Raw genomic sequence first — 57,671 nt, 5'->3', positions numbered from 1 at the left:
GCATGGGCATGGACGAGAACTACTGGGACATGGGCGTGCCCGGCCCCTGCGGCCCCTGCTCCGAGATCTTCTACGACCGCGGCCCCGAGTACGGCGTCGAGGGCGGCCCGGAGGCGGACGAGAACCGCTACATCGAGATCTGGAACCTCGTCTTCATGCAGTACGAGCGGGGCGAGGGCAGCGGCAAGGACTACCCGATCCTCGGCGACCTGCCCAAGAAGAACATCGACACCGGTCTGGGCCTGGAGCGCCTGGCGGCGGTCCTGCAGGGCGTCGACAACATCTACGAGACCGACATCATGGGCCGGGTGCTCAACCGGGCCGCGGAGCTGACCGGAACCTCCTACGGCGACAACAACGAGCACGACGTGATGCTCCGCGTGGTCGCCGACCACGTGCGCAGCGCCGTCATGCTCGTCGGCGACGGCGTCAAGCCCGGCAACGAGAAGGCCGGGTACGTCCTGCGCCGCATCCTGCGCCGCTCCATCCGCAACCTGCGCCTGCTCTCGGGCACCGAGTCCTTCTTCCTGCACGAGCTGACCGAGGTCAGCATCGACGCGATGAAGGACATCTACCCCGACCTGCTCGACAAGGCCGAGGTCATCCACGGGGTCATCGACAACGAGGAGCGCAACTTCGCGGACACCCTGCGCGCGGGCACCACGCTCTTCGGGCGCGCCGCGGAGCGCACCCGCGCTTCGGGCGGCACCGTCTTCTCCGGCGCGGACGCCTTCCAGCTCCACGACACCTACGGCTTCCCCATCGACCTCACCCTGGAGATGGCCGCCGAACAGGGCCTGAGCGTGGACGAGGGGTCCTTCCGCGAGCTCATGCAGCGCCAGAAGGACACGGCCAAGGCCGACGCCAAGGCCAAGAAGCTCGGCAACGCGGACATCTCCCTGTACGCCCAGATGCACGAGAAGGCCGGGAACACCGACTTCCTCGGCTACACCGACTCCGAGAGCGAGTCGCACGTCAAGGGCATCGTCGTGGACGGGGTCGGGGTCCCGGCCGCGCGCACCGGCGACAGGGTCGAGATCGTCCTGGACCGCACCCCGTTCTACGCCGAGAGCGGCGGTCAGCTCGCCGACACCGGCACCCTGTCGGTGGACGGGCGCGGCACGGTGGAGGTCGAGGACGTCCAGAAACCGCTCCCGGGCCTGTTCGTGCACCGGGGCACCGTCCGCTCGGGCGAGATCGTCCTGGACGACACCGTGCACGCGGAGATCGACACCGGGCGCCGCCACGCGATCGAGCGGTCCCACTCGGCCACCCACCTCATCCACTCGGCGCTGCGCAACACGCTCGGCCCCTCGGCCGGACAGGCGGGTTCGGAGAACCGGCCCGGCCAGCTGCGGTTCGACTTCACCGCCGACAACGCGCTGGGTGGGGAGCGCCTGGCCGAGGTCGAGGAGGAGGTCAACACCGTCCTCGCCGGCGACATCGAGGTCCGGACCGAGGAGAAGAGCCTGGACGAGGCGCTGAAGATGGGTGCCCTGGCCATGTTCGGCGAGAAGTACGGCGACCAGGTGCGGGTCGTGGAGATGAGCGACTACTCGGTCGAGCTCTGCGGTGGTACGCACGTCGGGTCCACCAGCAGGCTGGGCATCGTCAAACTGCTGGGGGAGTCCTCCATCGGCTCGGGCGTGCGCCGCGTCGAGGCGGCCGTGGGAGTGGACGCGTTCAAGCGCCTGTCCAAGGAGTCGGCTCTGGTCGGCCAGCTCTCCGAGCAGCTCAAGACACCGCGTGAGGAGCTGCCCGAGCGGATCGACTCGATGGTCTCCCGACTGCGCACCGCGGAGAAGGAGATCGAGAAGCTGCGTGCCGCGCAGGTGCTCCAGGCCGCCGGCGAGATCGCGGCGGGCGCGCGCCGCCACGGTTCGGCCCTGGTGGTGGCCACCGGGGCGCCGGAGGGCGCCGGCGGCGACGACCTGCGCAAGCTGGTGCTCGACGTACGCGGCCGCCTCGGGGAGGACGAGCCCGTGGTCGTGGCGATGACGGCGGTTCCCAAGGACCGTCCCGTCGTGGTGATCGCCGCGAACAAGGCCGCGCAGAAGGCCGGGATCAAGGCGGGCGAGCTCGTGGGGATCGCGGCCCGCGCCCTCGGCGGCGGTGGCGGCGGCAAGCCGGACATCGCACAGGGCGGCGGCAGTGACGCGAGCAAGGTGGACGAGGCCCTGCGCGCCGTGGAGGCGCGCGTCGCCTCGGCCTAGCAGCGGAGCCGTCCTCGCGGGCGGCCGGTGAGACGACGGTGACGGGTGTGGGGCCGCTGGGCTCCACACCCGTTGTCGTCGGCCCGACCGCGGCCCGCGGCTCGCCGCCGCAGGGGCCGGTTCCGGCCGTACCGGGGCCGTGTCACGACCTCGCCGTACCGGGCGGAGCCGTGCCAGGGCGCCCAAGGTTGCCCCAACGTCCTACCGGAGTGGCTTACACTCTGACGGTACGTGCCCAGATCCGGGCCCCGTCGCGGCCCGCCCGACACGGAGCACCGCGGCCCCCGGCGGAGCACACCCACGCAGGTGACGAACAGCGATTCTGCGCACCGTCATCGAATCGGGCATACTGTGGCGCGTCACGGCCGAGCACACGGCTCTCTGCGCGGCCCAGCCCGCGATCCACGCTGATGAACAGGACCACCGTGTTGAGGATTTCCCAGCCGCGGTGCCGTGCCCGTACTGGCACAGCCCGCCCGCGAACCGTCCCCGGTCCGGGGGAGACGTCCTCTTGAGGAACGGTGTGCGCCTGGCCGTCGACCCAGGCAACGCCCGCATCGGGGTCGCGGCGAGCGACCCCGGCGGTATGCTCGCCAGCCCGGTGGAGACCGTTCCGCGCGGCAGGGGCGACATCCAGCGGATCGCCCAGCTGGTCCTGGAGCGCGAGGCGCGTGAGGTCGTTGTGGGCTACCCCGCCTCGCTGTCCGGCGGCGAAGGGCCGGCCGCCAGGTCCGCCCGGGAGTTCGCCGGTACGCTCGCCAAGCTCCTGCACCCCGTGCCCGTCCGGTTGGTAGACGAACGACTCACCACCGTGACCGCCCAGGGCCAACTCCTCTCCGGTGCCTCCTTCGGCAAGAAGGGCGCCAGGGGCGGCAGGGCCCGCCGCTCGGTCATCGACCAGGCAGCCGCCACGGTCCTCCTCCAGAGCGCTTTGGACCAGGAACGGTCAACAGGCCATCCCCCGGGCGAGATCGTCCGCTCCAGCCAGGGAGACTCATGAACGACAGGGATGACTACCCCGACAATCCCTATCGTGGGCGTGCCGACCGCGAAGGCGGTTACGACTACGACCCGCTGTCCGACCCGCTGCCCGCGCAGCCGCCGCCGCGTGGGCGCCGGGCACGCCCGGAACCTCCGTCCGCCCCCTGGCCGGAGCAGCCGGACACCGGTGAGTTCGGACACACCGGACCCTTCACCGGGGAGTTCCGCACCCCCCGGTACGCCCCCCCGCCCTCCGGGGAGTTCGACCCGCAGGGCCGGCCCGGGCGCCGCCGCAGAGCCGAACCGCCCGCGGACGAGGCGCCGTGGACCGGAGAGCGGCCGACGGCGCCGCCCCGGCGTTCGGGCGCGGCCGAAGCGCTACGGGGCAGTCGTGCCGCCCGCGGCGGGGGACAGGACCCCCAGCGGTCCGGGGCGGGTTCCCCATCGGACACCGGCAGCCATCAGCGCCCGGGCGGCGACCCGACCCAGGAGGCGCTCGCCGCCCTGGCCAACCTGGGCGGCGCCCCCAGTGCCCCCACTGCCCCCGGTGACCTCGGCGCTCATGGTGACCCCGGCGCTTTCGGCGGCCCAGGCGGTTCCGGCGAGCGCGGGTACGGCCAGGCCGAGGAGCCGTCCCACGAGGAACCGCCCCGCAGGGCCCGGCGCGCCCGCGCCGAGGAACCGGCGGAGCCGCGCTCGCCCCTGTGGGACGACGACTCCGACGAACCGATCCCCGCCTTCCTGGCCGACGAGCCCGAGGAGGAGCCCAGGGGCCGCCGCGCTCGCCGCAAACGGGCCAGGGGGGCCGAGGAGGAGCCCGCGCGCGACACCGGTTCCTTCGAGGCCCCGCTGGACGAGGCACCCGCCGGTCGTCGCGGCGGCCGTCGCCGTTCCCGCCGTGCGGCCGCCGAGGAGCCCGCCAACACCGGCGCGTTCCGCGCCTCGCCTCCGCAGGACGAGGAGCCCTCCGGTCGCGGGGGCCGTCGCCGTTCCCGCCGCGCGGCGGCCGAGGAGCCCGCCGACACCGGATCCTTCGCCGAGGCCCCCGCGGACCCGCCCGAGCCCGAGGAGGAGCCCGCGCGCGACACCGGTTCCTTCGAGGCCCCGTTGGAGGAGGCACCCGCCGGTCGTCGCGGCGGTCGCCGCCGTGCCCGCCGTTCCCGCCGCGGCGCGCCCGACCCCGAGCCCCCGGTGGAGGACGAGGCCGAGGACGAGGAGGACCTCTACGAGGAGGAGCGGCTGGAGGACATTGCGGCCGCCTACGGCAACAGCCGCGCCAACCGCAAGCGAGCCAGGAGGGCCAAGGCCGCACAGGCGGCCCGGCGTGCCGCGGGCAGACCCCGCAGGCGCAGGAGCAAGGGCCTGATGGTCCTGCTCGCCCTGGTCCTGATGCTCGTGGTGGCCGGCGGCGGATACGGGGTCATGCGCACCTACGTGTTCCCGGCCGACCACGAGGGCGAGGGCGAGGGCGAGGTCGTCTTCACCATCGAGGAGGGCGAGAGCGGCACCGCCATCGCCCAGCGCCTGGTGGACCAGGACGTCGTCGCCAGCGTGCGGGCCTTCACCAACGCGCTCGACGCGATGCCCGAGGACGAGCTGGGTGACGGCCTGGTGCCCGGCACCTACTCCCTGGCCGAGAACATGAGCGGCCAGAGCGCGGTGACGGCCCTGCTCGACCCGGCGAACAGGCTCGGCGGAGGGATCACCATCCGGGAGGGCCTGCGTTCCGAACAGGTTCTGGAGCACCTGGCCGACAACACGGGCCTGACCCTGGACGAACTCCAGGAGGCCTACGCCCAGACGGACGAGCTCGGTCTGCCCGAGTACGCGACGGAGGGCCCCGCGGGCTACCTGTTCCCGGCCACGTACGAGTTCGAGCCCGGCACCGAGGCCCTGTCGATGCTGCGCACCATGGTCACCCAGCACCGACAGGTCGCGGCGGAGGTCGATCTGGAGGGCAGGGCCGCCGCACTCGGCTACGACGCCAACGAGATCATGGCGATCGCCTCCATCGTCCAGGCCGAGAGCGGCGGGGCCGAGGACATGCCCAAGATCTCCCGGGTGGTCCACAACCGCCTGGACATCGACATGGCGCTCCAGATGGACAGCACGTGCTTCTACGCGATCGGGGAGTACGGCATCGCGCTCAACAACGAGCAGCTGGCCGCCTGTGAGGCCGACACCAGCGGGTTCGACACCTATCACAAGCCCGGTCTCATCCCGGGGCCGTTCGTGGCCCCGGGGCAGGACGCCATCGAGGCGGCCCTGGACCCGGCCGAGGGCGAGTGGCTGTACTTCGTGGCCACCGACCCGGAGAACGGCGTCACCGAGTTCGCCGAGACCCACGAGGAGTTCGAGGTCCTCAAGGAGCGCTTCGAGGAGACCTGGGGCGGTGGTGGGGACTGATGCGCGCCGCGGTCCTGGGCTCGCCGGTGGCCCACTCCCTCTCACCGGTCCTGCACTCCGCGGCCTACGAGGCCATGGGGCTGCGGGACTGGTCCTACGGGTTGTTCGAATGCGACGAGAAGGATCTGGCGCCCTTCCTCGACGGGCTGGACCCGGCCGAGTGGGCCGGGCTCTCCCTGACCATGCCGCTCAAGCGCCGGGCCATGGAGCTGGCCGCCGAGGTCGAGGACCTGGCCGCGGCGGTCGGCGGGGCCAACACCCTCGTCCGGCGGGGCACGGGCTGGGCGGCCCGTAACACGGACGTGGCGGGGATCGCCGAGGCCCTGACCGAGGCCGGGGCCGGTACCCCGCGCGACGCGGTCGTCCTGGGCGCGGGAGCCACCGCGGCCTCCGCCCTCGCGGCTCTGCGGGAACTGGGAACGCCCGGCCCGGTCACCGTCCTGGCCCGCGACACCGCGCGCACCGGCGAGGTCACCGCGGCGGCCGAGCGCCTGGGCCGTCCGGTGCGGGTGGCGCCGCTGGCGGAGATCGCCCGGCACCTGGACGTGGACCTCGTACTCTCCACCCTGCCCTCGGGGGCGGCGGACGCGCACGCCGAGCAGCTCGCGGCCTCCCGGGCCGACCTGTTCGATGTGATCTACGACCCCTGGCCCACCGCGGCCGCCAGGGCGGTGGCGGCCCGCGGCGGACGCGTGGTCGGCGGTTTCCCGATGCTGCTGCACCAGGCCGTCGCCCAGGTGAGGCTGATGACCGGGACCGAGGACGTCCCGGTCGGGGCCATGCGGGCCGCGGGCAAGGCGGAGTTGGCCCGGCGCTCCGCGTCGGCCGGCTCCTGACCCGGAGGGCTCGGTGGTCAGCCGGTCGCTGGGCCCTGCTATATTGGACGTAATCGACTTGGTCCGGTGTGCTCCGCACACCGGCAGCCGCAAGCGGAGATGATCCTCCCACCTACCGGGCCCCGCCCGTGTGGGTCCCGGTCAGACGATGGGCGTACCGCGCCGTGTTCGCCGGTCTCCCCTGCAGGGGTGTCCGCGGAACGTGTGGGGTCTCCGTCGTGAATATCCGGTCGGATCACCCCGCTTGCACACGCTGGCGGGGTTTTCGCTTTTTGGTGAGATCCCAACGCGGGCGGGTGGCCTGAACAAGCACGGGCGACCCGGTCGAACAGGCCGACCACCACACGGTGGACGGCCGGTCCCAGGTAATCCGAGAAAGCTAGGGAGGGGTCTCATCAGCACAGAGCCCCGCATCAATGACCGTATCCGGGTGCCCGAGGTCCGACTTGTCGGACCCAACGGTGAGCAGGTCGGAATCGTCTCCGTGCAGGACGCCCTGCGTCTCGCCCAGGAGTCGGACCTCGACCTCGTCGAGGTCGCGCCGACCGCGCGCCCGCCGGTCGCGAAGCTGATGGACTACGGCAAGTTCAAGTACGAGTCCGCGGTCAAGGCCCGTGAGTCGCGCAAGAACCAGTCGAACACGATCATCAAGGAGATCAAGCTCCGCCCGAAGATCGATCCGCACGACTACGAGACCAAGAAGGGTCACGTCGTCCGGTTCCTCAAGAGCGGGGACAAGGTCAAGGTGACGATCATGTTCCGTGGTCGTGAGCAGTCCCGTCCCGAGCTCGGGCGCAGGCTGCTGGCGCGGTTGGCCCAGGACGTCCAGGATCTTGGCACGGTCGAGTCCCAGCCCAAGCAGGACGGCCGCAACATGGTCATGGTGATCGGTCCGCACAAGCGGCGTTCCGAGCACAAGGCCGAGGCCCGTGCCGCGGCGGGGGACAAGACCCGCCGCGAAGAGCGCGACCAGGCGTAGGCGCCAGGGGAAGTCCCCCACCGCCCGGCCGTCGCGAAGGCGGAACCGGGCGGTGGGGCGGGCTGTGCGCGAACAGCCTGTGATGCACCGGTGTGCGACGCAGATCCCGCCGTAGCAGCGGAACAACCGCGTCACCCGTCAGCCGAGACGGGGGCGCGCCGACGGAGTAGGAGACGACGGCGACATGCCGAAGAACAAGTCCCACAGCGGAGCCAAGGACCGTTTCAAGGTCACCGGATCCGGCAAGATCATGCGCCGCCGTGCCAACAAGAACCACATCCTTGAGCACAAGACCTCCAAGCGCAAGCGCAAGCTGGGCAACGAGGCCGTGCTCTCCCCGGCTGACACCAAGGGCATCAAGAAGCTCCTGGGCAAGTAAACACCGGAGAACCTCCCGTCCTCCTCGGCAGTTGCCCGTGCGTCCGACCAGGTCGGCGCGCGCCAGGCGCTCGGAGGACGACCACCTGAAGCGAACACGGCCGCCGGGCCCGTCCTGGCCGGACCGGTCGGCGCGCCGTGCGCGCCGGAAGAACCAATGAGGGAGTCACTGTGGCACGCGTGAAGCGGGCTCTCAACGCCAAGAAGAAGCGCAAGGTCGTTCTCGACCGGGCCAGTGGTTACCGCGGGCAGCGCTCGCGTCTGTACCGCAAGGCCAAGGAGCAGATGCTCCACTCGATGACCTACTCCTACCGGGACCGCAAGGACCGCAAGGGGCAGTTCCGTCGTCTGTGGATTCAGCGGATCAACGCCGCCTCCCGCGCTCACGGCCTGACCTACAACCGTCTCATCCAGGGTCTGAAGCTGGCCGAGATCGAGGTCGACCGTCGCATGCTGGCCGAGCTGGCCGTCAACGACGAGGCCGCCTTCGCCGCGCTCGTGGAGAAGGCCAAGCAGGCCCTTCCCACCTCCGCCGCGGCCTAGCGGGCACAGAAGCAGACAGGTAGCGATGGCGAGCCACGAGTTCACGAGTGTCCGGTCACCCAGGATCAAGGGGGTTCGGCGGCTCGCCAAGCGCACCTTCCGCCAGCGTGAGCGGCGCTTCCTCGCGGAGGGGCCGCAGGCTGTACGGGAGGCACTGGCCGCCGTCAACGGCGGCGACGGGCGGTCCCCCTACGGTGGGGCCGCCCACGGTGTCGTCGAGGTCTACGCCACGGCGGAGGCCATGCGGCGCCACATCGACCTCATGGACGCCGCCCACACCGCGGGCGTGCCCACCCACCGGGTCAGTCTCGACGTCATGTCCGAACTGGCGCAGACCATCACCCCACAGGGGATCATCGCGGTCTGCGAGTTCGTCGACGTGCCCCTGGAGAGCGTCACCGACGTGCGGCTCGCCGTCGTCCTCTCCCACGTGCGCGACCCCGGCAACGCCGGAACGGTCCTGCGCACCGCCGACGCGGCCGGAGCCGACGTCGTCATCTTCACCGACGCCTCGGTCGACCCCTACAACGGCAAGTGTGTGCGGGCCTCCGCCGGGAGCCTGTTCCACCTGCCCGTGGTGGTGGGTGTACCGGCGGCCCGGGCGGTCGACTTCCTGCACGGCACCGGGGCCCGGGTCTGGGCCGCCGACGGGGGCGGGGACCGGGACCTCCACCAGCTCGCCGACGACGGTGACCTGGACGGCCCGGTGGGCTGGGTCTTCGGCAACGAGGCCTGGGGCCTGCCCGAGGAGATCGTGCGGTTGACCGACGGCGCGGTCAGCGTTCCGATCTACGGCGGGGCCGAAAGCCTGAATCTGGCCACGGCCGCCGCGGTCTGCCTGTACACGACCGCGAGGCAGCAGCGCCGCCCCTGAGGCCGTCCCGCGACCGCCCGAGGTCGTTCCCGCATGTCGTGGGCACCCTGGAGGCAATCACTCTCAGTGATTATTTTTCTCTCGGCCCAGGTCGGGCCGTGGGGGGTGTACACGCTCGGTAACAGGTTGTCTCAACCATCCGAAATGCACGTGCACGGGCTTCGAGTGTCGATAGGGTCGGACCGTACCACCGCGGTTCATGCGGATCCGGCGTGGGCGCCCTCACCCGACCCGTGTCACGGGTAGGGCGGTGCGCAGGGCCGTGGTGCCCCGGCAGGCTTGGCGACAGGGTGTGAGCACACGGTGCTCCCGGACCGGACGCGGGCAGACCGGGGCGGCGCCTTCGGGCCGATGACGGTGCGGTGGTGCCGGTCAGCCCGGCTCCGCCCGCGCCGCCGTATCCCGGGTCATCAGGCGTACCAGGTGGGAGTGCAGGGTAGGTCTGCGGTGGTGTTCGGGGGAGAGGTACGACGGACATCACCGGTCAGCGATCCCGACCCAGGAGTCCTGTGGTCGCGGACCTTCGGAGGGGAGCGGGGAGAGGCGTGGGCAGCGGCCGGCAGGTGGGCCAACCGGCGGAGGACTCCGACGGTGCGGCGGCGCAACCCTCACGAACCCCCGTTCCCGAGGTCGAACCCACCGCCGACGACTCCGCCGGACGGGACAGGACCACGGAGCCGGAGAGCCGGTCCGGGGGCCAGCACGGCCCCGCACCCGCCCTCTGGGACGTCGACTCCGCCCTCGCCGGGGGGGCCGGCCCCTCCCTGCACGCCGACGACCTGCCCGACGGGGTGGTCGTCGCGGACGCCAGGGGCCGGGTCGTCCTTTTCAACGTCCAGGCCGCCCAGCTCACCGGGGTCCCGGCCGAGTCGGCGCTCGGCCGCGACTACCGTGCCGTACTGCCCCTCAACGGACTCGACGGCAACGACTGGTGGGAGTCCAGCGACCCCTACGGCGGCGACCGGGATCGCACCCGCCAGCCCGAACGGGTGCTCTGCCTGCCGGACGAACGCGAGATCCTCGTCGCCGCCCGTTACGTGCGGGCCCGGCCCGGGGGTGCGCTCGTCCGCCTCGTCGTCACCCTCAGGGACGCCTCCGCACGGGCCGAGCGCTCCCGGGCCGATCTCGTCTCCGAAGTCGCCCACGAGCTGCGCTCCCCGCTGACCAGTGTGAAGGGCTTCACCTCCACCCTGCTCAACAAGTGGGAGCGGCTTTCCGACAAGCAGAAGCTGTTCATGCTGGAAACGGTCAATGCCGACGCCGACCGCGTCACCCGGCTCATCCACGACCTGCTGGACGTCTCCCGAATCGAGTCCGGGCGGCTGGAGGTACGCCGCCAGGTCGTCGACCTGCCCGCCATGGTGCGCCGCGTCGTCGCCAGCCGCGTCGCCTCCGGCGAGGCCGAGGAGCGTTTCCGGGTCGAAGCCCACGGCGAGCTCCCCCAGATGTGGCTGGACGCCGACAAACTCGAACAGATCCTCGTCAACCTCGTGGAAAACGGGGTGCGGCACGGCGCTGGTACTGTCAGTATCGTGATCGAGCCGTGTGAAGGAGGAGCAGCGGTGTCGGTGCGCGACGAAGGCCAGGGCATAGCACCCGAGACCATTCCGCGCGTCTTCCGCCAGTTCTGGCGCAGCAAGCGCCGTGGCGGAACCGGCCTCGGACTGTTCATCGTCAAGGGCCTCGTCGAGGCCCACGGCGGCACGATCACCGTCGGACGCGCCCCCAACGGCGGCGCCGAGTTCCGATTTACCATGCCCGCCGGGACCCCCGAGTTCGTCTGAGCCCTCAGAACCCTCGGCCTCCCCGGCGGGCTGCACGCGGCATGTCCCGGACCCCGCGACGGACCCTTCCCGGGCTGCCCGAAAACCGCCTGTGCTTTTCCTGTCGGCTTCGTCCGCCCTGTGGCGGACCGTGACTGCCGTCCCGCACCCCTGATCGGGGAGTGGTGGCGGCGAGGCAACCAACCATGTCTGCACCGAACAATTCCTTCGATCCGGTCGAGGTGACCCCCCTGCACCCCGACGAGGTCGCCCGCATGCGCGAGGAGGCGCTGGCCGCCATCGAGGCCGCCGCCGACCTCGCCGAACTCAAGGAGGTCCGGCTCGCGCACGCCTCGGACCGCTCCCCGCTGGCCCTGGCCAACCGGGAGATCGGCGCACTGCCCCCGGCCGCCAAGGCCGATGCCGGCAAGCGTGTCGGCGGAGCCCGGCGCGACGTCGGGCAGGCGCTCAAGGCCCGCCAGGCGGTCCTGGAGGCCGAGCGCGATGAGCGTGTCCTGGTGGAGGAGCGCGTCGACGTCACCCTCCCCTGGGATCGCGCTCCCCGCGGCGCCCGCCACCCCCTGACCACGATCGCCGAACGTATGGCCGACGTGTTCGTCGGAATGGGCTTCGAGGTGGCGGAGGGGCCCGAGGTCGAGGCGGAGTGGTTCAACTTCGACGCGCTCAACTTCCAGCCCGACCACCCGGCCCGCACCATGCAGGACACCTTCTTCGTGGAGGGCCCCGAGGGCGGTGAGTCCGGCCTGGTCATGCGGACCCACACCTCCCCGGTGCAGGTCCGCGCGCTGCTCTCGCGGGAGCTCCCGGTGTACGTGGTCGCGCCCGGCAAGACCTTCCGTACCGACGAGCTCGACGCCACCCACACCCCGGTCTTCCATCAGCTGGAGGGCCTGGTCGTGGACAGGGGCATCACCATGGCCCACCTGCGCGGCGCCATCGACACCTTCGTCGAGTCCTTCTTCGGCGAGGCCCTGCGGACCCGGTTCCGCGCCTCCTACTTCCCGTTCACCGAGCCCTCCGCCGAGGTGGACATGGAGTGCTTCGTGTGCCACGGCAGGTCGGTGGGCAACCCCGACGAGTCGTGCCGCACCTGCTCCAGCGAGGGCTGGATCGAGATCGGCGGCTGCGGTGTGGTCAACCCGCGAGTGCTGACCGCTGCGGGCGTGGACACCGAGGTCTACAGCGGCTGGGCCTTCGGCCTGGGAATCGAACGAACACTGATGTTCGCGCACGGCGTGCGCGACATGCGCGACATGGTCGAGGGTGACGTGCGCTTCACCTCGGCCTTCGGGAGTGAGATCTGATGCGTGTTCCCATGACCTGGCTGCGCGAGTACGTCGAGCTCCCCGCCGACGTCACCGCCCGCGAGCTGGCCTCCCGCCTGACCCTGGCGGGTCTGGAGGTCGAGACCGTCGACGAGCTCGGCGCCGACCTGACCGGACCCGTCGTCTTCGGCCGGGTGCTGGAGATCGAGGAGCTCACGGGGTTCAAGAAGCCCATCCGCTACTGCAGGGTCGACGTCGGACAGGCCAACGGCACCGGCGAACCGCAGGAGATCGTCTGCGGAGCCCGCAACTTCGCCGAGGGCGACCTGGTCGTCGTCTCCCTGCCCGGGGCCGAGCTGCCCGGCGGGTTCCGGATCGGCGCCCGCAAGACCTACGGGAAGATGTCGGCCGGCATGATCTGCTCGGCCACCGAACTCGGCCTGTGGGAGGACCACACCGGCATCGTCGTCCTGCCCGAGGGCTTCGGTGAGGTCGGCACGGACGCGATCGGGGCGCTCGGCCTGCGCGAGGACGTGCTCGACATCGCGGTCACCCCCGACCGCGGCTACGCGCTGTCCATGCGCGGCGTGGCCCGCGACACCGCGGCCCTGTACCAGGTCGACTTCCGCGACCCCGCCGAGGTCGACGTCGCCGAACCGGCCGGCCCCGGCCACCCCGCCGCCATCGCCGACCCCGCCCTGGCGGACCGGATCGTGCTGCGCGGCGCCACCGGGTTCGATCCCGAGGCGCCCACCCCGTTGTGGATGAAGCGCCGCCTGCACCAGAGCGGGGTGCGCCCCGTCTCCCTGGCCGTCGACGTCACCAACTACGTGATGCTCGAACTCGGCCAGCCGCTGCACGCCTGGGACCGCGACCGCCTCACCGGAACCCTCACCGTGCGCGCCGCCGAGGCGGGCGAGAAACTGGAGACCCTGGACCACGTCCAGCGCTCCCTGGACCCCGACGACATCGTCATCGCCGACGAGACCGGCTCCCAGGCGGTCGCCGGTGTGATGGGCGGCCTGGACACCGAGATCGGTCTGTCCTCCAACGCCGTGCTGGTGGAGGCGGCGCACTTCGATCCCCGGCACATCGCCCGGGCCTCGCGCCGCCACCAGCTCTCCTCGGAGGCTTCCCGCCGTTTCGAGCGGGGGATCGACTCCCGGGCGCAGTTGGCGGCCGCCACCCGCGCGGTGGAGCTGCTCGCCGAACTGGGCGGGGCGGACGTCGAGACGGCCTACACCGACGTCAGTCTTCCGGTGGAGCCGACCAGGATCACGATCCGCACCGGTCACGCCGGTGCTGTCGCCGGGGTCGACTACCCCGAGGGCACCACCGAGCGGTGGCTGCGCGCCGTCGGCTGCTCCTTCGAGGCCGACGGTGACGTTCTCACGGTGACCCCGCCGTCCTGGCGGCCGGACCTGACCGACCCCAACGACCTCGCCGAGGAGGTCATCCGGCTGGAGGGGTACGAGAACATCCCCTCGATCGGGTTCAAGGGCTTCGGCCGCGGCCTGACCGGGAGCCAGCGCCTGCGCCGGGCCGTGGGCCGGACTCTGGCCGCGAGCGGCCACAACGAAGTGCTCACCTACCCCTTCCTGGGTGAGCGCGACCTCGACGGGCTCCAGTTGGCGGCCGACGACCCGCGCCGGGTCAGCATGCGTCTGGCCAACCCGCTCAACGACGAGGAGCCGCTGCTGCGCACCACGCTGCTGCCGGGGATGTTCCAGGCCCTGGCGCGCAACGTCGGCCGCGGCCTCAACGACGTCGCCCTCTTCGAGATGGGTCTGGTCTACCTGCCCAGGGCCGGGGCCGGTCGGGCCCCGCTGCTGCCGGTGGACCGCGGTCCCAGCGCCGAAGAACTGGAGCTGGTCGACGCCGCCCTGCCGGAGCAGCCGCGCCGCGTGGGTGTTGTGCTCTCCGGTGCCGCCGAGCACGCGGGCTGGTGGGGTCCGGGCCGGGAGGCCGGATGGGCCGACGCGATCCAGGCCGTCCGTGACGTCGCCCGGGTGGCCGGGGTGGACCTGGAGGTCGAGGCCGCCCAGTACGCCCCCTGGCATCCGGGTCGCTGCGCGGCGCTGTTCGTGCGGGTGGAGGGCGAGCGCGTCCTGGTCGGACACGCCGGTGAACTGCATCCGCGCACGGTCAAGGCCTTCGGGCTGCCCGAGCGCAGCGCCGCGGCGGAGTTCGACCTCGACCTGGTCGAGCGGGCACGCACCAAGGTCACCGCCCCCGAGGTGTCCGCCTACCCGGTGGCCACCCAGGACGTGGCCCTGGTCGTCGACGCCTCGGTCCCGGTCGGCGAGGTCAGCGCGGCCCTGGCGGAGGGCGCCGGGGAGCTGTTGGAGAGCGTGCGGCTGTTCGACGTCTACACCGGCGAGCAGGTCGGGGAGGGGCGCAAATCCGTCGCCTTCGCCCTGCGGTTCCGTGCCGGTGACCGGACGCTGACGGCGGAGGAGGCCGGTGCCGCCCGTGACGCCGCCGTGGCCCTGGCCACCGAACGGACGGGCGCGGTCCTGCGCGGCTAGCCCGGGAAACACACTGTTGACACGGTGGCGGGGCGGGTTTCTTCTCCGGAGGAGGCCCGCCCCGCCACCGTGTGTCGGGAGGATGTCCCGGGAGCCGCCCACCCTGGCCCGGAAGCCTCCGCAGAGCCCGGTGTGTTGCGAAACAGTGGGTCTCGGGTCCCGGATTCCAAGAAAATTATCGGGCTGTCTTTCCAGCGCAGTAGGGGTTTTGGTGCGAAGAGCCGAGGGTAGCCGGAATGAAGTTTGGGTTTCGGGGCATGAAAGCTCGTTTTGGCTCTTGCTGCGGAGCGTCCCTAGAACTTAGCCTGCAGTTAGCTGCCACAACCTGGGCGCCCGGGTGAGGGTCAGATCCGTTTTCCGCTGCGCGCTCTCGCGCATGTCACGGCTCGGAGGTCGCCATATGACCGAAACGGTTGTCTCGTCCGCGCTCACTCCCAAGGAACACCGGGAGCCCAGCCGTCTTTGGCATACCTTCTGCGATATGAACACCGTGGCCAAGGGCCCGGAGTTCGTGGTGGCCCGCGCCGAGGGTGCGTGGCTCTGGGACCAGTTCGGTGACCGCTACCTCGACGGTACGGCCAGCCTCTGGTACTGCAACGTCGGCCACGGCCGCGCCGAGATCGCGGACGCGGTCCACCGTCAGATGAGCACCCTGGACGCCTACACCGTCTACGGGGACTTCGCGAACGTACCCGCCATGGAGCTCAGCGAGCGCCTGGCCGCGCACGCGCCGGTCCAGGACCCGCGTGTCATCCTCACCTGCGGGGGCGGCGAGTCGATCGACACGGCCGCCAAGCTCGCCCGCAGCTACTGGGTCACCCAGGGACAGCCCGGTCGCCAGCACCTGATCAGTCGGACCGGGGGCTACCACGGCCTCAACGGGTTCGGGACCAGCATCATCGGGATGGAGCGCTTCCGTACCGGTTACGGCAAGCTCATCGAGGACACCTCCGTGGTGCCGCACGACTCCGCCGCTGCGCTGGAGGCGGAGATCCTGCGGGTCGGCGCGGACCGGGTCGCCGCCTTCTTCGCCGAGCCGGTGATCGGTGCGGGCGGCGTGTTCCTTCCGCCGGAGAACTACTTCACGGACGTGGCGCGCATCTGTCAGAAGTACGGCGTGCTGTTCATCGTGGACAGTGTGATCTGTGGTTTCGCCCGGATGGGGAACTGGTTCGGGATCGAGCGGTTCGGGGTGAACCCGGACATGATCGTCTTCGCCAAGGGCGTTTCCAGCGGATACCTGCCGCTGGGCGGTGTCGTGGTCAGCGGCCGGGTGGCCGACCCGTTCTGGAACGAGGCGGGCAACCCGTTCCTGCACGGGACCACCTACGCGGGACACCCGACGGCCTGTGCGGCGGCCATGGCCAACCTGGACATCCTGGAGCGCGAGGACCTGTTCACCGTCTCCCGCGAGGTGGAGACCCACCTGGACTCGGCGCTGCAGGGCCTGGCCGGCCACCCGCTGGTCGCCGAGGTCCGTTCCGGGGTGGGGGTGATGGGCGCGGTGGAGCTCACCGAGGAGGCCCTCACGGGACGGGGGATCACCACGGCCGAGGTCTTCGCGGAGGCCCGGACGCGCGGGGTCATCGTCCGGCCCGTTCCCAAGGCCCTGCTGGTCTCGCCGCCCCTGATCGTCACCTGGGAGCAGATCGACCATCTGGTGTCCACCCTGTCGGCGGCCCTGGACGCCGTGATGGCCCGTCACTGAGGACGGGGGCCCGGAAGCCGTCCGGGCCCCGTCCGAGAAGCCCTTGTGGGTCCCACCGTTGCCGTGTGCGGCGGTGGGTTTTTTCGTTCCCCCGGGAAACCTCTGTCAAAAATCGCTACCTTAGAGTAATATTTACTGGGAAGATACTTCTTCGGGGGCGGGATGCCTCCCCCGAGGGCACGACAGGGGGCAGGCTATGACCACACGGCCGGGCGGGATCGAGGAGCGCTCAGACGAGGGCGCCGGGCCCAGCGACGACGACCTGATCACGGCCTGGGGCCTGGTGCACGAGGCGATGAACGAGATACAGCCCCGGCTGCTGTACGGGATCACCCCCGACGGCAAGGACATGGCGGGCCCGTGGTTCGAGGTCCTCATCCGTCTCCAGCGCACCCCGGACCACCAGCTGCCGATGAGCCGCCTCGCCCGGGAGGTCAGCCTCAGTACGGGAGGGTTCACCAAGCTGGCGGACCGTCTGGAGAAGGAGGGCTACCTGGAGCGGCACAACTGTTCCAACGACCGCCGCGTCGTCTACGCCACCCTCACCGAGAAGGGGCTCGATTTCATCGGCACGGCCAGGGACCGCCACGTCGAACGGCTGCGAGAGCACGTTCTCGCCCCTCTCGGAGAGGGAGGGGTTCGACAACTCGCCACCATCGCGCGTACGCTCCGTGACAGCTCTCGCGGCTGACCGGAGCTCCAGGATGGAACTGTGCGTAGTCGAATCCCTACCTCCTGGGGGCGATGATCCTCGCGAATGCGTAGAAAACATCCCACGTGCCTTCGTTCCCATGTAGGTTGGCCAGAGGTCGAGGGCCCAACGCGGGGTGGGTCGGGGGCATGAGGTTCCGGGGGGAATGATGAGGCTGTTCACCACTGCTGCCCAGATGAGGCCGATTCCCCGATCCTCGCGTTTCGCCAACGGCGGGGTCTCCTTCTGGTTCCGCGAGGGAGGCCTCCCCGAGCGCAGGGCCCCCCTTCCCGGCGGTGCCGACTACGACGTCTGCATCGTCGGCGCCGGTTACACCGGTCTCTGGACCGCCTACTACCTCAAGAAGGACCAGCCGGACCTGAGGGTGGCCGTCCTCGAGCGGGAGTTCGCCGGCTTCGGCGCCTCCGGTCGTAACGGAGGGTGGTTGTCGGCTGACTTCTCGGGCTCCCGGGAGGACTACGCACGGTCACACGGCAAGGCGGCCATGGTCGCCCTGCAGCGCGCGCTGATGGCCACCGTGGACGAGGTGGTCACGGTCGCCGGGGCCGAGGGGATCGACGCCGACATCGTCAAGGGCGGTATGCGCCTGGTCGCCGCGAACGCAGCCCAGCACGAGCGGCTCGAACGGCAGATCGAGTACCTCCAGGAGTGGGGGTACTGGCCCGACGACATCCACATGGTGGGCCCCGACCACGAGCCCCGGCTCTCCGTGAACGGGGCCGTGGCCTCCGGGTACTCGCCGCACGCCGCGCGCGTCCACCCGGCCAAACTGGTCACCGGCCTGGCCGGAGTGGTCGAGGTGATGGGTGTGGAGATCTTCGAGGACACCGCCGTGACCGAGATCCGGCCCCGGTCGGGCTCCGAACGCCCGGCCGTGGTCACCGAACACGGCACGGTCCACGCCGACCACGTGGTCCGGGCCACCGAGGGCTTCACCTCGACCCTGCGCGGCCAGCGCCGCCGGTGGCGCCCCATGTACTCCTCGATGATCGTCACCGAGCCGATCTCCGCCGAACTGTGGGAGGGCATCGGCTGGGAGGGGCGCGAGGTCCTGGGCGACACCGCGCACTCCTACGTCTACGCCCAGCGCACCGCGGACGACCGCATCGCCATCGGCGGTCGGAGCGGGCCCCAGCGCATCGGCTTCTCCGAGGACAACGAGGGCGCCACCCAGCCCCAGGCCATCGCCGGACTCTGGCGGTCCCTGACCCGGATGTTCCCCGACCTCGTGGACGTGCCGATCGAGCACGCCTGGTCCGGGGTGCTCGGGGTCCCCAGGGACTGGTCCCCCACCGTGAACCTGGACGCCGAGTCCGGCCTGGGCTGGGCCGGCGGTTACGCGGGCAGCGGGGTCGCCACCAGCAACCTGGCCGGGCGTACCCTGCGCGACCTCGTCCTGGGTCGCAGCACCGATCTGACCCGGTTGCCGTGGGTCGGACACGAGGTGCGCGGCTGGGAACCCGAACCGCTGCGCTGGATGGGCACACAGGTCGTGCGCGGCCTCTACCGTACGGCCGACCGCCGCGAGTCCAGGACCGAGGGCAAGGGGCACACCTCCCGCCTGGCCGACCTGGCCACCCGGATGCCGGGCAACTGACACCGCCGGGGCTTCCTCCGCTTCCTGCCGTACTCCGGTCGACCGTTCCGTGGGATTGGCCGCCCCTGCTTGCATAAACTTGCAGAGCCATGCATGATGGTTCAGTCCAAGCGGGAAGAGAGGATCTCACCATGGGATACACAGCGGCCATCGCCGGAGCCAGCGGCTACGCCGGAGGCGAGCTGCTGCGCCTGCTCCTCGGGCACCCGGAGATCGAGATCGGCGCCGTCACCGCCGGAAGCAACGCGGGGACGCCCCTCATCCAGCACCAGCCGCACCTGCTGCCGCTGGCCGACCGGATCCTCGCCCCCACCGACGTCGAGGAGCTCCGCGGACACGACGTCGTCTTCCTCGCCCTTCCGCACGGACAGTCCGCCGACATCGCCCAGCAGCTGGGAGAGGATGTTCTCGTCGTCGACTGCGGCGCCGACTTCCGGCTCAACGACGCCGCCGCCTGGGAACGCTTCTACGGCACACCCCACGCCGGAACCTGGCCCTACGGCCTCCCGGAACTCCCCGGGCAGCGGGAGCGCCTCGCCGGCGCCCGCCGGATCGCCGTCCCCGGCTGCCACGTCACCGTCGCCACCCTCGGCCTCCTCCCCGGACTGGCCCAGCAACTCGTCGAGACCGATCTCACCGTGGTCGCCGTCACCGGGACCTCCGGCGCGGGCAAGGCCCCCAAACCGAACCTGGTCGGCAGCGAGGTCATGGGCGCACTCAGCCCCTACGGGGTCGGCGGAGCGCACCGGCACAACCCGGAGATCGTCCAGAACCTCACCGCCGTCACCGGCGAACCGGTCCGGCTCTCCTTCACCCCGGTCCTGGCCCCCCTGCCCCGCGGCATCCTCGCCACCTGCACCGCGCCCCTCAAACCGGGGACCAGCGCCGACCAGGTCCGCGCGGCCTACGAGACCGCCTACGCCGACGAACCCTTCGTCCACCTCCTCCCCGAGGGCACCTGGCCCAGCACCGCCATGACGGTCGCCGCCAACACCACCCTCGTGCAGGTCACCGTGGACGCCGACGCGGGCCGTATGGTCGCCGTCGCCGCCCTGGACAACCTCACCAAGGGCACCGCGGGCGGCGCGATCCAGAGCACCAACATCGCCCTGGGCCTGCCCGAGGACACCGGCCTCCCGCTCGCCGCGGTCGCGCCCTAGAGAAAGCTGACAGGGGAGAGGCTCCGACGTGAGTGTCACCGCACCACAAGGGTTCCGCGCCGCGGGCGTGAGTGCCGGAATCAGGGCCGACCGCGCCCGAGACGTCGCCGTCGTCGTCAACGACGGCCCCCTCCGCACGGCCGGAGCGGTCTTCACCGATCACCCCGACCGGGCCGCACCGGTCCTGTGGTCCCAACAGGTCGTCTCGGGCGGACGCGTACGCGCGGCCGTCCTCAACTCCGGCTGCGCCAACGCGGGCACCGGACCACTCGGCTTCCAGGCGGCCCACGCCGAGGCCGAACACGCGGCCGACCTGCTGGCCGACTCCGCGGCCGAGATCGTGCTGTGCTCCGCCGGCCCCGTCGGCGCGAACCTGCCGACGGACGCACTGAACACCGGGGTGAGCGCCGCGCTCGCCGAGGCGGGCCGGGGCGGCGGGCTCCCCGCCGCCGACGCCATCCGGACCGGGGACACCGTCGCCAAGTTCGCCTTCCGGCGCGGCGAGGACATCACCGTCGGCGGTATGGCCAAGGGCCCGGACGACTCCCTCGGCGCACTCCTGTGCGTCCTGACCACCGACGCCGCCCTGAGCAGCGAACAGTGCCAGCGCCTGGTCGCGGACACGGCCGCCAGGACCTTCGCTCCGCTGACCGGCACCAACGACACCGTCCTGCTCATGGCCAGCGGCGCGGCCCAGGCCGCCCGGGGGGAAGGGACCGCCCCGGACGAGGAGGCCGTCGCCGACCTGCTCGCCCGGGTGTGCGAGGAACTCGCCGCCCAACTGGAGGCGGACACCCCCGAGCCGGAGGACGCCCCCGCCCCCGAAGACCAGAGGCCACCCGAGGACAAGCAGGCAACTTCATGAACTCCCGTATCCCCGACGATCCCACCCAGGATCAGGCCCAGGCCATGGGCAAGGCGGCCAACCTCATCGAGGCGCTGCCCTGGCTCTCCCGCTTCCACGGCCGCACGGTCGTCGTCAAGTACGGCGGCAACGCCATGGTCAGCGAGGAGTTGCGGGTCCGCTTCGCGGAGTCGATCGTCTTCCTCCACTACGCGGGCCTGCGCCCCGTCGTCGTCCACGGCGGCGGACCGCAGATCAGCGCGATGCTGGACCGCTCCGGAGTGGAATCGACCTTCACCGCCGGCCTGCGGGTGACCACCGACGAGGCCATGGACATCGTCCGGATGGTCCTCACCGGCCAGGTCAACCGCGAGATCGTGGGGCTGGTCAACCAGCACGGACCCTTCGCGGTCGGCATGTCCGGCGAGGACGCCAACCTCCTCCACGCCGAACGCAAGCGTGTGCAGGTGGACGGCGAGACCGTCGACATCGGACGGGTCGGCGAGGTCAGCGGGGTCAACCCGGGTGCGGTCTCCGCGCTCATCGCCGACGGTCGCATCCCGGTCATCTCCAGCGTCGCCCGCGCCGACGACGGCGGCGTCTACAACATCAACGCCGACACCGCCGCGTCCGCGCTCGCGGTCGCCCTGGGCGCGAGCAAACTCATCATGCTCACCGACGTCGAGGGCCTGTTCGCCGACTACCCGGCCAACACCGAACTCATCAGCCGTCTGAACGTGGACGAGCTGCGCGCCCTCCTGCCCTCCCTGTCCGCGGGCATGCTCCCCAAGATGGAAGCCTGCCTGACCGCGGTCGAGGGCGGGGTCCCCCAGGCCCACATCATCGACGGCCGTGTCCCGCACTCCCTGCTCCTCGAGGTCTTCACCGACCAGGGCGTGGGCACCATGGTCGCCGACGAGGAACTGGAGGCCGAACTCCTCGCCGGGAACGGCCACTACCCGCGCCCCTGGCGCCCCGCACACACCAGCACCGCAGCACAAACAGGAGGCTCCCGATGACCAGCAGCGAACTGAGGGAGCGCTTCGCCGCCTCACTCATGCCCAACTACGGTGTCCCGCCCATCGCCCTCAGCCTCGGACGGGGCTGCGAGGTCTACGACGCCGACGGCCGCCAGTACCTCGACCTCATCGCGGGCATCGCCGTCTCCAGCCTCGGACACGGACACCCCGCCCTGGTCAAGGCGGTCGCCCACCAGGCGGCCACGCTCGCCCACACCAGCAACCTCTTCGTGCACGAACGCGAGGTCGAGCTGGCCGAGCGCCTCGTGGAACTGGTGGGCGGCGACGCCAAGGTCTTCTTCGCCAACTCCGGCACCGAGGCCAACGAGGCCGCACTCAAACTGGCCAAGCGCGCCGCCGGGCCCGGCCGCCACTACTTCGTCGCCGCGGACAAGGGCTTCCACGGCCGCTCCGCCGGGGCCCTCGCCCTGACCGGCAAGGACTCCATCCGCGAACCCTTCGGCCCATTCGGCATGGACGTGCGCTTCGTGCCCCACGGCGACCTCGACGCCCTCACCGAGGCGGTCGACGACAACTGCGTCGCGGTGTTCGTCGAACCGACCCAGGGCGAGGCCGGGGTCGTCCCCGCGCCCGAGGGCTACCTCGCCGGGGTCCGCGCCCTGTGCGACCGGACCGGCGCCGCCTTCGTCCTGGACGAGATCCAGAGCGGCATCGGCCGCACCGGTCAGTGGTTCGCCCACCAGGCGGAGGGGATCCGCCCCGACGTCCTCACCCTCGCCAAGGGTCTGGGCGGCGGCCTGCCGATCGGAGCCTGCGTCGGCTTCGGCCGGTTCGCCGACGCCTTCGACAAGGGCGACCACGGCTCGACCTTCGGCGGGAACCCCGTGGCCTGCGCCGCCGCCCTCGCCGTCATCGACACCATCGAGAGCGAGGGCCTGCTCGCCCACACCGAGGTGATGGGGGACCTGCTCGCCGAACAGATCGACGGCATCGACCACCCCCTCCTCGCCGGGCAGCGTGGCAGCGGGCTCTGGCGGGCACTCCGGCTCACCGGACCGCACGCCGCGCACGTCCAGGAACAGGCCGCCGTCCGCGGGTTTCTCGTCAACGCCGTCGCCCCCGACGCGATCCGCCTGGCCCCGCCCCTGGTCATCACGCCCGAGCAGATCGGTGTGTTCATCGAGGCCCTGCCGACCGTCCTGGACGCGGCCGAGGCCGCCGCGACGAAGGAGAACCACTCATGACCCGGCACTTCCTGCGTGACGACGACCTCACGCCCCAGGAGCAGGCCCACGTCCTCGACCGGGCCGACGAAATGAAGAAGGAACGCTTCGCGCACCGGCCGCTGGCCGGACCGCGCACGGTCGCCCTCCTCTTCGACAAGCCCTCCACCCGGACCCGCCTGTCGTTCTCCGTGGGCGTGGCCGACCTGGGCGGCAACCCGCTGGTCCTGGACTCCACCAGCACCCAGATGGGCAGGGGCGAACCCCTGGAGGACACCGCCAGGGTCCTGGAACGCCAGGTCGCGGCCGTCGTCTGGCGCACCTTCGCCCAGACCGACATCGAGCACCTCGCCCGGCACATCAACGTCCCGGTGGTCAACGCGCTCACCGACGAGTTCCACCCGTGCCAGATCCTCGCCGACCTCCAGACGGTCCGCGAGCACAAGGGCTCCCTGGCCGGCCTCGCCCTCGCCTACCTGGGCGACGGCGCCAACAACATGTCCCACTCCTACCTGCTCGGCTGCGCCACCGCCGGGATGCACGTGCGGATCGGCGCACCGGAGAGCCACCACCCCGACCCCGTCGTCCTCGCCCGGGCGGCCGAGATCGCCCGGAGCACCGGCGGATCGGTCACCGTCACCACCGACCCCCGCGAGGCCGCCGGAGACGCCGACGTCGTGGCCACCGACACCTGGGTCTCCATGGGGCAGGAGGACGAGAAGCAGGACCGCGAGGCCCCCTTCCGCCCGTACGCCATCGACGAGGCGCTCATGGCCGCCGCCGACCCCGAGGCGATCGTGCTGCACTGCCTCCCCGCCTACCGCGGCAAGGAGATCACCGCGGGGGTCATCGACGGCCCTCGGAGCGTGGTCTGGGACGAGGCCGAGAACCGCCGCCACGCGCAGAAGGCCCTGCTCGCCTTCCTCCTCGAAAGCAGCGACGCACCCGACCCCGGACCGCGATGACCAACGACAACAGCGCCACGGCCCCGATGACCAAGGCCGCCCGGCACGCCCGCATCACCGACGTCCTCACCCGCGAGGACGTCCGGTCCCAGGGAGAACTGGCCAAACGCCTCTCCGAGGCCGGGGTCCAGGTCACCCAGGCCACGCTCTCCAGGGACCTGGACGAGTTGGGTGCGGTCAAACTCCGCACCGCGGACGGCCACCTCGCCTACGTGCTGCCGGGAGAGGGCGGGGAGCGCCTCCAGCGCACCCGCCCCGACACCCTCAGCCTCGAACAGGTCTCCGGCGCCCGCCTCACCCGGCTGGCCGAGGACCTGCTCGTCTCGGCGGAGGCCTCCGCCAACATGGTCATCGTCCGCACCCCTCCGGGAGCGGCGCAGTACCTGGCCTCGGCCATCGACCACACCGACTTCCACGCCATCCTGGGCACCATCGCCGGAGACGACACCATCCTGGTGATCTCCCGCGACCCCCGAGGCGGCGAGGACCTGGCCACGGCACTCCTGCGGCTGGCCGACCGCAACCCCTGACGGCCGGCGCGCCGTCCCGCACCACCCGAACTTTCCACGAAGGAGACCACGATGGCCGACCAGCCCGAGGCCCTGCGCCTGTGGGGCGGCCGCTTCGAGGGAGGACCGGACCAGGCCCTGGCCCGCCTCTCACTGAGCACCCACTTCGACTGGCGCCTCGCCCGCCACGACATCGCCGGATCGCGGGCCCACGCCCGCGCCCTGCACCGCGCCGGACTGCTCACCGGGGACGAACTCGACAGCATGATCGCCGGCCTGGACCGGTTGGAGGCCGACGTGGCCTCGGGGGACTTCACCCCCGGGCTGGAGGACGAGGACGTGCACACCGCGTTGGAGCGCGGCCTTCTCGAACGGGTCGGCCCCGAGCTCGGCGGACGGCTGCGCGCCGGGCGCTCCCGCAACGACCAGATCGCCACCCTGGTCCGCATGTACCTGCGTGAGGAGGCCCGGTCCGTCGCCGACCAGCTTCTCGACCTCGTACAGGCCCTCGCCGACCAGGCGGGCGCACACCCCGACGCCGCCATGCCGGGCCGCACCCACCTCCAGCACGCCCAGCCGGTCCTGCTCGCCCACCAGCTGATGGCACACGCCTGGCCGCTGCTCCGCGACGTCGAACGGCTCCGCGACTGGGACCGCCGCGCCGCGGTCTCCCCCTACGGCTCCGGCGCTCTGGCCGGCTCCTCCCTGGGGCTGGACCCCGAGGCGGTCGCCGCGGAGCTCGGTTTCCCGGCCTCCTCGGAGAACTCCATCGACGGCACCGCCGCCCGTGACGTGGTCGCCGAGTTCGCCTTCGTGACCGCGATGATCGGTGTGGACCTGTCCCGCCTGTCGGAGGAGGTCATCCTGTGGGCCACGAAGGAGTTCTCCTTCATCACCCTCGACGACGCCTTCTCCACCGGCTCCTCGATCATGCCGCAGAAGAAGAATCCCGACGTCGCCGAGCTCGCCCGGGGCAAGTCGGGTCGCCTGATCGGTGACCTCACCGGTCTGCTCACCACCCTCAAGGGGCTCCCGCTGGCCTACAACCGGGACCTCCAGGAGGACAAGGAACCGGTCTTCGACGCCGTGGACAGCCTGCGCCTGCTGCTGCCCGCCATGACCGGCATGGTCGCCACCCTGACCTTCCACACCGACCGGATGGCCGAGCTGGCCCCGCAGGGCTTCTCCCTGGCCACCGACATCGCCGAGTGGCTGGTCCGTGAGCGGGTGCCCTTCCGTGAGGCCCACGAGATCGCCGGCAGCTGCGTACGCGTGTGTGAGGAGCGCGGCATCGACCTGCCCGACCTCACCGACGCCGACTTCGCGCGGATCTCCGCACACCTCACCCCGGACGTCCGGGAGGTCCTGGCCGTGGCGGGCTCCCTGGCCTCCCGAGCGGGTAGGGGCGGCACCGCCCCCGCCCGGGTCGCCGAGCAGCTCGACCGCCTTCGCTCCGAAACCGCCGAACACCGCAGGGCCTTCACCGGGTAGCCCGACGAGCTCAGCACCGCCCCGCCCGGAGCCCGGGCGCCCCCGTGACCGGGGCGCCCGAACCGGGAGGGGCCGGGGCGCGTGCCCCAGGGGCGCGTGCCCCCGTGCGTTCGGCGGAGACTTCCGGCGCCCCGACCACCGGATGCGCACCCCGTTCGACGGGGAATGTGGAATTCCCCCTTCACGGGACGGGGGAGTGCGGTAGCGTCCAAAGCCTGCGGGCACCACACGTGTTCCCCTTTGCGCGTACCGTGACGACCCGCGCGGGAACCGGCACGCACCACGCGTGGCCTCCGGTGCCCGCGCCGAGTCCGTGGGAGGAGCGCAGTGGGTCAGTCAGGGGGCGCGGGACGCGGGATCAGGACGCAGCTCAACCGGATCGTGCTGATCCCCAGCATCACCTTTCTCGCGCTGTTCGTCGTGCTCAGCGCGGCCACGCTCGCCCAAGCCGTGTCCCTGCGCTCGTCGGTCGTCGACGGCAGGGCCGGCACCGAGCTCGCCGGGGCGCTCACCGCGCTCCAGGCCGAGCGCCGCCTGAGTATCGAGTTCCTCGCCGATCCGGGTGACGCCACCCGCCAGGCACTCGTCGAGGCGGCGGCGGAGACCGACGGGGCGCTCGCCCGGGTCAGGGAGACCCGCGGGGCCCTCGACGGGGACGGCGACGAGCCCGCCCCCCTCAGCCGGGCGTTCTTCGGCTCCCTCGAGGACGTGGAGGACCTGCGCACGGACAACCTCGCCGAGCCCGGTCGGACCGAGGCCGTCCTGGACACCTACACCGGCGCGATCCACGAGGGTATTCGCCTCTACTCGGAGACCGTCCGGGGCCTGGACGACGGACCGGCCTCGGACGCTGCCTCCGCCGCCGGAAACCTGCTGTGGGCCCAGGAGAGCTTCGGCCACGCCGACGCCCTCGTCACCGCCGTCCTGTCCGAGCGCCGCCTCACCAGGGCCGAGCAGGCCGACATCGCCTCCCTGACCGGGGAGGCGCGCCGCCGACTCGACTCGCGCAGCCCGGAGGGCGGGCGGACCGAGGCGGACGTCGACGGGACGGCGCCGCGGACCGGCGAACCCCCCGCCGCGGACCCGCTCACCGGGAGCGACGCCTGGCGGGAGGCCCTGGGGATCGCCGACACCATCACGCACCACGAGGCACCGGTCAACACCGACCCCCTCACCGGAGAGCAGACCCGGAGCCCGGCGCCGCCGGCCGGACTCGACGGTTGGCGCGACGCGGCGGACGAGGTCACCGCCGGGCTGGCCGAGGCCGCCGCAGGCCAGGCGGACGCCGTCGTGGACCTCACCGAGGCGGCCAGCTCCTGGATGTTCACCCTGGCGGTCGGGGGAGGGATCACCTCCGTGTTCGCCGGCACCGTCGCCTACGGGGTCGCCGCCCGTTCGGCCAGCCGCCTCACCTACCGGCTCGCCAGGCTCAGGGCCGAGACGCTGGGCATCGCCCGCAACGACCTGCCGCGGATCGTGCGCCGCCTGGAGGCGGGGGAGAGCGTCGACCTGGACACCGAGATGAAACAGCTCGACCACGGCACCGACGAGGTCGGCCAGGTCGCCGACGCCTTCAACACCGCGCAGCGCACCGCGGTCGGCGCTGCGGTCAAACAGGCCGACATCCGGGCCGGGGTCAGCCGGGTCTTCCTGGGGATCGCGCACCGCAACCAGTCCCTCGTGCAGCGCCAGCTCCAGCTCCTGGACCGGGTCGAGCGAGAGGAGGAGGACCCGGACCTGCTGGAGAGCCTCTTCCAGCTGGACCACCTGGCGACCCGGGGGCGCCGCCACGCGGAGAACCTCATCATCCTGGGCGGGGCCCAGCCCGGACGGCGCTGGCGCCATCCCGTCCCGCTCGTCGACATCCTGAGGGGCGCCATTTCCGAGACCGACGAGTACGCCCGGGTCGAACTCGTCGCCGTCCCGGACCTGGCACTGGCGGGAGCGGTCGTCGCCGACGTCATCCATCTCCTCGCCGAGCTGGTCGAGAACGCGACCGCCTACTCGCCGCCCCACACCGACGTCACCATCGCCGCCGAGAACGTCCCCAAGGGGGTGGTGGTCGAGATCGAGGACCGCGGCCTGGGGATGACCGAGCACGACCTCGCCGAAGCCAACACCACACTGTCCGAGGCACCCGAGTTCGACGTCATGACCCCTGGCACCGACGGCCGTCTCGGCCTGTTCGTGGTGGCCAGGCTGGCCCGCAAGCACGACATCGGAGTGCAGTTGCGCCCCTCCCCGTACGGGGGCACCCGGGCCGTGGTGCTCCTCCCGGGGACCCTGGTGGCCGCCATCAGCGGTCCTTCGGCGGAACGGCCCCGGGTCGCGGCGCTCGCCCGCTCCGGAGCGGGCGGTCCCGACTCCCCCGAAGCAGCAGGTCCCCGGGGCTCCGCGGACCTTCTGGCCGCCGAGGCGAGGACCGCGCGGCCCGTGCTGAGGTCGGTCCCCGAACACGGCGGTCCCGAGGACGGACCGCGCGAGCGCGCCCCGGGCGCTCCGGTGCTCCGCCAGGTGCCGGACCTGGACCGCGAAGCCGAGGAGCGGGTCCCGGAGGAGGCTCCGGCGCCACTGCCCAAACGGGGGGCCGACGACCTCAGGGTCGGCGCCGGGCCGGGCCGGGCCGGGCTGCCCAGACGTAGGAGGCAGACCAACCTCGCCCCCCAGCTTCGCGGCGGGTCCGCCCACGGGGAGGAGACCGCGCGCGAACCGGAACCGGCGTCCCAACGGAGCCCCGAACAGGCGCGTCGGATGATGGACGCCTTCAGCGCGGGGACCCGGCGGGGACGGACCGAGGAGAGCGGTCCGACCGGCTCCGGACACAGCAGTGATGACCAGGTCGGTGCAGGCACCGGCGACCATACGGGAGAGAGCGACTGAGATGGTGGGCAAGAGCAAGGCGGCGGACAACCTGGACTGGCTCCTGGACGACCTGGTCGACCGTGTCGTCGGGGCCGGCCACGCGATCGTGCTGTCGGCCGACGGCCTGTTGCTCGGGCGCTCCCGGGGGTTGGTCTCGGAGGACGCCGAGCACCTGTCCGCGTTGGCCTCGGCGTTCCAGAGCCTGGCCCGGGGGACGGGGCGGCACTTCGGCGGCGGGGACGTCCGCCAGACCGTGGTGGAGATGGAGCACTCGTACCTGTTCGTCACCGCCGCGGGGGCGGGGGCCTGTCTGGCGGTCCTGGCGACGGAGGACGCGGACGTGGGCCTGGTCGCCTACGAGATGAATCTGAGGGTCAAACGGGTCGGCCAGTTCCTGACCGCGGCACCCAGGCGCCCGGGCCGGCTCACGGCCATGGGAGGCGGAGGATCGTGAGTATCTTCGGTGAACAGCGCGGGTCACCGCTGTCGGGTGCGGCCCCGGCGGTGCGGAGCGAGGAGGGTCCCGACCCCTCCCGCAGCCAGCCCCCGGTCTGGCACCGGGGGCGGGGGCACCCGACCTCCGAGGGCCCCTCCAACGGGGTCACCCCGGGCGATGCGCCCGCAGGACCGCTGGTGCGGCCCTACACCATGACCAAGGGGCGGACCCGGCCCGGCGCCGGGGGACGCGGGCTGGACCTGATCACGATCGTGGTGGCCGCCCGCGACCGTGCGGACCGCCCCCGGGGCCCCGAACTCCAGGCGATCCTGACGCTGTGTCGCAGACCCATATCGGTCGCGGAGATCTCCGCGCGCCTCGACGTGCCCCTGACGGTGGTCAAGGTGCTCATCGGCGACCTCGTGGCCGAGGGCGACGTCCGCACCCGGGCAGCGATGCCCGTGGCCCAGCTTCCCGAGAAGAAAGTACTTCAGGCGGTACTCGATGGCATCCGCAGACTCTGAGATCCGGCCGGGCGCGCAGGAGGCGATCCCGCAGGCCGTCAAAATCATCGTCGCCGGGGGGTTCGGCGCGGGCAAGACCACCATGGTGGCCTCCGTCAGCGAGATCACCCCGTTGAGCACGGAGGAGGTGATGACCGAGGCGAGTCAGGGGGTGGACGACCTGGGGGGCGTGGAGAACAAGACCACCACCACGGTCGCCCTGGACTTCGGCCGCATCACCATCAACGACGACATCGTGCTGTACCTGTTCGGCACGCCAGGGCAGGACCGTTTCTGGTTCATGTGGGACGAGTTGGCGGAGGGCGCCCTGGGCGCCGTGGTCCTGGCCGACACCCGGCGCCTGGACACCTGTTTCCACGCGGTGGACTACTTCGAACGGCGCGGGGTCCCGTTCGTCGTCGCGGTCAACCGCTTCGAGGGGTCCACCCCCTACGAGGCGGAGGAGGTGCGCGAGGCCCTCGACGTACCGGCCGAGGTCCCGGTGCTGATGGCGGACGCACGGGAACGCGAATCCGCCAAGGAGGTCCTCGTCCGACTGGTCACCCACGTCATCCACAGCCGCAGCCCGGCTCTGAGCGGTTGACCGGGTGCCCCGCTCCCCAGCACCGTGTCGGTCCGGTATACGTTCAGGAGATACGCCCGGCAATGTGGTGTTGAACGCTACAATGTCGCGGCAGTGACCACCGCTTCGGCGGTGCGCCCATCCACCTCTCGTCTGAATCCTGGTATGCGAAACTCTGACCGACTTCCCCCACGCGAACTGCCCAAGCGGCGTTCCGGACGCCACCGCAACCCGCTGTCCTTCGACAACTGGTTCGGTACCCCCGCCCTGATCATGGCGGTCCCGGGCACGGCTGAACAGGCCAGGGACGCCGACGGTGAGTTGATCGGTGCCCGAATGGCCGATCTCGTCCGGGCCTACCGCCCCGAGGTCACCATCAGGTTCGGACACACCGAGGGCCGTGAACACAGCCTCGACGAGGCCCTGGGCGGGCTGGAGAAATCCGGCGACCGTCCCCTCGCCGGCGTCGTGGTTCCGCTGGTCACGGCTCCGCACGCGGGGACCAGTGCCGCTGTGGAGGCCGCGGTGGCCGAGGCCGGTGCCGACGTCCGCGTCACCGAGGGGCTGGGTCCGCACCCCATGCTCGCCGAGGTGCTGCACCTGCGTCTGGCCGAGGCCGGGTTCGTGCGGGCCGACCGCATGCGCCTGATCAGTGTCACGGCTCGGAACACCACCATGGCCGACGGCGTCGTCGTCGGTGCCGTCGGCGGAGAGGGCGCCGTGGGCGCCGCGGGCGTGACCGCGGTCCTGCTCGCGGCCCGGCTCGGTCTGACCGTGCTCCCCGCCGACCTGGAGAACGAGGCCGCGCTGGAGCAGGTCGTCTCCCAGCTCCGCCAGGGCGGTTGCCAGCGACCGGTCATCGCGCCCAGCGCGCTGGGGCCGGAGATCCCCGCGGACCAACTCGCCGATCTCGCCGAGCGCTTCGGTGCCCGGGCGGGTACACCCCTGGGCGCGGACAGCCTCCTGGGCAAGATCGCCGCGCTGCGCTACGCCGAGGTGCTGAACTCGCTCGGTGTGGAACAGCCTCCGACCGCGGAGGAGCTTCCCGCGCCGGTGGGCTCCCGACACCGTCCGGAGTCCTGATTCCGCGACACGCCCCGCCAGGATCCTGTTGCACAGGGCCGCCCGGACCTCCGGGCGGCCCTGTTGCGTTGATTGGTGTGACCTGCTCTTTCCCCCGGTCGCGACACGCCCTAACACGGGCGGCGGTGGACGCTTCCGCAAAGAAGGATAACTAGTCGTGATTGTTTGACAACGTACGGCAATGGTTTTTCGATAGCCTCGGCAGGACCGAAAGCCGCCGCGGCACCTGTCCAGGACGCCTCGGCACCCGCACGGGCTGGAGGGGGCCATGCGCAGAACTCACGCGTCCACCAGGACGATCCGCGGGCAGCTCACCCGCATCGTGCTGATCCCGAGCCTGTGCTTTCTCGCGCTCTGGCTCATCGTCGCCACACTCGGCACGGTCCAGGCGGCACAGCTGATGAGCGCCGTCAGCCAGGCCAAGGAGGGCACGCAGACCCTCTCCCGAGCGGCGACCGAGCTCCGTGCCGAACGCCGCCTGTCCATGGTCCATCTGGGAATCCGGGACAGCGGTGACACCTCGACCCTCCAGGACGACCTGGACGAGCAACGGGAGAGTACGGACGGAGCCCTCGGTGAGGCCGTGACCCTGGCCGAGCGGCTGCGCGGCGGCCGGGACGACGAGGTGAACCGCAACGCTGCTGCGCTGGCCGAGAGCCCGGACGAACTCGCCGCGCTGAGAACGGCCGTCGACGACGGTTCGGCCAACCGTGAGGAGACCCTCTTCCGCTACGGGGGGCTCCTCGATTCCCTCACCGACACCGCCACGTCCCTGCTGCACACCACCGAGGGCGGGGAGAACCTCACCGACGCCGTCCTCACCAGGGAGCTCCTCGCCGCACGGGAGGACTACGCGACCGCGGACGCCCTGCTCGCCGGGGTCATCCCCGCAGGACGCATGACCTACGAGGAGACGGCGCACTTCACCTTCCTCACCGCCTCCTACCGCGCCACCCTGGGCGCCGTCACCCACGCGATGCATCCGAGTATCAGGGCCCAGCACGAGGCGCTGCTGGAGGAGGAGGCCTGGACGACCGCCGAAGGGCTCAGCCGAAGGGTCGTCACCCGGCCCCCGGTCGCCCAGTCCGACGAGACGGTCCCCGGCCAGGAGCCCCTCGCGGAATGGAACTCGGAGATCGATGTCGAGGCGGACGAGTGGGACGCCTCCTCGCCCGCCGCCGCCCTCGCCCTGGGCGAGGTCGCCCAGGCCCAGACCGAACGCACCGTGGACCTGGCGTGGAGCGCCGCACTCCTCAGGGTCGCCCTCGGGGTGGCCGCGGCGGCCGTCACCCTGCTCGGCGGGGTGGTTGCCATCTCCCTGGTGAGCCGGTCCTCGCGCCGTCTCACCGAACGCCTCGCCTGCCTGCGCGAACAGATCCTGGACCGGGACGCCGACCTGCCCGACATCATCGACCGCGCCCAACGGGGGAGCAAGGTCGACGTCGTGGACGAGCTCCCGCCCCTGGACGAGGAGGGAGACGACGAGATCGGGCAGGTCGCCGAGGCGTTCGACAGCGCCCAGATCACCGCGGTGGAGGCCGCGGTCCGGCAGGCCGAGATCCGACGCGGCGCCAACCGCGCCTTCCTCGGGATCGCCTTCCGGAACCAGACCCTGGTCCAGCGCCAACTGAGGCTGCTCGACGAGATCGAGTACAACGAACAGGACCCCGAGGCCCTGCGCCAGCTCTTCCGCCTGGACCACCTGGCCACCAGGGCCCGCCGCTACGCCGACAACCTCATCATCCTGGGCGGCGGCCAGTCGGCCCGCCGCTGGCGTCAGCCGCGGCCCCTGGTGGACGTGCTGCGCGCGGCCATCGCCGAGACCGAGGACTTCGACCGGGTCCGGCTGATGTCCGCCCCCCGGGTGCTCATGCACGGACAGGTCGTGGCGGACATCGTCCACCTCCTCGCGGAACTGGTGGAGAACGCCACCCAGTTCTCTCCGGCGGGCACCCCCGTCGACGTCAGGTGCAGTCCCGTCGGCGGCGGACTGGTGGTGGAGATCGAGGACCGCGGCCTGGGCATGTCCGAACAGGGGTACGCGGCCGCCGAGCGCACGCTCACCCGGCCGCCGGAGTTCGACGTCATGGCACTGCCCGACGACCCCCGGCTGGGACTGTTCGTCGTGGCCCGCCTCGCCGAACGGCACGGTGTCCGCGTGTGGCTCAACCCCTCGCCCTACGGGGGCACCCTGGCCACCGCCCTGGTCCCGGACAGTCTCCTGGAGCCCGCGGACGCCCCGCTCACGGTTACCAGCGCCCCCGTGGGCGCCCCCGCCTTCCCCGGCGCCCTGGGCGGTTCGGGGCCGCAGGGGCGGGTGCCGCCTCCGGCCCCCCAGAGCCCGTTCCCGGGCTCCGGACCCCGGGCGCCGTCCGGAGCCCAGGGGGCCAACGGCCTCCCCGGGCCCTGGAACCAGGTCGGCCCCTCGAGTCCGCAGGGGCCGTTCGGGCACTCGGGGGAACAGGGGCGCTCCGGGCCCCGCCACCGGAACGGTGCCCCCGGTCCGCAGGGGCCGTTCGGGCACCCCGGCAGCCAGGGTCCCCACGACCCGCCCTCACCGCCGAACACCTCATCCTTCCCGACACCGCCAAGAGGAGGGCCCAGTGAGCGTTGAGGGCCGCCACGCCCGTCGCCTGACGGACCGCGGCACGGACAGCCGCTCCGAGGGGTACGAGCCCAGACCCGTCGGTCGGGGGGAGGACGCGCAGACCGAGCGCTTCCTGCGCCCCTACGCCGTTGACGCCGGGGCCGCGGAAGGCCCCGGGCCGCCCACCACCACGTCCGCCGACCTCGATCTGCTCACCCTGGTCATGGCGGCCCGCACCCCCGGACGCCACGAATGGCTGCGCCCTGAACGGGAGACCATCCTCAACCACGCGTTGAGGGCCCGGACCGTGGCCGAACTGGCCGCGGCTGTCGGTCTGCCCACCGGTCAGGTTCGCGCGATGGTCGCCGAGATGGTCTCCGACGGCTCCCTGCAGCGCTGCGGCCCCTCCCGCCCCCTGGGCCGGGAGGACATCCTGCACGCCGTCCTGGTCGGGCTGCGCTCCCTATGAGGACCCCCGGGCCCTGCCGCGCCCCGAACCGGCCCTCCCGCGGGCGTCCGCGTCCGGCTGTTGCTAGCGTGCGCCCATGCGCAGCACCGAACACATCGGCATCGTCGGAGCGGGAATCGTCGGGCTGGCCCTGGCCCGCCACATCACCCGCCACCGTCCCGGCACCCGGGTCACCGTCATCGAGAAGGAGAACCGGGTCGCCGCGCACCAGACCGGCCACAACAGCGGTGTCGTCCACGCCGGGCTCTACTACCGGCCCGGATCCCTCAAGGCCACCCTGTGCCGCCGGGGCGTCGGTCTGCTCAGGGACTACTGCGCCGAGCACGGCCTGCCCTACGAGGAGGCGGGCAAGCTGCTCGTCGCGGTGGGCGCCGAGGAGGAAGCGCGCCTGGACGGCATCGAGCGCAGGGCCCGGGAGAACGGCGTCCCCGGTGTCACCCGGCTGGGCCCCGAGGGGATCCGCGAGATCGAACCCCACGCGGCCGGGGTCGCGGCCCTGCACTCGCCCACCACCGCGATCACGGACTTCGTCGCGGTCGCCGAGCAGCTCGCCGACGACGTACGCCGCTCCGGCGGCCGGGTCCTGCTCAACACCCCTGTCATCGACCTGAGGCAGGACCACGACGGCGCGGAGGTCCTCGCCGGGGACCCGAAGGCGGAACGGGTCATCCACCGGTTCGACCGCCTGGTCCTGTGCGGCGGCCTGCAGAGCGACCGGCTCGCCCGGATGGCCGGAGGATCCGCGGACCCGCGGATCGTCCCCTTCCGCGGCCACTACCACGAGCTCGCCCCCGAACGCCGGGGTCTGGTACGCGGGCTCCTCTACCCGGTCCCCGACCCCCGGTACCCCTTCCTGGGCGTGCACCTGACCCGGCACGTCCACGGCGAGGTGATGGCCGGACCCAACGCCCTCCTGGCCACGGCACGCGAGGGCTACCGGGCCCGGGACCTGCAGGTCCGCGAACTCGCGCAGACCCTGGCCTGGCCCGGGTTCTGGCGGCTCGCCCGCAGGCACTGGGCCGTGGGCGCCCGGGAGACCCTGGTGTCGGCCTCCCGGGCGGTGTTCGCCGGCCAGGCCCGCCGCCTGCTCCCCGAGCTCACCGCCGAGGACCTGCGCCCCGCCCCCGCAGGGGTGCGTGCCCAGGCCCTGGGCCGGGACGGAGACCTGCTGGACGACTTCCACGTCGACACCCGCGGACGTGTCGTGTGCGTGCGCAACGCCCCCTCGCCCGCGGCCACCTCCGCCCTGGCCATCGCCGAGTTCCTGTATGACGGGTTCGTCGGGAGGCACTGATCCGCGCCCGAAACGGTACGGGGCGTGTCGGAACGGAGTTATCCACAGGTTCGGACACACCCTGGTACTGGCCGCCGTCCCGGCCGACCATGGAGGAACCGGTGGTCCGGGACGGTCCCGTGGTCATCGGCGGAGGTGACCATGACCCTGACCAGGTGGGCCCCGGTGGCCCTCGCCACCGTGCTCGCGATCGTTCTCACGGCGGCCGCGCCCGCGGTCGGCCCTCGAGGAGGACCCTTGGACGGATTCACGATCGGGCACCTGCCCGCCCGGATCGGGGCGGAGGCCTCGACCGCGGACTTCAACTACGAATGGGAGGGCGTCTCCTTCACCTCCCGGGCCTGGGAACAGGCCAAGGACGGTGGCGGGTTCCAGGTACTGCTCCAGGTCCTGGTCCTGCGCGGGGAGGAGCTCACCGACCTCTCGGCGGTCCGCGCCTTCCTCGCCCGTTACCACGAGCGCGACCCCGACGCCTGGGAACTCGAGGACTTCGACAACAACGGGACGCCCGGCCTGTACGGCGGGAACGAGGCCTTCTGGTCCCCGGACGAGGGGGTCGCGGTCGAGGTCCGCGACCCCTTCGGCCTGCTCGGGGAGGAGGAACTGCTCGCCACCGCCCGAGGCGTCGGCCGGCAGAACCCGGCCTAGTCGGAGCGGTGGCGGGGCGGGGCTCAGCAGCCTTCGAGGACCTCCCGCAGCGCGGCCTCCTCGTCCGGGTCCACGGTCAGGTCCCACACGTGCTTGACCTCGATCCAGGAGACCACGTAGTCGCAGTGCGCGGACTCCAGCGGAGGCAGCCAGTCCGCCGGGTCGGAGTCGCCCTTGGAGCGGTTGCTCGACGCGCTCACCGCCCACAGCTGGGACGAGTCGAGGTCGTTGGCGAACTTCTGCCGCTGTTCGGTCGACCACGCGTGGGCGCCCGACCGCCACCCCTCCTTCAGGGCCACCATGTGGTCGATGTCGATGTCCTGCGCTTCGGTGAAGGTCTCCCCGTCGAATTCGCTGTACCAGGACCCCGACACCGGCTGGCAGTCGTCGTCGGTCTCCACGTTCTCCCCGTCGCGGAGCAGGACCACCTGGCGGGTGGTGCAGTTGCCCTCGACGCCGGAGTCCCAGTGGGGGAAGAGCGCGCGGTCGTATCCGGGCGGGTCCTCCTCGGCCTCGATCCGGAGCTCTTCCATCTGCTGTCCGGCCTGCTCGACATCGGAGGACGTGGTACCGGAGGAGCCCTGGGGAGCGGTGGCGGAGTCGTCGGTCTCCAGGTCGATCACCCCGAGCTGTTGCAGCACGAAGGCGGCGATCACCAGGGCGCCGACCACGGTTCCGGCGATCGCGGTCAGCTTGGACGCGGGTTTGCCGCTCTTGGAGGAGGGATTCTTGGCCATCAGGGAACTCCAACACTGTCTTGCTTCCCGCGACGGGCGGGTCGTCCGGTCCGGGCCCTTCAAGCTTGGCCCATCGAATGGCCAGTTCCTAACAGCACCCGGGGGCGGTTCTTCCTCGCCGGGCGTCCTGCCGTCAGCGGTGTGAGTACTGAGGGCGGTGGGACCGGTGGGACCGGTGGGGCGGGAGGGGTGAAACCAGCGGAGTGGCGCCGCGGGGTCGATGGAACCAGGGACAGACGCCTCGGGCGGTTCAGCCCAGCAGGTCGAACAGGAAGGATCCCGCCAACAGCAGGGCGATGCCCGCGCTGTACCCCCAGGCCCGCCGCCGACCGGGCCGCTCGCGGAGGGTGCGCCAGGTGTAGGACACGATCCCGGCCACGACCAGGGCGCCCTCGACCATGGCGGCCGCCACGGGGGTCTCCCATAGTCCCAGACCGACCAGCGGGAGGTCCCCGGCGGCGCCCGGAAGGAAGGGCAGATCCGGGCGGTGCACCAACAGGTCCAGGAGCCAATGGCTGAACACCACACCGCCCACGAGCAGGCCCGCGTCGCGCCCCCATCGCTTCCGGAGGAAACAGTGCACGAGCAGGCCCGCCAGAAAGGCCAGCAGGAGGTTCCCCACCAGGGAGTGCGAGTACTCGGCAGTGATGAGCAGGGAGCCGTAACCCGAGAGGCCGGGTTCGGCGGGGGCGCCGGTCTCGATCCCGGCGACGGCCAGGGGTGCGAAGACCAGGTCCGGTAACTGGGTGGCGACCAGCAGTGCCGCCATGGGGATGCCGGGTCGCCAGGCCTTGACGGCCCCCGCCACCCCGAAGTGTCCAGCCAGCATCAGTTCTCTCCCTCGTGTCCGTTCCTCGCGGTGCGTTCGGGCCAGTGCTCCAGGGCGCGCACGAAGCCCTCCACCAGTAGGTCGTAGCTCTCGTTGATGTCCTCGGGCATCCCGAACCCGCCCCGGGCCTCCAGGTCGATGAACCCGTGTACGGCGCTGCGCAGCGCACGGATCGTGTGCACTATCTGGCCTTCGGGGATGTCGAACCCGCGCAGTACGGCCGCGATCACCTCGACGGGTCCGGCGAAGGCCGCGTACGCCTCGGTGTCCGAGGGGGCGGGGGCCTGCTGGATCGAGGTGTAGCCGCCGGGGTGCTCGTGCGCGTACCTCCGGTAGGCCCGGAACAGCGAGCGCACGGCCTCGGCGCCGGACCTTCCGACCGCGGCGGCTTGGAGACGGCCGCTCAGTTCGGCCACGGCGAGGAGGGACACCTCCCGGCGCAGCCCGGCCAGGCTGTCGACGTGTTTGTACAGGCTCGGGGTCGCGACTCCGAACCGTTTGGCCACCGCGGCCAGGGAGAGGGCCTCGAACCCTCCCTCGTCACTGAGCGCGGCGGCCTCGGCGGCGACCAGTTCGGGGGTGAGACCGGCCCTAGGCACCGGCGTCCACCCTCTCGATGAGCTCGGTGATGACGGACACCACGACGTCGGGGTGCTGCGACTGCGGGTAGTGGCCGCAGTCGGGCACCATCACGAGACGGCCGCCGACGACAGAGGCCGCCCACCGGGCCTCGGCTCGGGGATCCTTCCAGTCGGGGTCCCGCTCTCCCATGACCACGACCGCCTCGGCGTTCGGATGTTCGGAGCCCTCGATCCACTCCACCGACCGCTTCGGGCCGTTGACGGTCGCCAGGACCGCGCGGTAGCGGTCCGCGGGGCGCAGCATCCGGCGGATTCTCCCCAGCTGCTCGCGGTGCCCCTCCGGAGTCCGACCCGCGTGGAGCCTGTCGTAGAAGAGGGCCAGTGCATGGGGACCCCAGAGGCGGGTGAGGAGGACCCTCTGCAGGGCCCTGGTCGCCCGGGTGGACCTGGGCGGCCGTAGGAAGGGGGCGAGCAGGGCGATTCCCGCCACCACGTCGGGGCGGTCGAGGGCGGCGATGGTCACCGCTCCGGCCCCCAAGGAGTTGCCGACCATCACTGTCGGCCCTCCGCCCAGCTCCTCGGCCAGGGCGGTCGCGTCGGTCGCCGCCGCGTGGTCGGTGTGGTCGTCGAAGGCGGTGTCGCTGTCCCCGTGACCGCGTAGGTCCATAACGGCCACGCGGTGCCCCGCGGCGGCGAGTGCGGCGCCCACGAACCTGAAGGAGGACCGGTGGTCGAACATGCCGGGAACGCAGATCACGGTGGTTCCGGTGTGCTCGGCTCCGTACAGGTCGTAGGCGATCCGCCCCTCGGGGCGCTGGAGGTGGTGCATGGGTGCTCCCTGGTCCGCGGCACGAGTCGATGGGCTCATGCCTATAGCCAAAAAGCTAATGGCATTAGCCAACCTGGTCAAGGCCCCGCCTCCCGGATGTTCGGGGCGGCGTCGGCGGCGGTATCGGCGGCAGGGTTGGCACCGGTGCTGCCGGTGGCCGCGTGAACTGGGGTGACGTCCAACCGATAGCGTGGCCGTGTGAGGGATAACCGGGTGCCCCGGCGGTGCACAGGATCTACACTGCGGGGCAGATCGGGCCGAAGGGCCCGCCTAGACAACAAGAGAGCTACACAGTGATCGACATCATCGACGAACTCCAGTGGCGCGGCCTGATCGCGCAGACGACCGACCTTGACGCACTCCGCAAGGCGCTGGCCGATGGTCCGATCACCCTCTATTGCGGGTTCGACCCGACGGCGGGAAGCCTGCACGTCGGCCACCTCACCCAGGCACTCACCCTGGCCCGTTTCCAGCAGGCCGGGCACCGCCCCATCGCCCTCGTCGGCGGCGGCACGGGACTCATCGGTGACCCCAAGCCCAACGCCGAGCGGCAGATGAACTCGATGGAGACGGTGCGGGGCTGGGTCGGGAACCTGGCCGGGCAGCTCTCGGCCTTCCTGCGTTTCACCCCCGAGGGGGAACAGGCCGGGCCCACGGACGCGGTCCTGGCCAACAACGGTGACTGGCTGGGCGAGATCAACGCGATCGAGTTGCTCCGTGACGTCGGCAAGCACTTCAGCATCAACCAGATGCTGGCCCGCGAGACGGTCAAGAGCCGCCTTGACGGTGAGGGGATGAGCTACACCGAGTTCAGCTACGTGCTCCTGCAGTCCTACGACTTCGTCGAGCTCTACCGGCGTTACGGCTGCACGCTCCAGACCGGTGGCTCCGATCAGTGGGGCAACATCACCGCGGGTCTGGACCTGGTCCGCCGGATCGAGGGCAACGAGCCGCACGGGCAGGCGCACGGACTGACCACGAACCTGCTCACCAAGGCCGACGGCACCAAGTTCGGCAAGACCGAGTCCGGCACGGTTTGGCTCGACCCCGAACTGACCTCGCCGTACGCCTTCTACCAGTTCTGGTTCAACGCCGACGACCGCGACGTCATCCGCTACCTCAAGGTGTTCACCTTCCTCTCCCGCGAGGAGATCGAGGACCTGGAGCGCCAGACCCAGGAGCGCCCCCAGGCCCGTGCCGCCCAGCGCACACTCGCCGAGCAGCTGACCACTCTGGTGCACGGCGCGGAGGAGACCCGCAAGGTCAAGGAGGCCAGTCTGGCGCTCTTCGGCCGGGCCGACCTGTCCGAGCTGGACGGGCCCACCCTGGGGGCGGCCCTGGCCGAGGTGCCCAAGGCCGAGGTCTCCGGGCCGGTCGGCGACCTGCTCGTCGTGGACCTGTTCGCCCAGAGCGGCCTGGCCCCCAGCAAGTCGGCGGCACGCCGCGCCATCCAGGAGGGCGGTGCCTACGTGAACAACGTGAAGGTGACCGACGTCGAGGCCAGGCTCAGCGCCGACGATGTACTCGGAGGCGGTTTCGTCGTGCTCCGCAAGGGCAAGCGCAACGTCGGCGGCGTCGTTCTCCAGGGTTAGGCGCATCGAACAGCCGAGCGGTGGAGTGCTCGAGTGGCGGAGTAGCCGGATGGTCGAGTGCGCCGGGTAGGTGTTGCACCGGGTGGCGAGCCCTCCGGGTGGGTGTACTGGTCTGATCTGCCGGAACCACGGGCCGGCCCCTTCCGGGGGTCGGCCCTCGCTGTACCCGGGGCCCTGTGGAGGGGACCTGGTGTGCTCGGTGCCCGGACGCGGGGCTCGGAGTCAAAGATCTGGTTTGGTCCTGGAATGATGCGGGCAAGATGGCTGTTGTCTGACAACAGCCGACGTAACAGCGCGATCCGGGTGTGAGGACCGCGCACGTCAGGGCCTTGAGAAGCCGCCCGAACAGGGGTGACTGAGGCCCGGGTTGCCGAGACGGCATCCGATCCGGGTCCTGACTTGACGTCCACCCCCGCCTTGCCTATAGTTGCACGAGTCGCTGCGGGACGGCGGGCGGACCCACTTCGGGTGCTGGCCCAGAACCGGACCGCGATCACAGACACCTCTTTTCGAAACACGGTGGTTCGAGCGGTGCTCGGGGCATGTAAACTTCGGAGAGTCGCTTCAAAAGCCCGGTGGAAGCCAACACGGCGGAAACGCAAAGGCAAACGGAGCACACGGGCTTTACCCCGATCAGGAAAGACACAAACCGCCGATTTGGCGGGGCGCGGAACACCTGATAAAGTAAAGACACAACACAGCGAGAAAGCCGCAACAGCGGCCGGACCGCGACAAAGCCTTCCACGGAAGAGCAACCGGAACACAAGTTCCGGAGCTTGTACGGGAAAAGCGATTGTTTCTTGAGAACTCAACAGCGCGTGTTTGATTTTCTTTAAGCCATGTTTGTTTTGGCCCCGACGCACCACGGTGCGTAGGGTTCCTTTGATTAACCAACGCGAGTTGGTTGGTCAGGATTTCTTCTAGGTTTACCCGTCCCAGGCAGACCCTCGGGTCGCCGGGTAGGGTTGTAGGACCTTTATGGAGAGTTTGATCCTGGCTCAGGACGAACGCTGGCGGCGTGCTTAACACATGCAAGTCGAGCGGTAAGGCCCTTCGGGGTACACGAGCGGCGAACGGGTGAGTAACACGTGAGCAACCTGCCCCTGACTCCGGGATAAGCGGTGGAAACGCCGTCTAATACCGGATATGACACACCATCTCCTGGTGGTGTGTGGAAAGTTTTATCGGTCAGGGATGGGCTCGCGGCCTATCAGCTTGTTGGTGGGGTAAAGGCCTACCAAGGCGATTACGGGTAGCCGGCCTGAGAGGGCGACCGGCCACACTGGGACTGAGACACGGCCCAGACTCCTGCGGGAGGCAGCAGTGGGGAATATTGCACAATGGGCGAAAGCCTGATGCAGCGACGCCGCGTGGGGGATGACGGCCTTCGGGTTGTAAACCTCTTTTACCACCAACGCAGGCCCCGGGTTCTCTCGGGGTTGACGGTAGGTGGGGAATAAGGACCGGCTAACTACGTGCCAGCAGCCGCGGTAATACGTAGGGTCCGAGCGTTGTCCGGAATTATTGGGCGTAAAGAGCTCGTAGGCGGCGTGTCGCGTCTGCTGTGAAAGACCGGGGCTTAACCCCGGTTCTGCAGTGGATACGGGCATGCTAGAGGTAGGTAGGGGAGACTGGAATTCCTGGTGTAGCGGTGAAATGCGCAGATATCAGGAGGAACACCGGTGGCGAAGGCGGGTCTCTGGGCCTTACCTGACGCTGAGGAGCGAAAGCATGGGGAGCGAACAGGATTAGATACCCTGGTAGTCCATGCCGTAAACGTTGGGCGCTAGGTGTGGGGACTTTCCACGGTTTCCGCGCCGTAGCTAACGCATTAAGCGCCCCGCCTGGGGAGTACGGCCGCAAGGCTAAAACTCAAAGGAATTGACGGGGGCCCGCACAAGCGGCGGAGCATGTTGCTTAATTCGACGCAACGCGAAGAACCTTACCAAGGTTTGACATCACCCGTGGACCTGTAGAGATACAGGGTCATTTAGTTGGTGGGTGACAGGTGGTGCATGGCTGTCGTCAGCTCGTGTCGTGAGATGTTGGGTTAAGTCCCGCAACGAGCGCAACCCTTGTTCCATGTTGCCAGCACGTAATGGTGGGGACTCATGGGAGACTGCCGGGGTCAACTCGGAGGAAGGTGGGGACGACGTCAAGTCATCATGCCCCTTATGTCTTGGGCTGCAAACATGCTACAATGGCCGGTACAATGGGCGTGCGATACCGTAAGGTGGAGCGAATCCCTTAAAGCCGGTCTCAGTTCGGATTGGGGTCTGCAACTCGACCCCATGAAGGTGGAGTCGCTAGTAATCGCGGATCAGCAACGCCGCGGTGAATACGTTCCCGGGCCTTGTACACACCGCCCGTCACGTCATGAAAGTCGGCAACACCCGAAACTTGTGGCCTAACCCTTCGGGGAGGGAATGAGTGAAGGTGGGGCTGGCGATTGGGACGAAGTCGTAACAAGGTAGCCGTACCGGAAGGTGCGGCTGGATCACCTCCTTTCTAAGGAGTCTTTTGAAGGCCAACTTTTTCCTATCGTTGGTCGGACTCGAAAGTGGACCCGAGCGTGCTGGTCTTGATGGCCGGCAGGTGTTCGGGAGTGGCTGAAGAGAATCGGACTCATACCTCTGGTGACTAGAAGCACCGGGGGGCGCGCTGTTGGGTATCTGAGGAAGCAATCGTGGCCATCGGCCTTCACCATGGGTGGGGGCGGGTGGTCTGGTTGGTTCCCCTGGACCACCCCTGAGAACTCCCAGCTGGTGCTGGTGTTGAGGTATCGGGGTTTGTGGTGGGTGTTTTGACTTGTGAATAGTGTGCGCGAGCATCTTATTATCTGTAGTGGCCAAGTGATAGTGGCACACGGTGGATGCCTTGGCATCAGGCGCCGATGAAGGACGTGGGAGGCCACGATAGGCCGCGGGGAGCTGTCAACCGAGCTTTGATCCGCGGGTGTCCGAATGGGGAAACCTAGCCCGAGTTGTGTCGGGTTGCCGCTACCTGAATGTATAGGGTAGTTGGTGGTGACGCGGGGAAGTGAAACATCTCAGTACCCGTAGGAAGAGTAAACAACAGTGATTCTCCTAGTAGTGGTGAGCGAACGGGGAAGAGGCTAAACCGTATGCGTGTGATAGACGGCAGTCGTTGCGTGTGCGGGGTTGTGGGGTGCATCTTTCCAGGTCTGTCGGCCTGGAGCGCTGATGGTTCTTCTAGCTGAATCCGTTGGGAAGCGGTACCGGAGTGGGTGAGAGTCCCGTAGGTGAAGGAAGAGTCTAGGTGTTGGTGTGTTCCCGAGTAGCGCGGAGCCCGAGAAATTCCGTGTGAATCTGGCAGGACCACCTGCTAAGCCAAAATACGTCCTGATGACCGATAGTGCACTAGTACCGTGAGGGAAAGGTGAAAAGTGCCCCGGTGAGGGGTCGTGAAATAGTACCTGAAACCGTGTGCTGTCAAGCCGTCAGAGCTGGGACTTGTTCCTGGTGATGGCGTGCCTTTTGAAGAATGAGCCTGCGAGTCATGGTGTGTGGCAAGGTTAACCCGGGTGGGGTAGCCGTAGGGAAACCGAGTCTGAATAGGGCGGTTGAGTCGCATGCTGTGGACCCGAAGCGGAGTGATCTACCCATGTCCAGGGTGAAGCGGGGGTAAGACCTCGTGGAGGCCCGAACCCACCAGAGTTGAAAATCTGGGGGATGAGGTGTGGGTAGGGGTGAAAGGCCAATCAAACTCCGTGATAGCTGGTTCTCCCCGAAATGCATTTAGGTGCAGCGTCACGTGTTTCTTGCTGGAGGTAGAGCTACTGTTTGGCTGATGGGCCCGACAAGGTTACTGACGTCAGACAAACTCCGAATGCCGGTGAAGTGAAGCGTGGCAGTGAGACTGCGGGGGATAAGCTTCGTAGTCGAGAGGGAAACAGCCCAGATCATCAGCTAAGGCCCCTAAGCGTGTGCTAAGTGGGAAAGGTTGTGGAGTTGCCCAGACAACCAGGAGGTTGGCTTAGAAGCAGCCATCCTTTAAAGAGTGCGTAATAGCTCACTGGTCAAGTGGTTCTGCGCCGATAATGTAGCGGGGCTTAAGTACACCGCCGAAGCTGTGAAGTTCAGCCCGTTGAGGGCTGGGTTGGTAGGGGAGCGTCGTGCATCCAGTGAAGCTGCCGAGTGATCGTGTGGTGGAGGGTGTGCGAGTGAGAATGCAGGCATGAGTAGCGAAAGCAACGTGAGAAACGTTGCCGCCGATTGACTAAGGGTTCCTGGGGCAGGTTAATCCGCCCAGGGTGAGTCTGGACCTAAGGCGAGGCCGACAGGCGTAGTCGATGGATAACGGGTTGATATTCCCGTACCCGTGCATGAGCGTCCAATACTGAATCAGGTGATGCTAACCACGCCGGATCTTTCAAAATCCTTCGGGAGATTGTTTGTATCTGGTCTGGGACCCGAGCTTGTAGTAGGTAAGTGATGGGGTGACGCAGGAGGGTAGCTCTACCCGGCGGTGGTTGTCCGGGGGTAAGCGTGTAGGCCGAGGGGTAGGTAAATCCGCCTCTCGTTGAGGCTGAGACGTGATGCCGAGCCGTTTTTGGTGAAGTGAGTGATCCCATGCTGTCGAGAAAAGCCTCTAGCGAGTTCGTGTGTGGCCAGTACCCTAAACCGACGCAGGTGGTCAGGTAGAGAATACCGAGGCGTTCGGGTGAACCATGGTTAAGGAACTCGGCAAATTGTCCCCGTAACTTTGGGAGAAGGGGAGCCCTGTCTGGTGACGGTCTTTACGGCCTGAGCTGGGTGGGGTCGCAGATAGCGGGGGGAAGCGACTGTTTATTAAAAACACAGGTCCGTGCGAAGTCGTAAGACGCTGTATACGGACTGACGCCTGCCCGGTGCTGGAACGTTAAGAGGACTGGTTAGTTGGGGTTCGCCCCGGCGAAGCTAGGAATCTAAGCGCCAGTAAACGGCGGTGGTAACTATAACCATCCTAAGGTAGCGAAATTCCTTGTCGGGTAAGTTCCGACCTGCACGAATGGCGTAACGACTTCCCCACTGTCTCAACCATGGGCCCGGTGAAATTGCACTACGAGTAAAGATGCTCGTTTCGCGCAGCAGGACGGAAAGACCCCGGGACCTTCACTATAGCTTGACATTGGTGTTTGGGATGGTTTGTGTAGGATAGGTGGGAGCCGGTGAAGTCGTCACGCTAGTGGCGGTGGAGGCGTTGGTGAAATACCACTCTGACTGTTTCGGGCATCTAACTTTGGACCGTGATCCGGTTCGGGGACAGTGTCTGGTGGGTAGTTTAACTGGGGCGGTTGCCTCCCAAAGAGTAACGGAGGCGCCCAAAGGTTCCCTCAGCCTGGTTGGTAATCAGGTGTTGAGTGTAAGTGCACAAGGGAGCTTGACTGTGAGACGGACGTGTCGAGCAGGAGCGAAAGCTGGGACTAGTGATCCGGCACCGGCGTGTGGAAGCGGTGTCGCTCAACGGCTAAAAGGTACCCCGGGGATAACAGGCTGATCTTCCCCAAGAGTCCATATCGACGGGATGGTTTGGCACCTCGATGTCGGCTCGTCGCATCCTGGGGCTGGAGTTGGTCCCAAGGGTTGGGCTGTTCGCCCATTAAAGCGGCACGCGAGCTGGGTTTAGAACGTCGTGAGACAGTTCGGTCCCTATCCGCTGTGCGCGTTGGAGACTTGAGAAGGGCTGTCCCTAGTACGAGAGGACCGGGACGGACGAACCTCTGGTGTGCCAGTTGTCCTGCCAAGGGCATGGCTGGTTGGCTACGTTCGGGAGAGATAACCGCTGAAAGCATCTAAGCGGGAAGCTTGCTTCGAGATGAGGTCTCCTGCCTCCTGGAGAGGGTAAGGCTCCCTGTAGACGACAGGGTTGATAGGCCGGGTGTGGAAGCCTTGTGAGGGGTGGAGCTGACCGGTACTAATAGGCCGAGGGCTTGTCCGCTGCAGATAATTGGATGTTCGCGCACACTGTATTCACACGAAGCTTGCTCGTGGTCATCGTTCCCTCTTTTTTGGGGTTGAGTGGTGGTTGTGGGTGTTAGGTTTCCGTGGTGGTTGTAGCAGGAGGGTCACACTCGGTCTCATTCCGAACCCGGTCGTTAAGTCTCCTTGCGCTGATGGTACTGCCCTGTGGTGGGGTGGGAGAGTAGGTCGCTGCCACGGTTTTTCTTGAGAAGAAGGAGGGGGTTGCTGTTATGGCGGCCCTCTCCTTTTTGTTTTTTGTGGTGGTTTGTGAACATGTGAAAAGCGGGGTTGTTGGCTGGGATGCCGGCCCCCCGGGGGTGGCTTGGAGGGGTTTTTCCGGGTGGGTGGGTTCGGCTCCTCTTTTTGCGGTGATCTTGCTACCAGGAGCAATGTCGGCGCCGAGGTTGCTTCTGGTAGCAAGATCACCGTGGTGGGGGTGCGGGGGTCTGCCCGGGTGGTGCCTTCCAACGGTCTGTGGTCGGGGTTCAAGGCACCCCCCTGGGGTGGTCTGGGCCCGGTGTTCGTCCGGCTGAGCCCTGTGGGGGTTGATGTCGGGCGTACTCGGAGGCCGCTACGCACCTCGCGGGACGTGCTTGATCTTTCTACGTCTGGTTCTGGAAAAGGGCGAGGCCCGTAGCTCGCCAACCCCCGGGATCACTGATGTGTTCCAGAGATGCGTGTCCCCAGCCCTGGCGAAAACCCCCTGTGTCCGGGCGCCGCCCACCGCGCTCCGGCCAACCCCCACCACTGGGGGAGGGCGGGCAAGATGCACGTTCTGTGACCCCCTGGGGCTGAGGGGGTCTGCACCGCCCGCCTGACAACAGCGCAGGGTGGGGGTCCCAAACCCCCTGGGGTGCTGCCACTTGAAAGCGCACGCCCAACCCCCAGGGGTTGAGGGGATTGGGGTTGTTGCGCTTGCTGCGGCGGATGGTGGGGGCCTGAACCCCCTGGGGCACTGGCAGCTGGGAAGTGGGACGGAAGGGGGTGCTGTGCTGTGGACAAGCACACCGTGGTGGGTTGCGGCTTTGGTGATGTGTGGACACACCATGTCGTAAGCTGGAGGATACGAGTACTTCTACGCGCTGCTACTGCTCAGGTGGCAGCGCTTTTGAATGTTGACGGACGGGTTGGATGACTGAGGACAGCCGATCGGGAGACCGCGAGGACTCCGGAGCAAACGACCACAGCGGTAACCGCTCCGGTGAGCCTGGCGGTCGCGGGCGCGGTGACGAATCCCGTCCCCGGTCTGGCTACAGGGCCCCCCGGGACGACAGGGGCAGCGGTGACCGGCGCGAGTATCGTGGGAGCGACGACCGTCGTGGTGGCTTCCGCCGCGACGACCGTGGTGGGTTCCGTGGTGACCGTAACCGTGGCGAGGGCCGGCCGGGCGGCGACCGACGAGGGGCTCCCGGTGGGGACCGTCGGGACGACCGCAGTGGGTTTCGTGGCCGCGATGACCGCCAGGGTGGCGACCGCAGTGGGTTCCGTGGTGACCGTAACCGTGGCGAGGGCCGGCCGGGCGGCGACCGACGAGGGGCTCCCGGTGGGGACCGTCGGGACGACCGCAGTGGGTTTCGTGGCCGTGACGATCGCCAGGGCGGGTTCCGCCGGGACGACCGTGGCGGGCAGCGGGGTCGAGACGGCCAACGTGGCGGGCAGCGTGACGACCGTGGTGGATACCGCGGCCGCGACGACCGTGATCGGCGTCCTCCGCGCGAGGACCGCGACCCGGCCGACATCGCTCCGCCGCTGCCCGACGAGGCCACCTACGGCCAGTTGGACAAGGAGACCAAGCGCGACCTGCACTCGCTGCCCAAGTCCCTGGCTGAACTGATCGGCAAGCACATCGTGGCCGCGGGGCTGTTCGTGGACGAGGACCCGGAGCGGGCCTACAAGCACGCCGCGTACGCCCGCCGCAAGGCCTCCCGTCTGCCCAGCGTCCGTGAGGCCTCCGGCATCGCCGCCTACACGGTGGGCAAGTGGCAGGAGGCCCTGGCCGACCTGCGGGCGGCCCGTCGTATGAGTGGCCGGGACACCTTCCTGCCGGTCATGGCCGACTGCGAGCGAGGCCTCGGCCGCCCCGAGAGGGCCCTGGAGATCACCAACGACCCGGCGGGCAAGGAGCTGGATGCCGAGGAACGCATCGAGCTGCGGATCGTCGCGGCCGGTGCCCGTCGTGACATGGGCGATGTCAAGGCGGCCCTGGCCGAGCTCCAGGTACCGGAGTTGAAGGAGCGCCGGGCCCGGCCGTACGTGGCCCGACTGTTCTACGCCTACGCCGATGTCCTGGCCGAACTCGGCCGCACCGAGGACGCCCGGGAATACTTCGCACGTGCCTCCTCGGTGGACCGCGAAGGTGTGACCGACGCCGATGAGCGCCTCGCCGCGATCGAGGGCGTCGAGCTGGTCGACATCGACGTCGAGGACGGCATCGTCTGGACCGACGTCGAGGCGGAGGCGGACGAGGCCGCGGCCGAGGCTGCTGAGGACCGTAGCCGTCGGGAGGGTCGGGACTGACCCCCTCGGAACACGCGCCGTCGAGTGGCCCGGAGCCGCTCGGCGGCGCTGCCGTGTATCTGGGGGAGCTACCCGAGGAGTACGACTCGGTGGTGTGTCTGACCTATGAGGGGGGACGCCTCCTGATGGTGCGCCACCGAAGGCGGGCCTGGGAGTTCCCGGGCGGCCATCGGGAGCCCGGCGAGGACCTGTACGCCACCGCGCGGCGGGAGGCACACGAGGAGGCCGGAGCCACCCTCGGCGAGGTCAGGGCCATGGGCTACTACGTGTTGTCCGGCGGGCACACCACCGTGGTCACGCACGCTGAGGTGAGCCGGCTGGAGCCCCTGAGCGGGGAGTTCGAGACCGTCGAGGTGCGGACTTTCGGTTGTTTGCCCTCCGACCGGGAACTGTCCTGGGCGGACGGCCTGTACGCCCACCTGATCCGCGCCCTCGGGCTGCCCGGAGCATGACCCTCAGGGCCTCGGCCGCTTGACGTAGGTACTCTCGGTCCCGACCAGGCTGTATCCGATCCGGTTGTTGATGGCGAGCATCGGCTCGTTGGTCTCGTGGTTGCCGGTGTAGGCGTGGGTGAAGCCCCGTTCCCTGGCACGGTGCAGCGCCATGGCCTTGACGTAACCGCCCAGGCCGCGCCCGCGGTGCTCGCGTAGGGTGCCGGTCATCGCCGACTCCATGCGGGTGTCGCGATCGGACATGTAGCAGGAGATCGCCACGGGGACACCGTCGAGCAGGAGGGCGAGGCTGATCTCCAGGTCGGCCATCGGATTGCCCCACACCGCCTCGAGCCAGTCCCCGTAGGACATGAACTCCTCCGACTGCTCGCTCGGCTCGTCCTGGTCGGCGGCCCTGTCGATCTCGTAGAGCGGTCGGGGGTCCTCGGCGAACTCCGACCACCGGCGCAGTTCGACCCCCTCGGGCGCCTTCGGGGGGTCGGGGAGCCTGTTCAGGTCCATGCCGAGGACGTGGTGGCTCTCGACCAGCTCGTAACCCCGGTCCAGGGCCGCCGCGCGGAACAGTTCGCCGTCGGCCTGGACGCCCTGTTGCGCGGCGGCGGTGCGCAGGACGGTCGCCCCCTTCTCGACCAGGCCGGCCTCGGAGGCGGCCAGGAGCCGGGCGGCGAGGTCCCCGCTCCGGTGCCGTTCCGCCATGGCCCCCAGGTAGGACCGGCCGTTGTCCGTGCGCAGCCTGCCCAGGATGTACCCGACCACGGTGTCGCCCTCCACCGCGACGAGGCGTGTGTCGTCGGCCCCGGGCACCGGGTGGTCGAACCGCCACAGCATGAGCTCCTCGGTGAGGACCATGCCGGGGAAGGCGTTCCTGACCAGGGCGTGGGCCTGGGGGATGTCGTTCCTGCGCAGGGGACGAATCTGGGGAGTCATGCCCGGAGGCTATGGGGGCGGTCCCGGCGACGCACCTGGTTTTTCCGCTGCCGTCAGGTCTGCTCCTTGGCGTCGGCCTGCTCCTGGGCGAGCCTGTCCAGCCAGTGCACGATCCCGCCCACGTTGGCCTCCGGGCCGCTGAGCGTGTCCAGGACGGCCGCGGCCTCGGGGGAGGCGTCCGGGGGGAGCGGCTTGTACCGGGAGATCACCTTGTCGCGCACCATCGCGATGGCGTGGTCCAGGTCCCCTCCGGTGTCCCGGGAGTCGCGCACTGTCTCCACCCACAGGCGGAGCTCGCTCTCGGCGCGGTCGATGGTCTCGGCGACGAGGTCGTGTGCGCCGAAGTGGGAGAACATCAGCCGCTGTGCGCCGATGTCGCCGAACAGGCGCAGGGTGCGCAGGCAGGCGTCCATGTCGAAGTCCGGCGGCGGGGTGGCCGGGCGCAGGTCCCCGGTGAGCGGGTTGTACACGCCCAGGGCGTCACCGACGTACAGGTCGCCGGTCCCGGTGTCCACCAGGCCCATGTGGTGTTTGGCATGCCCGGGGGCGTAGTGGGACACCAGCTTGCGGCCTGCGCCGAGGTCGATCTCGCCGGTCCCGGCCACCGAGCGGATGCGGGCCGCCTCGGTGGGGTGCATGTGCCCGAACAGGGTCTCCAACCGGTCGCCCCACACCATCTTCGCGCTGGCCATCAGACGGCTGGGGTCGGCCAGGTGGCGGGCGCCGCGCTCGTGCACGACGATCTCCGCGTTGGGGAACAGCGCCGCCATGTCCCCGGTGCCGCCCGCGTGGTCCAGGTGGATGTGGGTGACCACGATGGTGGCCAGGTCCTCGGGCGCCAGTCCGAGCCGGACGACGGCGTCCCGCAGGACCGGGGCCGAACCGGCGGTGCCCACCTCGACGATGCAGGGCCGCTCGGTGCGGATCAGGTAGGCGGACACGACCCCGGGGTACCCGGCGAGCATCGTGTCGATGGCATAGATCTCGTCGCCCAGCGGGGTGATCCCCTCGGGCAGACCGCTGACGTCCACATCGTCGTGCACGGCAGACACCCCTCTTCCTCGCGTGGTGCGGTCCGGTCAGGACCGAACCCGACTCTAGGACAAGGATGTCATGGCAGCGTGTGGTGGGGGTCACCTAACTGTCGGGGTCCTACCAGCCCAAGCAGGCCAGGGCCTCCGTCACGGAGGTGCTTCGGGGGTCGACCGAGCCGTCGGACCAGAGTGCTGTGCACAGGGCGCGCAGACCGTTCAATCGGTCACCGGTACCGGACAGGTGCACGGCGCCCGCGGCGACGGTGGCGGTCCAGCCGCCGCACACGGTCAGCGCCGTGTCCCCGTCGGTGCGGCGCACCGGGCCGGGGTGGGTCTCGTTCATCCCGGACAGGTCCCACGACAGGTAGCGGGGGCGCCGGTGGGCGGGGGCGGCCAGTACGTCCCTCGGAGTGGCGACCCCGGACAGGACCAGCAGGCCCGCGGCGCCGTGCGTGGTGGCCCCCTCGATGTCGGTGTCCAGGCGGTCGCCCACGATGAGCGGGTAGCTCGCGCCGGTGCGCAGCATCCCCTCCTCGTGCAGCGGGCGCATCGGCTTGCCCGCGATCACCGGTTCCACCCCGGTGGCGTACGCGATGACGCGCACGAAGGAACCGTTGCCGGGGGTGTTCCCCCACTCGGTGGGCGCGGTCGCGTCGGAGTTGCTGGCGACGAAGAACGCGCCGGCCGTGACCGCCAGGGTGCCCTGGTCGAGGAGGTCGCGGGACATCGTCCGCGAGTAGCCCTGGACCACGGCCACCACCGACTCCCCGGCCACGGTGACGGGTCGCAGCCCCATCCTGCGGACGGCCTGGCGCAGCCCGGTGTCGCCGACCACCAGCACGTCCGACCCCTGCGGGTACCGTGCGGCGACCAGGCGGGCGGCGGCCTCCGCGGAGGTGACGACGTCCTCGGGGGCGGCGGGTACGCCCAGGTGGGTGAGGTGTTCGGCGATCCGGGCGGGGGTGCGTCCGGCGTTGTTGGTCACGAAGGCGACCCGGGCTCCGGCGGCGCGGGCCTTGGCCACCGCCTCGGGGGCGGCCGGGACGGCCTCGGCGCCGATGTAGACCACGCCGTCCAGGTCGAGGAGCATCGCGTCGTGGAGCTCGTTGAGCGGGCGGTCGGCGGCCTGCAGGGACATGGCGGAAGGTCCGATTCGGTGTGGCGGGAGAGGGTCCTCCCCAGATTAGGGCGCCGGGCGGCCCTGCGGGGTGTGGGCTCCGTCCCAGGGCCGGGGCGGACGGTTCCGGGCCAGCCAGGAGGTGGCGAAGGCGACGGCCTCGGCCAGGGGGAACAGGCGGGCGGTCGCCGACCCCACCGGGCCGGTGGTCACCGCGCCGGTGGCCTCGAAGGCCGTGCCCAGGGCGGGGAAGTCGGACTCGTCGAGGGCGACGCCGGTGTAGGTGACCCACTCCCGGGCGCCGTCGGGGGTGCGGACCGCGCAGGAGGAGGGTTCGGTGGGCGGGTCGGGTACCCGGTACTCGGCGAGGTGGAAGGCGGTGCAGGAGTCGTACCCGGCGCCCAGCAGCAGGACGCGGGCGTCCTCCTCCTCCAGCCGGGCCAGCGGGGAGCTCTCGCCGAGGGCTGATTCGAGGGGATGGGGATGCATGAGGCGGGTCGCGTGCGGGCCGAGAGCGGCGAAGGAGGTCTGCGGGTGGGTGCTGCGCACGGCGCCCGGCCAGGTGCGGATCCGCTCGGGTACGCGGCCCATGCGGACACTGGGGGTGGTGGCGGGGTCGAAGGCGGGCGTTTGGGCGCGGATGGTCTCCCACCACGACTCCGGGACGGGCGGGTCGGCCCAGCCGGAGGGGTCGCTGTTGTCGCCGGTCTGGGTGGGCACCACCAGGGTCCCGGTGGGGCCGACGGCCTCCAGGAGGGCATGGACCACCGTCTGGTCGGCGCCGCACACCCAGCCGAGCGAACGCAGGGAGGTGTGCACCAGGAGGGTGTCGCCGGGGGCCACCCCGAGCCCGGTCAGGTCCTCGGCCAGGTCGGGACGGGTCCGGGGGCGGTGCGTGTTCGGGAACGAGGTGGGCACGGGGCCTCCTCTCGGGGGTCGGGCCCGTCAGTATGGCGGGCGGGGTCGGGGACGGCCATCCGGTTTTCGGTTCCCGGACCGGAATCGCCGGGGAAAACGCCACCGGTCCTTCCGGGACGGCCCGTGAGGTGCTTGCATGGCGGTATGGGTGCCCACGAGTTCCTGACACTGGCCCTGGTGCTCGCTGTCGTGGCGGCGCTCGGCCTGGTGGGCAACCTGCTCCGCCAGCCCCTGATCGTCGTCTTCATCGCGGTCGGGATCATCGTCGGGCCGGTCGGGCTCGGTTGGATCCACCCCTCGGGGACACTGGAGCTGTTGGCCCAGGTGGGCATCGCCCTGCTGCTGTTCCTGGTGGGTCTGCGGCTGGACCTGCACCTGATCCGGGCCACCGGTCCGGTGGCGTTGGCCACCGGCCTGGGGCAGATCGTGTTCACCTCGGCGGTGGGCTACGGGCTGGCCCGCCTGCTCGGTATGGACCCGCTGCCCGCCCTGTACGTCGCGGTGGCGCTGACCTTCTCGTCGACGATCATCATCGTCAAGCTCCTGTCCGACAAGCGTGAACTCGACAAGCTCCACGGACGCATCGCCATCGGTTTCCTCATCGTCCAGGACATCGTCGTGGTTCTGGTGATGATCGCGCTGACCGCTTTCGGCCAGGCCTCCGAGGACTCGGTTCCCGCCGAGATCCTGCAGGTGCTGTGGGCCGGCGGCGGTCTGCTGCTGGGGTTGGCCCTGCTCTCCCGTTACGTGCTGCCCCGACTGGTCCCCCTGGTGGCTCGTTCCCAGGAACTCCTGGTCCTGTTCGGGGTCGCCTACGCGGTGTCCGTGGCCGCGCTGAGCGAGTCGTTGGGTTTCAGCGCCGAGGTCGGCGCGTTCCTCGCCGGGGTGTCGCTGGCCTCGACCGAATACAGGGACGCGCTCGGGGCCCGCCTGGTGAGCCTGCGCGACTTCATGCTGTTGTTCTTCTTCCTGGAGCTGGGCGCCAACCTGAACTTCGCGGACGCCGGGCGCCAGATCACCGAGGCCGCGGTCCTTTCGGTGTTCGTGCTCGTGGGCAACCCGCTCATCGTGCTGGTGATCATGGTGCTGATGCGCTACCCGGCCCGGGTCGGTTTCCTGGCGGGGCTCACCGTCGCCCAGATCAGTGAGTTCTCGCTGATCTTCGCGGCCCTGGGGCTGGGGTTGGGGCACATCGACGCCGGAACCGTCAGCCTGATCACGGTGGTCGGTCTGATCACCATCGGTGGCTCCACCTACATGATCCTCTACTCACACCAGGTCTACCGGTGGTTGGGCCGCTGGCTGGACCCCCTGGACCGGCTCTTCCCCGACCGGCGCCACCGCGCCGAACAGCCCGCCAGGGACGTCGACGTGATCGTGTACGGGCTGGGGCGGTTCGGCAGGGAGGTCGTCACCCGGGTCGCCGCGGCCGGTTACCGCGTCCTCGCGGTGGACTTCGATCCGCAGAAGGTGTCCGCGGCCACCGAGCAGGACAACGTCACCACGGCCTTCGGGAGCGCCGAGGACCGGGACTTCCTGGAGACGCTCCCCCTGGGCCGTGCCCGGATGGTGCTCAGCGCGATCCCCTCCTCGCAGGCCGACCTGGTGCTCATCCACGGTCTGCGCCAGCACGGGTACGAGGGGTCGATCGTGTTGACCGCGCTCGACCCTGCCCTGGCCGAGCAGCTCCGTGAGGCCGGCGCCGACCACGTGGTGGAGCCCTACCGGGCGGGGGCCGAGAACCTGGTCGGGGAGCTGCGCGAACACATGGGGCCGCCGGGCCCGGCCGGGCCCGGGTGAGGACGGTTCATCGAAGGGTCCGCATGACCAGGCCGGTGCGCGGTTTGGGGCCGAAGGAGGTGGACTTGCGCGGGGTGAGCTCTCCGCGGTCGGCGACCGCGTAGACCTGGTCCACGCGCAGCGGTGGCACGATGACGGCGGTGCCCTTCTCGCTGCGGGCGGCGGCAGCGGCCTCCGCGGGGTCCTCGTGCACCATCCGCACTCGCTCCTCGGGGTAGTCCCACAGCGGCATGAGTACCTCGTGCAGTGCCGCCGTGGCCAGGTGGCGCCAGTCGGGGGAGCGGTCGGGCATCGCTCGTTCCAGGGCTCCCTCGTCGAACCCGCTCACGAGGTGGGCCCCGCCCCCGGCGGAGACCAGCAGCAGGGCCGGGGCGTCCACTCCGGCCAGGGCGGCGGGGTCGGCGTCCGGGACCGGTTCCACCTCGGCCACCTCCCGGGCCGCCCTCAGCGCCCGGTCGGTGTCCAGCCCGGGCAGGACGCGGTGGATCGCCCCGAGACAGGGCGGGTGGGTGTCGCTGTCCACGAGCAGGGCCAGGCCGTGGCTCCAGCCCGGATCGGTGTTCTCCCGGCGCAGGCGCAGGTAGGCGGCGTAGCGGTGGTGCCCGTCGGCGATCAGCGCGGAACGCGCGGCCAGGTCGGCGCAGACCCCCCGCTGCAGTTCGGGGTCGGTGATCGCCCACAGGCTGTGCCGGGCGCCGTCGCGGGTCCGGGCGCTGACCAGGGGGGTGTCCCGGGCGACGGTCGCCTCGGTGGTGGCGGAGGCCGCCCCGCCCGCGCCGCGGTAGACGAGGAAGATCGGTTCGAGGTTGGCGCGGGCCACCTCCATCAGGCGGAAGCGGTCGCGTACCGGCGGGTCGGCGACGTCCTCGTGCGGGCGTACCGCCGGGACACCCGCCTCGGGGCCCTGTTCCGGAAGCCCCAGGGCGCCCACGAGTCCCCTCTGGACCCGACCGTCCGCCGTGGTCTGCTCGTACACGTACAGGGCGGGGGCCTCGTCCAGGGCGAGCACGCCCTCGTCGATCCAGTCACGCAGCAGGTCGGCGGCGGCGCGGTAGCGGCGGGTGGCGGTGTCCCCGCCCTGGGGCGCCTGCCGGGAGAGTTCGAAGGGCAGTGTGACCCTCGCCGCGTTGTGCGGGTCGGAGCGCTGGAGTTCGCGTGCCTCCTCCGCGTCGGGGATGTCGTAGGGCGGGGCCAGGAGGCGTGCGAGGTCGAAGCCCCCGTCGATGAAGCGGTCGACGTCGGGGGCCACGTAGCGCAGGCCGCGGAAGGGGGCCAGGTCGAGAGGTTGGCGGGGCATCCCAGCAAGGTACCCGCCACCCGGCGGTGCCGGTGCGTTCCGGCCGGGGCGGGTCGGGCGGTGGCCGGGCGGGGTCAGAGCAGGCGTCGCATCCGCAGCAGGTCACCGATGCTGGCGTCGACCTTCAGGCGCCGGCTGAACAGTGCTCTGGCCGGGTCCAGCCGGTCCTCGGCCAGTTCCACCAGGTCGTTGCTGGAGACCGTCACCCGGACCTGGGGGGCGGCGGGTGCGTCCAGCGGTCGCGGGGTGACGTCGGTGAGGCCGTCGGCGGTCAGCCGCATGTCGAAGGCGGTGTCCAGGTCGGGGACGATCACGCGCACCGTGCGTTCGCGGATGTGTTCGCGGCGTTTGTCCAGCGGTTGGGCGAGGAGGCGCTCGTTCGCCCGGGCGATGCCCTCCAGGCAGGCGTTGATGCTGCTCATGGGCACATGATGCCCTATCCGGCGGTATCTGTCCGACCCCGGGCCAAGGGGGCGGGTGCGGACCAAGGGTGCGGTTCCGTCGGGGCGGGCGGTGCGGCGGGGTGAGCTCCGCCGTTTGCGTGCCAGGGGCGCCCTGTCCCCGGTAGCGTTGGCGTCGAACCCCCCTGGAGCACGAGACCCCTCCCGCTCCGCGCCCTCTTCGTCATTTCCTCCTG

At 70.1% G+C, this 57,671-nt stretch carries 45 protein-coding genes and 3 rRNA genes (1 of these 48 cut by a window edge); 38 read left to right on the top strand and 10 right to left on the bottom strand.

Annotated elements, in window-relative coordinates:
- The 30 genes from alaS to ACUKCB_RS11715 all read left to right on the top strand — a co-directional run.
- On the top strand, positions 1–2,213 hold the 3' portion of the coding sequence (gene alaS, locus ACUKCB_RS11860) for an alanine--tRNA ligase (RefSeq protein ID WP_473040560.1). Its footprint begins 454 nt before the window's first position; only the last 2,213 of its 2,667 coding nucleotides appear in the window; the start codon falls outside the window, past its left edge; it ends in the stop codon at positions 2,211–2,213.
- 511 nt (positions 2,214–2,724) lie between these two features.
- A complete protein-coding gene (gene ruvX, locus ACUKCB_RS11855; RefSeq protein WP_473040559.1) occupies positions 2,725–3,213 on the top strand; it encodes a Holliday junction resolvase RuvX in 489 nt (162 codons plus the stop codon).
- Positions 3,210–5,600, top strand: a complete 2,391-nt coding sequence (gene mltG, locus ACUKCB_RS11850; protein ID WP_473040558.1) for an endolytic transglycosylase MltG — start codon at positions 3,210–3,212, stop codon at positions 5,598–5,600. The genes ruvX and mltG overlap by 4 nt, the downstream gene beginning before the upstream one ends.
- The gene (locus tag ACUKCB_RS11845; RefSeq protein WP_473040557.1) at positions 5,600–6,436 is read left to right on the top strand and encodes a shikimate dehydrogenase; all 837 of its coding nucleotides are present in this window, start codon (positions 5,600–5,602) and stop codon (positions 6,434–6,436) included. The genes mltG and ACUKCB_RS11845 overlap by 1 nt, the downstream gene beginning before the upstream one ends.
- A 430-nt stretch (positions 6,437–6,866) precedes the next feature.
- Positions 6,867–7,415: a translation initiation factor IF-3 gene (infC, locus tag ACUKCB_RS11840; RefSeq protein WP_229826313.1), complete on the top strand. Its 549-nt coding sequence runs from the start codon at positions 6,867–6,869 to the stop codon at positions 7,413–7,415.
- 184 nt (positions 7,416–7,599) lie between these two features.
- Entirely contained in the window at positions 7,600–7,794 is a 195-nt protein-coding gene (gene rpmI / locus ACUKCB_RS11835; RefSeq protein ID WP_191273593.1) for a 50S ribosomal protein L35, read from the top strand.
- Between the two features lie 170 nt (positions 7,795–7,964).
- Entirely contained in the window at positions 7,965–8,336 is a 372-nt protein-coding gene (gene rplT, locus ACUKCB_RS11830; protein ID WP_191273595.1) for a 50S ribosomal protein L20, read from the top strand.
- 25 nt (positions 8,337–8,361) lie between these two features.
- The gene (locus ACUKCB_RS11825) at positions 8,362–9,210 is read left to right on the top strand and encodes a TrmH family RNA methyltransferase (RefSeq protein ID WP_473040556.1); all 849 of its coding nucleotides are present in this window, start codon (positions 8,362–8,364) and stop codon (positions 9,208–9,210) included.
- Between the two features lie 545 nt (positions 9,211–9,755).
- Complete coding sequence (locus ACUKCB_RS11820) at positions 9,756–10,994, top strand: sensor histidine kinase (RefSeq protein WP_473040555.1); 1,239 nt, start codon at positions 9,756–9,758, stop codon at positions 10,992–10,994.
- 185 nt (positions 10,995–11,179) lie between these two features.
- Positions 11,180–12,298 (top strand): phenylalanine--tRNA ligase subunit alpha, encoded by a 1,119-nt coding sequence (gene pheS / locus ACUKCB_RS11815; RefSeq protein ID WP_473040554.1) that lies wholly within the window; start codon positions 11,180–11,182, stop codon positions 12,296–12,298.
- Positions 12,298–14,787: a phenylalanine--tRNA ligase subunit beta gene (pheT, locus tag ACUKCB_RS11810; RefSeq protein WP_473040553.1), complete on the top strand. Its 2,490-nt coding sequence runs from the start codon at positions 12,298–12,300 to the stop codon at positions 14,785–14,787. The genes pheS and pheT overlap by 1 nt, the downstream gene beginning before the upstream one ends.
- Before the next feature lie 481 nt (positions 14,788–15,268).
- Entirely contained in the window at positions 15,269–16,495 is a 1,227-nt protein-coding gene (locus ACUKCB_RS11805; protein WP_473040552.1) for an aminotransferase family protein, read from the top strand.
- 196 nt (positions 16,496–16,691) lie between these two features.
- Positions 16,692–17,186, top strand: a complete 495-nt coding sequence (locus ACUKCB_RS11800) for a MarR family winged helix-turn-helix transcriptional regulator (RefSeq protein ID WP_473040551.1) — start codon at positions 16,692–16,694, stop codon at positions 17,184–17,186.
- A 196-nt stretch (positions 17,187–17,382) separates the two neighbouring features.
- Positions 17,383–18,804, top strand: a complete 1,422-nt coding sequence (locus tag ACUKCB_RS11795) for an NAD(P)/FAD-dependent oxidoreductase (protein WP_473040550.1) — start codon at positions 17,383–17,385, stop codon at positions 18,802–18,804.
- Between the two features lie 131 nt (positions 18,805–18,935).
- Complete coding sequence (argC, locus tag ACUKCB_RS11790) at positions 18,936–19,964, top strand: N-acetyl-gamma-glutamyl-phosphate reductase (RefSeq protein ID WP_473040549.1); 1,029 nt, start codon at positions 18,936–18,938, stop codon at positions 19,962–19,964.
- Positions 19,965–19,992: 28 nt separating this feature from the next.
- The gene (locus tag ACUKCB_RS11785; protein ID WP_473040548.1) at positions 19,993–20,829 is read left to right on the top strand and encodes a bifunctional ornithine acetyltransferase/N-acetylglutamate synthase; all 837 of its coding nucleotides are present in this window, start codon (positions 19,993–19,995) and stop codon (positions 20,827–20,829) included.
- Complete coding sequence (argB, locus tag ACUKCB_RS11780) at positions 20,826–21,827, top strand: acetylglutamate kinase (protein WP_473040547.1); 1,002 nt, start codon at positions 20,826–20,828, stop codon at positions 21,825–21,827. Before ACUKCB_RS11785 ends, argB begins: the two co-directional genes overlap by 4 nt.
- Positions 21,824–23,032, top strand: a complete 1,209-nt coding sequence (locus ACUKCB_RS11775; protein WP_473040546.1) for an acetylornithine transaminase — start codon at positions 21,824–21,826, stop codon at positions 23,030–23,032. Before argB ends, ACUKCB_RS11775 begins: the two co-directional genes overlap by 4 nt.
- Positions 23,029–23,976 carry an ornithine carbamoyltransferase gene (argF, locus tag ACUKCB_RS11770; RefSeq protein ID WP_473040545.1) on the top strand — a complete coding sequence of 316 codons (948 nt, stop codon included), beginning with the start codon at positions 23,029–23,031 and terminating at the stop codon, positions 23,974–23,976. The genes ACUKCB_RS11775 and argF overlap by 4 nt, the downstream gene beginning before the upstream one ends.
- Positions 23,973–24,506 carry an arginine repressor gene (locus tag ACUKCB_RS11765; RefSeq protein ID WP_473040544.1) on the top strand — a complete coding sequence of 178 codons (534 nt, stop codon included), beginning with the start codon at positions 23,973–23,975 and terminating at the stop codon, positions 24,504–24,506. The genes argF and ACUKCB_RS11765 overlap by 4 nt, the downstream gene beginning before the upstream one ends.
- Before the next feature lie 51 nt (positions 24,507–24,557).
- Positions 24,558–25,976: an argininosuccinate lyase gene (gene argH, locus ACUKCB_RS11760; protein WP_473040543.1), complete on the top strand. Its 1,419-nt coding sequence runs from the start codon at positions 24,558–24,560 to the stop codon at positions 25,974–25,976.
- Between the two features lie 327 nt (positions 25,977–26,303).
- A complete protein-coding gene (locus tag ACUKCB_RS11755; RefSeq protein WP_473040542.1) occupies positions 26,304–28,856 on the top strand; it encodes a sensor histidine kinase in 2,553 nt (850 codons plus the stop codon).
- Between the two features lies 1 nt (position 28,857).
- A complete protein-coding gene (locus ACUKCB_RS11750) occupies positions 28,858–29,292 on the top strand; it encodes a roadblock/LC7 domain-containing protein (protein WP_473040541.1) in 435 nt (144 codons plus the stop codon).
- Between the two features lie 50 nt (positions 29,293–29,342).
- Complete coding sequence (locus tag ACUKCB_RS11745) at positions 29,343–29,798, top strand: DUF742 domain-containing protein (protein WP_473040981.1); 456 nt, start codon at positions 29,343–29,345, stop codon at positions 29,796–29,798.
- A complete protein-coding gene (locus ACUKCB_RS11740) occupies positions 29,779–30,381 on the top strand; it encodes a GTP-binding protein (RefSeq protein WP_473040540.1) in 603 nt (200 codons plus the stop codon). The genes ACUKCB_RS11745 and ACUKCB_RS11740 overlap by 20 nt, the downstream gene beginning before the upstream one ends.
- Before the next feature lie 144 nt (positions 30,382–30,525).
- Complete coding sequence (locus tag ACUKCB_RS11735) at positions 30,526–31,443, top strand: sirohydrochlorin chelatase (RefSeq protein WP_473040539.1); 918 nt, start codon at positions 30,526–30,528, stop codon at positions 31,441–31,443.
- 268 nt (positions 31,444–31,711) lie between these two features.
- Positions 31,712–34,057, top strand: coding sequence for a sensor histidine kinase (locus tag ACUKCB_RS11730; protein ID WP_473040538.1), 2,346 nt, complete (start codon positions 31,712–31,714; stop codon positions 34,055–34,057).
- Positions 34,047–34,499, top strand: coding sequence for a DUF742 domain-containing protein (locus ACUKCB_RS11725; protein ID WP_473040537.1), 453 nt, complete (start codon positions 34,047–34,049; stop codon positions 34,497–34,499). The genes ACUKCB_RS11730 and ACUKCB_RS11725 overlap by 11 nt, the downstream gene beginning before the upstream one ends.
- A gap of 76 nt (positions 34,500–34,575) precedes the next feature.
- Positions 34,576–35,793, top strand: coding sequence for an L-2-hydroxyglutarate oxidase (lhgO, locus tag ACUKCB_RS11720; protein ID WP_473040536.1), 1,218 nt, complete (start codon positions 34,576–34,578; stop codon positions 35,791–35,793).
- Positions 35,794–35,934: 141 nt separating this feature from the next.
- Positions 35,935–36,441, top strand: coding sequence for a hypothetical protein (locus tag ACUKCB_RS11715; RefSeq protein ID WP_473040535.1), 507 nt, complete (start codon positions 35,935–35,937; stop codon positions 36,439–36,441).
- Positions 36,442–36,464: 23 nt separating this feature from the next.
- Here ACUKCB_RS11715 and ACUKCB_RS11710 read toward each other — a convergent pair whose 3' ends face one another.
- The 4 genes from ACUKCB_RS11710 to ACUKCB_RS11695 all read right to left on the bottom strand — a co-directional run bounded on the left by ACUKCB_RS11710 (position 36,465) and on the right by ACUKCB_RS11695 (position 39,417).
- A complete protein-coding gene (locus ACUKCB_RS11710; protein WP_473040534.1) occupies positions 36,465–37,178 on the bottom strand; it encodes an HNH endonuclease family protein in 714 nt (237 codons plus the stop codon).
- A gap of 250 nt (positions 37,179–37,428) precedes the next feature.
- On the bottom strand, positions 37,429–38,007 hold the full coding sequence (locus tag ACUKCB_RS11705; protein WP_473040533.1) for a permease: 579 nt from the start codon (positions 38,005–38,007) through the stop codon (positions 37,429–37,431).
- Complete coding sequence (locus ACUKCB_RS11700) at positions 38,007–38,606, bottom strand: TetR/AcrR family transcriptional regulator (RefSeq protein ID WP_473040532.1); 600 nt, start codon at positions 38,604–38,606, stop codon at positions 38,007–38,009. The genes ACUKCB_RS11705 and ACUKCB_RS11700 overlap by 1 nt, the downstream gene beginning before the upstream one ends.
- The gene (locus ACUKCB_RS11695) at positions 38,599–39,417 is read right to left on the bottom strand and encodes an alpha/beta fold hydrolase (protein WP_473040531.1); all 819 of its coding nucleotides are present in this window, start codon (positions 39,415–39,417) and stop codon (positions 38,599–38,601) included. Before ACUKCB_RS11695 ends, ACUKCB_RS11700 begins: the two co-directional genes overlap by 8 nt.
- A gap of 293 nt (positions 39,418–39,710) precedes the next feature.
- On the opposite strand from ACUKCB_RS11695, the gene tyrS reads away from it, so the two are divergent.
- The 7 genes from tyrS to ACUKCB_RS11660 all read left to right on the top strand — a co-directional run bounded on the left by tyrS (position 39,711) and on the right by ACUKCB_RS11660 (position 49,941).
- Complete coding sequence (gene tyrS / locus ACUKCB_RS11690) at positions 39,711–41,009, top strand: tyrosine--tRNA ligase (RefSeq protein WP_473040530.1); 1,299 nt, start codon at positions 39,711–39,713, stop codon at positions 41,007–41,009.
- Between the two features lie 975 nt (positions 41,010–41,984).
- Positions 41,985–43,517, top strand: a 16S ribosomal RNA gene (locus ACUKCB_RS11685).
- 337 nt (positions 43,518–43,854) lie between these two features.
- Positions 43,855–46,950, top strand: a 23S ribosomal RNA gene (locus ACUKCB_RS11680).
- 104 nt (positions 46,951–47,054) lie between these two features.
- Positions 47,055–47,170 (top strand): 5S ribosomal RNA (gene rrf / locus ACUKCB_RS11675).
- Together the 16S, 23S and 5S rRNA genes form the textbook arrangement of a ribosomal RNA operon.
- A 1,084-nt stretch (positions 47,171–48,254) precedes the next feature.
- A complete protein-coding gene (locus ACUKCB_RS11670) occupies positions 48,255–48,806 on the top strand; it encodes a hypothetical protein (RefSeq protein WP_473040529.1) in 552 nt (183 codons plus the stop codon).
- The gene (locus ACUKCB_RS11665; RefSeq protein WP_194687314.1) at positions 48,749–49,489 is read left to right on the top strand and encodes a tetratricopeptide repeat protein; all 741 of its coding nucleotides are present in this window, start codon (positions 48,749–48,751) and stop codon (positions 49,487–49,489) included. Before ACUKCB_RS11670 ends, ACUKCB_RS11665 begins: the two co-directional genes overlap by 58 nt.
- Positions 49,490–49,542: 53 nt before the next feature.
- On the top strand, positions 49,543–49,941 hold the full coding sequence (locus tag ACUKCB_RS11660; RefSeq protein WP_473040528.1) for an NUDIX hydrolase: 399 nt from the start codon (positions 49,543–49,545) through the stop codon (positions 49,939–49,941).
- 3 nt (positions 49,942–49,944) lie between these two features.
- Here the strand turns inward: ACUKCB_RS11660 and ACUKCB_RS11655 are convergent, their stop codons facing one another.
- From ACUKCB_RS11655 to ACUKCB_RS11640, 4 genes are all read right to left on the bottom strand, one after another.
- Entirely contained in the window at positions 49,945–50,868 is a 924-nt protein-coding gene (locus ACUKCB_RS11655; protein ID WP_473040527.1) for a GNAT family N-acetyltransferase, read from the bottom strand.
- A gap of 53 nt (positions 50,869–50,921) precedes the next feature.
- Positions 50,922–51,911, bottom strand: a complete 990-nt coding sequence (locus ACUKCB_RS11650) for an MBL fold metallo-hydrolase (protein WP_473040980.1) — start codon at positions 51,909–51,911, stop codon at positions 50,922–50,924.
- 109 nt (positions 51,912–52,020) lie between these two features.
- A complete protein-coding gene (locus tag ACUKCB_RS11645) occupies positions 52,021–53,040 on the bottom strand; it encodes an HAD-IIA family hydrolase (protein WP_473040526.1) in 1,020 nt (339 codons plus the stop codon).
- 45 nt (positions 53,041–53,085) lie between these two features.
- Entirely contained in the window at positions 53,086–53,937 is an 852-nt protein-coding gene (locus ACUKCB_RS11640) for an AAC(3) family N-acetyltransferase (RefSeq protein ID WP_473040525.1), read from the bottom strand.
- Between the two features lie 144 nt (positions 53,938–54,081).
- Between ACUKCB_RS11640 and ACUKCB_RS11635 the strand changes: the two genes are divergently transcribed.
- On the top strand, positions 54,082–55,737 hold the full coding sequence (locus ACUKCB_RS11635; protein ID WP_473040524.1) for a cation:proton antiporter: 1,656 nt from the start codon (positions 54,082–54,084) through the stop codon (positions 55,735–55,737).
- Positions 55,738–55,744: 7 nt separating this feature from the next.
- On the opposite strand, the gene ACUKCB_RS11630 is transcribed toward ACUKCB_RS11635, so the two are convergent.
- Positions 55,745–57,034: a DUF1015 domain-containing protein gene (locus ACUKCB_RS11630; RefSeq protein ID WP_473040523.1), complete on the bottom strand. Its 1,290-nt coding sequence runs from the start codon at positions 57,032–57,034 to the stop codon at positions 55,745–55,747.
- Between the two features lie 74 nt (positions 57,035–57,108).
- On the bottom strand, positions 57,109–57,456 hold the full coding sequence (locus ACUKCB_RS11625) for an SCP2 sterol-binding domain-containing protein (RefSeq protein ID WP_473040522.1): 348 nt from the start codon (positions 57,454–57,456) through the stop codon (positions 57,109–57,111).
- Positions 57,457–57,671: the final 215 nt, after the last annotated feature.

The sequence above is a fragment of the Nocardiopsis moroccensis genome (assembly GCF_055763695.1).
Note: the sequence above shows the minus strand (reverse complement) of the source record. Positions and strands in the feature narration are given on the sequence as shown.

Coding starts and splice junctions, on each gene's coding strand:
- mltG (WP_473040558.1), top strand. CDS start 3,210: ATGAACGACAGGGATGACTACCCCGACAATCCCTATCGTGGGCGTGCC.
- ACUKCB_RS11845 (WP_473040557.1), top strand. CDS start 5,600: ATGCGCGCCGCGGTCCTGGGCTCGCCGGTGGCCCACTCCCTCTCACCG.
- rpmI (WP_191273593.1), top strand. CDS start 7,600: ATGCCGAAGAACAAGTCCCACAGCGGAGCCAAGGACCGTTTCAAGGTC.
- ACUKCB_RS11825 (WP_473040556.1), top strand. CDS start 8,362: ATGGCGAGCCACGAGTTCACGAGTGTCCGGTCACCCAGGATCAAGGGG.
- pheS (WP_473040554.1), top strand. CDS start 11,180: ATGTCTGCACCGAACAATTCCTTCGATCCGGTCGAGGTGACCCCCCTG.
- pheT (WP_473040553.1), top strand. CDS start 12,298: ATGCGTGTTCCCATGACCTGGCTGCGCGAGTACGTCGAGCTCCCCGCC.
- ACUKCB_RS11805 (WP_473040552.1), top strand. CDS start 15,269: ATGAACACCGTGGCCAAGGGCCCGGAGTTCGTGGTGGCCCGCGCCGAG.
- ACUKCB_RS11800 (WP_473040551.1), top strand. CDS start 16,692: ATGACCACACGGCCGGGCGGGATCGAGGAGCGCTCAGACGAGGGCGCC.
- ACUKCB_RS11795 (WP_473040550.1), top strand. CDS start 17,383: ATGAGGCCGATTCCCCGATCCTCGCGTTTCGCCAACGGCGGGGTCTCC.
- argC (WP_473040549.1), top strand. CDS start 18,936: ATGGGATACACAGCGGCCATCGCCGGAGCCAGCGGCTACGCCGGAGGC.
- argB (WP_473040547.1), top strand. CDS start 20,826: ATGAACTCCCGTATCCCCGACGATCCCACCCAGGATCAGGCCCAGGCC.
- ACUKCB_RS11775 (WP_473040546.1), top strand. CDS start 21,824: ATGACCAGCAGCGAACTGAGGGAGCGCTTCGCCGCCTCACTCATGCCC.
- argF (WP_473040545.1), top strand. CDS start 23,029: ATGACCCGGCACTTCCTGCGTGACGACGACCTCACGCCCCAGGAGCAG.
- ACUKCB_RS11765 (WP_473040544.1), top strand. CDS start 23,973: ATGACCAACGACAACAGCGCCACGGCCCCGATGACCAAGGCCGCCCGG.
- argH (WP_473040543.1), top strand. CDS start 24,558: ATGGCCGACCAGCCCGAGGCCCTGCGCCTGTGGGGCGGCCGCTTCGAG.
- ACUKCB_RS11750 (WP_473040541.1), top strand. CDS start 28,858: ATGGTGGGCAAGAGCAAGGCGGCGGACAACCTGGACTGGCTCCTGGAC.
- ACUKCB_RS11740 (WP_473040540.1), top strand. CDS start 29,779: ATGGCATCCGCAGACTCTGAGATCCGGCCGGGCGCGCAGGAGGCGATC.
- ACUKCB_RS11735 (WP_473040539.1), top strand. CDS start 30,526: ATGCGAAACTCTGACCGACTTCCCCCACGCGAACTGCCCAAGCGGCGT.
- ACUKCB_RS11730 (WP_473040538.1), top strand. CDS start 31,712: ATGCGCAGAACTCACGCGTCCACCAGGACGATCCGCGGGCAGCTCACC.
- lhgO (WP_473040536.1), top strand. CDS start 34,576: ATGCGCAGCACCGAACACATCGGCATCGTCGGAGCGGGAATCGTCGGG.
- ACUKCB_RS11715 (WP_473040535.1), top strand. CDS start 35,935: ATGACCCTGACCAGGTGGGCCCCGGTGGCCCTCGCCACCGTGCTCGCG.
- ACUKCB_RS11710 (WP_473040534.1), bottom strand. CDS start 37,178: ATGGCCAAGAATCCCTCCTCCAAGAGCGGCAAACCCGCGTCCAAGCTG.
- ACUKCB_RS11705 (WP_473040533.1), bottom strand. CDS start 38,007: ATGCTGGCTGGACACTTCGGGGTGGCGGGGGCCGTCAAGGCCTGGCGA.
- ACUKCB_RS11695 (WP_473040531.1), bottom strand. CDS start 39,417: ATGCACCACCTCCAGCGCCCCGAGGGGCGGATCGCCTACGACCTGTAC.
- ACUKCB_RS11655 (WP_473040527.1), bottom strand. CDS start 50,868: ATGACTCCCCAGATTCGTCCCCTGCGCAGGAACGACATCCCCCAGGCC.
- ACUKCB_RS11645 (WP_473040526.1), bottom strand. CDS start 53,040: ATGTCCCTGCAGGCCGCCGACCGCCCGCTCAACGAGCTCCACGACGCG.
- ACUKCB_RS11635 (WP_473040524.1), top strand. CDS start 54,082: ATGGGTGCCCACGAGTTCCTGACACTGGCCCTGGTGCTCGCTGTCGTG.
- ACUKCB_RS11630 (WP_473040523.1), bottom strand. CDS start 57,034: ATGCCCCGCCAACCTCTCGACCTGGCCCCCTTCCGCGGCCTGCGCTAC.
- ACUKCB_RS11625 (WP_473040522.1), bottom strand. CDS start 57,456: ATGAGCAGCATCAACGCCTGCCTGGAGGGCATCGCCCGGGCGAACGAG.